Below are 53,633 nucleotides of genomic sequence, written 5' to 3' on the forward strand. Positions count from 1 at the left end.
GTGGTCGATATTCACCTTCAGGTATATTAAGAACAATATTGCCGATCTGTTTGCGATGTAATTGGGTGACATGGTTATTTACCGCTGCAAACATTCGTTTTACTTGGTGATATCGCCCTTCGCTTATAGTGAGTTCTGCATGATAATCGTCAATGATAATCAATTTAGCTGGTTCGGTTAGAGTTTTTTCACTTTTTAACTGAATGCCTTGTTTAAATATATCAATAAGATTAGCGGTAAGTGGTTGTTCAACTGTCACTTGATAGACTTTTTCACAATGATGTTTAGGTGAAGTTATACGATGTGACCACTTACCATCATCGGTTAATAAAACCAAACCAGTGGTATCAAGATCCAGTCTGCCTGCTGAATGTAGTTTTTCTGCCATAGGTTCATCAATAAAATAGAGGATAGTAGGATGATCTGGATCATCAGTAGAACAGACATAACCTTGTGGTTTATTGAGCATAAAGTAGCGCTTTTCGGTAATAGGGACGATTTCGAAACCATCATATTCTACAATTTGATCTGGTGAGATATGATAAGCCCCTGATTTGACAATATCACCATTAACGGTAACTTTTTGGGCTTTAAGTTCTTTATTGACTATTGTTCGGCTCACACCTAAATGGTGAGCAAGAAATTTATCCAGTCGCATATTTAAATACTGTTCCTATATACAATCTAATGGTGTATAAATATCAAAACGATGATTTTTAGTTTTAATTTCAGCCGTTGGTTTTTGATTGGCTAAAAATGGTGCATAATCAGGCCGTTTGACAACAACTCGTTTTTTGGCTATTCGCCTTGCCGGTTCGAGCAAACTTTCGGCATCAAGATCACTACCGACTAATTGTTGAAAAATACGCATCTCTTTTTTGACTAATGCACTTTTTTGTCGATGTGGAAACATCGGATCAAGATACACAACATCAGGTTTATCTTGATATAAGCTGAGTCCATGTAAGCTTGAATTATAAATTAAACGTAACTGTTTTTGTAATAATTGACCAATAGTCGGATCTTGATAAGCACGATCAAGTCCATCAGCGAGTAAGGCTGCTACCACCGGATGACGCTCAAACATTGTAACCTGACAGCCAATAGAAGCTAATACGAAGGCATCTCGTCCTAATCCAGCAGTGGCATCTATAACGGTTGGTAAGTAATTACCTTTAACTCCAACAGCTTTGGCGATAGCTTCACCACGACCACCACCAAATTGACGACGATGTGCCATTGTGCCTGACACAAAATTAACTGCGACTGCCCCTAATTTTGGCTCATCGGTTTTTTGTAACTCAAGTTGATGAGCTTGACTAACTAAAACAAATGGAAGTTCGATATGATCGGATAACCACTGCTCAGCTAATTGTTTTAGCTGAGCAGAATTGATATTAGTGGATTCCATAGTGACGAAGTAATGCCTCAAGTTGTGGCTCACGGCCACGGAAATTTTTAAACAATGTCATAGGTTCATCACTGCCACCCTGCGACAAAATATTATCAAGAAATGCATTACCGGTTGATTCATTAAAAATTCCTTCTTCTTCAAAACGAGAAAATGCATCTGCTGATAAAACTTCCGCCCAAAGATAACTATAATAACCAGCCGCATAACCACCAGCAAAAATATGGCTAAACGCATGTGGGAACCGTCCCCAATCAACAGTAGGTACTACTGCAACTTGTTGTCTGACCTGTTTTAATGTCTCTAAAATATCCGGTGTTTTGTTACTATGTAGTTTAAAATCAAATAAACCAAATTCTAATTGACGTAAAATAAATAATGCTGCTTGGAAGTTTTTGGCATCTAGCATTTTATCTAACATCTCTTTAGGTAAAGGTTCTCCAGTTTGATAATGACCGGAGATAAATTCTAAAGCCTCAGGTTGCCAGCACCAATTTTCTAAAAATTGACTTGGTAATTCAACCGCATCCCATGGCACACCATTAATACCTGCTACCGACGATACCTCAATTTCAGTCAACATATGATGTAATCCATGACCAAATTCATGGAATAATGTGGTGACTTCATTGTGGGTGAATAATGCGGGTTTATCGCCAATTGGACGATTAAAGTTACAGGTTAAATAAGCTACAGGTTTTTGCAAGTGACCATCGGCAAAACGCATTTGGCCAATACAATCATCCATCCAAGCTCCACCACGTTTATGCTCACGGGCATATAAGTCGAGATAAAAACTACCTTTTAATTCTCCATTGGCAGCATAAAGATCATAAAATTTTACCTCTGGCGCCCAAACTTCTACGTCATGGCGTTGTTTAGCGGTAATACCGAAAATACGACGCACGACTTCAAATAATCCACTAACGACACGTTGTTCAGGGAAATAGGGACGAAGCTCTTCATCATTGATAGTATATAGATGTTGTTTTTGTTTTTCGCTGTAATAAGCGATATCCCATGGTTTAATATCACTTGCACCAAAGTATTCATAAGCATATCTTTTAAGATCGGCTAACTCTTTTTCACCTTGCGGTTTGGCCTTGCTGGCTAAATCAGTTAAAAAGGCAGTAACTTGCGAGGTTGTTTCAGCCATTTTGGTTGCTAATGATTTATCAGCATAAGTCTCAAAACCGAGTAATTTAGCGAGTTCATCACGAAGTGATAAAATTTGTTTAATAATATCGGTATTATCCCATTTACCTGCATTAGGCCCTTGATCGGATGCGCGAGTATTATATGCTTGATAAAGTTCAAAGCGTAAGTCTCGATTATCACAGTAAGTCATAATCGGTAAATAACTTGGCATATCTAAAGTTAGTAACCAACCTTCTTGATTTTTAGCTTTTGCCTGTTCTTTTGCTGCGGCTAAGGCACTTTCAGGTAATCCAGACAAGTCGTCAACATTAGTAATTAGTTTGGACCATCCCATTGTTGCATCTAATACATTGTTACTATATTGCGATGATAATTCTGAAAGTTTAGCAACAATTTCACCGTAACGTTTTTGTTTATCATCTGATAAGCCGATTCCAGATAATTCAAAATCACGTAAAGCATTGTCGATCACTTTTTTCTGTGCCTTACTTAAATTTTCATAATGCTTGCTATCTTTAAGTTGTTTGTAAGCTTGATATAATGGTTTATGTTGTCCAACCCAAGTGCTGTATTCCGAGAGTAATGGTAAACAGGCTTCATAAGCTTCACGTAATTCAGGACTATTTTTCACTGAATTAAGATGACTAACTGGTGACCACGCTCGGCTAAATTTTTCATCCATTTCATCAATGGGTTGTATTAGGTTATCCCAAGTGTATTCACTATTTTGTTCCAATACTGATTCGATTGTTTTACGACAGTTGTTTAATGTCTCTTGAATAGCAGGCAGAACATGCTCAGGTTTAATTTTTGAAAATTGGGGTAATGATGAATTGCTTAATAGTGGGTTAGTCATACTGCGATACCTTATGCGAATGATTATGGTTCTTAATAAAACATTATGTTGTGGCTAAAAACCTTAATTCAAGTCAAAATGCTGATTGGGTTTAATTATAAACCCATTAATTTACGCTCACGTTGCCATTCAGTCGGTGTATAGGTTTTGATTGATAATGCATGGATCCGATTATCATTAATAAATTCGGCTAAAGGTGCATATATAGCTTGTTGTTTTTTTACTCGACTTAATTCGGCAAAGATTTCACTAACTGCAATAACTTGAAAGTGGCTGCCATCATCCGTCATTACATGAACATCATCGAGGTCGAGTGAATTTTTTAATTTAGCTATAATTTCTTGCTTATCCATTATTTAAACTCTTATTATCTATATTTTGTTTATTAAAAAATTTTGAGGAAAGGGGTTTTTTATTATGAATTTGCATTAACAGTTACTGATTAATGACCGTTTGCAAATCATAAAGTTCAATTAATGTTTGTAACTGGGGGCTGATCCCGGTTAATTTGATATTATATTGGTTACAAAAATAGACTAGTGTCGCGAGCCCAGAAGAGTCAACGCGGGTAACTTGAGTTACATTGATATCCGTTACACCATTTAAAAGTGTTTTTTGTGTTGACCATAAATCATTTAATGAGTGAGCATCAAGCTCACCGATTAAATTAAGTGTATTTTGTTGTTTTTCTGCTTGGATTCGCGACATGATGAACTAACCTTTTTGTTTAGCGTTTGGATCAATATTGCGATTAGATAGATCATTTAACTGTTTAGTTAATGCGTCAATTCCATCTTGGCGTAAAATTGTTGACCATTCATTTTGTTTGGTTGTAATCATACTTACGCCTTCCGCTATTAAATCATAAGCTTTCCATTCACCAGTTACGGTATTTTTTCGCCATTGGAAATCAATTCGTAACGGTTGTTGATTTTTATCTGGTTGATTTAGTAATACACGGATAGAAATTAATGATTTACCGGTTAAATCTTTTGAGGCTTCAACTTGATAAGATTGACCGTTATACATTGAAAGCGCTTGGGCAAAAGCTTGAACTAGATAGTTTTCGAAAGCTTTGAAATAAGCCGTACGTTGTGCATCTGTTGCTGTTTTATATGCATTACCTAAGATGAGTGCACCAGCATATTTAACTTGTACATAAGGTAGTAAGTCAGCTCTGACAATATCTTTAAGTTTATTTGGATTTGATTTAAGCGTCGCTGATTGCGCTTTCATGGTATTAAAAATTTTGTCGGCTGCAACTTGCATATCTTTATATGGGTCATTTTCTGCAAACGCTGCTGTACTTATCATTAATGCAAATATTAAAAATAAGCTTTGTTTCAATCTGGTTAACATAATTACTCCTTACTTTCGTTAGTATCTTGTTTTTTGTCTTTATCTGACGAACCACCAGTACTATATAAAAATTGTCCAATTAAATCTTCGATAACCATTGCTGGTTTAGTATTGTTAATCACATAACCGTCTATAAGATAAACAGGCTTCTTGTTAACATTATTATTGGTTGGTGTAGAGGCTTCGTCTGCATCTAAAGCATCTAATTCCTGTTCAATGTTTTGATCTAATCCAAAATTAATATCAATGAATTGTTCACCTAATAACCCCGAGGTTTTGATAGAAAGTGAACTAGAGCTCGGAATTTTATCGTATTGGGCATCTAGATCCATAGTAACATAAGGTTTATAAACATCATCATTGACTGATTTTAAGTTAATATTACTTACACGACCAATTACTACTCCACCAATTTTAATTGGTGATCTTACCTTTAAACCACCAATATTATCAAATACAGCATAAACACGATAAGAATTATGACTAGCAAAAGATGTTGGATCAGTAACTCTAAAGCATAAAAATAGTACTGAGCAGATCACCAGTACCATAAAAAATCCTACTGTAATTTCAACTTGACGACTCATGTTTAATGACCTCAATTACTAAACATTAATGCGGTTAATATAAAATCTAACCCCAAAATAACTAATGATGAATAGACAACAGTGTTGGTTGTTGCCCGACTGATTCCTTCTGATGTTGGCACGCAATCATAACCATTAAATAGTGCAATCCAAGTACTAGCGATTGCAAATGCAAAGCTCTTAATAAAACAGTTACCTAAATCGTGCCACCAATCGACATTGCTTTGAATGGAAGACCAGAAAAATCCAGCATCAATACCTTTCCAATCAACGCCCACTAATACCCCACCTAAAATACCAACAGCGACAAAAATTGCGGTTAAAAATGGCATACAGAAAAATCCCGCCCAAAAACGTGGAGCAATAATTCTTCTTAATGGATCGATCGCCATCATCTCCATACTTGATAATTGTTCAGTGGCCTTCATCAAGCCAATTTCGGCAGTTAGGGCTGAACCAGCTCGGCCGGCAAAAAGTAATCCCGCAACCACAGGACCAAGCTCCCGTAATAGAGCAAGGGCAACTAACATACCTAAGCTTGCTTCGGCACCAAAGGTAGTTAAAATAAAGTAACCTTGTAATGCCAATACCATACCTATAAATAAACCCGATACGATAATAATGGAAAGTGATTGTACACCGACAAAATAAAATTGTTTAACAAGTAATGGAAATTGTTTGCTAAATTGAGGTTTACCAATAAGTGCACCAAATAGCATAAGCCCTGAGCGGCCTAACATTGCAATAATATTAATTGTTGATTGCCCAAGTTTTGCAATTAAGTTCAGCATTAGTTTACACCTCTACTTAGGTCTAATTTGTAATCAACAGCAGGATAATGAAATGGTACTGGACCATCGGCTAAACCATCTAGGAATTGTTTAACGCGTAAATCATGGTTATGACGCAATTCTTGAGATGTTCCACCGGCAATAATATGTTGTTCAGCAACAATATATGCATAGTCAGCAATACTTAATACTTCATTAACATCATGGCTAACTACAATACAGGTTAAGCCCAGCGATTGATTGAGTTCAGCGATGAGCTTAACGATCACTCCCATTGATATAGGATCCTGTCCAGCGAATGGTTCATCAAACATAATGAGATCCGGATCAAGAGCGATAGCTCTGGCTAACGCTGCACGTCGAGCCATACCACCAGATAATTCTGAAGGCATCATATTGGCTGCGCCACGTAGGCCTACTGATTGTAGTTTCATCAAGACTAAATTATGTAAAACTGGCTCAGGTAAATTTAGATGCTCACGTAATGGATAAGCAACATTATCAAATACCGATAAATCAGTGAATAATGCACCTGATTGAAATAGCATGCTCATGCGTTTACGGACTTCATATAGCCGTGATCGCGTCATACTAGGTACATCTTCACCATCAAATAAAATTTGACCAGCTTGTGGTTTTAATTGCCCACCAATAAGTCTTAATAGCGTAGTTTTACCAATCCCGGATGGCCCCATGATAGCGGTAACTTTGCCCTTGGGTACCGTTAGGTTCATATTTTTGTAAATAGGCCGAGTACCACGATAAAAAGACATATCGTGAATTTCGACCAAATTTTGCTGTAATGTGTCAGTCACAATGTGTTCCTACACTACCATAATTGAATTTTGAGTATTTTACTTGATTATTGTAAATAAACAAATGCGTTAAAATGAATTGATAATTTTCACTTTCTTAATTATAAAACATTAAGAATTTTATTGTTCGTCATTTTATGCTAAAACTTTATCTAAAAAACTTAGTAATAGTTGACGTAATCGGAGTTTTATTGAAATTTCATAGTGGTACTGTTAATTGAGTACCACTATATATCAATTTATTATAGGTCGTTATTCATGTCGAGCTTTGCGAGCTAAATAATTCCCTATGCTTTGTACAGTTTGTATTGCGATAACTAGAATCGCGACACAAATATAGATAACTGTATCATCAAAGCGTTGATAACCCTGTGAATAGGCTACATCACCAATACCGCCTGCACCAATAGCACCGGCCATCGCTGTAGCACCAATTAAACCAATAGTGGCGGTAGTGAACGTTAAAATCAAAGAGCTAAATGCTTCGGGTAGCATAAAATGCCAAATAATTTGTATTGGTGTTGCGCCCATAGATTCGGCTGCTTCAATAATACCACTCTTCACTTCTAATAATGAGTTTTCAACTAATCTAGCGATATATGGAGCAACATAAAATGTTAAGGGCACAATTGCTGCTGTCGTACCGATAGATGTGCGAACTATAAAGTAAGTAAATGAATGAAGTGAAAAAAGTAAAATAATAAAAGGTAATGATCGAACAAAATTGATAATTGGATTGATAATTTGATAAACCCGTTTATTTTCAAGTAAGCCAGAAGGTCGAGTGGTAACTAAACAAATTGCTAATGGAATACCAATTAATGCGCCTAATATTAAAGAGAAAACAACCATATATAGAGTGTCTAACGAAGCTTGTGCGTATTGTTCAATCGTTACTCGGCTTAAAAAATTAGTATTCAAATAATTGATAAAATCATTTACTACTTCCATTAGTTGTTCTCCCAATGTTGGATTTCTGTAACGTTGACTCCATGTTCACGAAGAAACTGTACCGATTGTTCGATATTACTATCACTGCCTTTTAGTTGAACAAACATGCTGCCCAATACAGTTTTTTCAATTTCTGACATATGAGCAAATAAAATATTGACGATGACTTTTTGTTGTAATATTAGTGAATTCATAACAGGCTCTGAGGCTGAGCGACCCAGAAATTCGAGTTTAAACAATTTAATATTACTTTTATTTCCTTCTATCTCTAGGAGATTTTCAACCACTCCTGCCGGAATTTGATCATTAATTACTGAGCTAACAAAATTTTGTGTGGTTTTATGTTTTGGATGACCAAACACATCAAGCACATTGCCATGTTCGATGATTTTACCTTTTTCCATCACCGCGACTTTATGACAAACCTGCTCTATAACATGCATTTCATGGGTAATTAACACCACTGTAATTTTATATTGATCATTAATTTTTTTGATTAATTCCAAAATCGATTGCGTGGTTTGCGGATCGAGTGCTGATGTAGCTTCATCACAAAGTAAAATATCGGGATCATTGGCCAAAGCCCGGGCAATGCCAATACGTTGTTTTTGGCCTCCTGATAGCTCTTTAGGGTAGCTATGAGCTTTATCACTTAAGCCAACAAACTCAAGCAGTTCATAGACTTTCTGTTTAATCGCTTGTTTGTCTTTTTTGATTAATACTAAAGGAATAGCAATGTTTTCATATACCGTTTTCGATTCAAGTAGATTGAAATGCTGAAAAATCATGCCAATTTTACGGCGTACTTGCCGTAGTTGTGGATTTGATAATTGATTTAATGATTGGTTTTGAATAATAACATTGCCTTGTGTCGGTTTTTCCAGAAAATTTATAAGACGTACAAGTGTACTTTTTCCTGCACCACTATAGCCAATAATGCCATAAATATCGCCTTTTTGGATGGTTAAATTAATGTTTTGTAATGCTTGAGTCGTAATTCCATTGCGTTCATATTGTTTCGATACATTTTCAAATTTTATCATTATGTTATACCTATCAATGTTGGGCTAATTCAATTAATCCTAGTTGCGCAAGATTTGCGAGATAATTAGCTGCTGGCATTATCATATTACGATTAACTAAAAATTTAGGATGGTGTAGTGCATAGGGGCTTTGCGAGCCAAGATTGATAAATGCACCGGGAACATGATGTAAGTAGTGAGCAAAATCTTCACCGCCGAGTTGTGGTTGAAAGTCTACCACCTCATAACCTTCCTGTTTAGCAATGTTTTGGCAAAAATTGACCCATTTAGCCACATTTATGATTGATGGTGGTCCATCAAACCATCTCAACTCGGCTTCAGCACCCATACTAAGAGCAATATTTTCGACAATACTGGTTAGTTGTTGCTTGACCTTTAGCCTTATATCGGGGGTAAGTGTCCTTACGGTACCTTCCATTTCAACTATTTCAGGGATCACATTCCAAGTGTTTCCACCTAAGAATTTGGTAATGCTAACCACTACTGGGTCGAGTCCACTTATGGTACGACTGGAAATTGTTTGTATCGCATTAACAATCTGTGCACCAATGACAATTGGATCAATACCTGATTCAGGTCTTGCCGCGTGGGCTCCAATACCTTTTACCGTAATTTCAATACGATCTACATTAGCCGAAAATGGGCCAGCTCGTGAAGCCATTTGGTTAATGGTTAAGTTAGGATTATTATGCATACCAAAAATAGCATCAACACCATTGAGTGCACCAATTTCGATAAAATGTAACGCGCCACTAAAATTTTCTTCGGCGGGCTGAAAAAGTAACCGAACTGTCCCTTTTAGTTGCTGTTCATTGGCTTTTAATAAATAAGCAGCTCCCATTAACACAGATGTATGCAGGTCATGACCACAAGCATGCATAACGCCTTGTTTGGTTGAACGGTATTGACAGTCAGATTGTTCATCTATGGGTAGGGCGTCAATATCTGCTCGTAAGGCAACAACTGGATTTCCTGAGCCAATTTCGGCGATAACCCCAGTTTTTGCCCCCAGTTCTAAAATACGAATGTTAGCTTGTTCTAGGCAAGTTCTTAACTTTTTTGTTGTTTCAAATTCTTGATTGGAAAGTTCTGGATTTTTATGTAAATCAAGAAAAAGTTGCTCAACAATAGGGGCAATCGTGTCAGTCATGGCATATCCAATAGCTATCAATTTTTGATACTTTTACGGTAGCACAGCTGACTTTTTTGCTCTAATAATCGTTTTTTATAACTTATTCCAAAAAGTTATAAGATAGAAGTACATGGAATAAATGAATTGTTATTTCTATGTTAGAGTGTTTGTTAAATTTACATTTCACTGAGGATAGTTCAAATGAAAATAAGTTTTATCAAACAAAAATTTGTTAACAATGTTGCACTATTAGCATTATTTAGTTCTATTTTTTTAATTACTGCATGTGATAACTCATCATCTAAGGTTGATAATCAAACTAAAAAAGAGATCAGTATGGGAGTATCACCTGGGCCGTATAATGATCTGTTCAAAGATGCTGTTAAACCAATACTTGAAGCTGAAGGTTATAAAGTCAAATTAGTTAATTTTCCGCATTTATTAGAATCTGATGTAGCATTAAGTGAAGGAAGTATAGATTTAACTGTCGCTCAGCATACCGCTTATATGGACGTTTTTAATAGTCAACGTAAAGCTAACTTAAAACCGGTAGTGCATGTACCTTCAGTGCCTGCGGCAATATTTTCGAATAAATATACTTCAATCAAAAATGTCTTTTCTGGTGCTAAAATTGGTATTCCTCAAGATGCCTCAAATGCGGCTCGCTCATATAATTTATTGGAAAAAGCCGGTTGGATTAAGTTAAAACCAAATACTAATCCAATTATTGTTAGCAAAAATGATATTGCCGAAAATATTGCTGGTGTGGATATTGTTGAAATGGATTCTGCCAATATTCCTAGAGTCTTAAATGAGTTAGACTTTGCCGTAATTCCGGGAAGTATCGTTTATTCTGCCAATATAGATTCGAAAAAAGCGCTGTTATCAGAAACAATTATCCCTGATTTAGAAATCATGGTGGTGGTTAACGGTGGTAATGAAAATAGCCAGTGGGCAAAAGATATAAAACGTATTTACCAATCACAACAATTTAAAGATTATATGCAAACACATAATCAAAATGGTTATTGGGTTATGCCACAAGAATAATAAATTTGCCCGTTTAAACACGGGCTATTTAATATTTAGGCATACTGGTATCAATGAGTTGTGCCCACGCATCAATGCCACCAGTTAAATTATATAGAAAATCACTATCAAAACCGTTCTCGACCAGATAGTTAGCCACATTGAGGCTTCTTACTCCATGATGGCAATAAATTACAATATCTACTTCGTCAGGAATTTTATCTAAATAAAGTGGTATTAAATTCATTGGAATATGATTGGCGCCGTCAAGCATACAAATGGCGACTTCATTAGCTTCTCGGACATCAAGTAAATAGAGCGGTGCTTTACTCTCAATTTTTTGTTTTAGTTGTAATGGGCTAATTTCTTTTATCATTGTCATTTTTCAAACTCATTTTAATTTCGTCAAAAATTTTGAGGAACGGGGTTTTTGGCAGCAAATTTGCTGTTGTTTAATTAAAAATCCCACCTTAACTGAATCTTATTGATCAATAACAAGATGGGATTTTGCTCCTTATAATGCTGTTAATTTATTATGCAGCTAACGCTTTAGTGATTTTTTCATAGAGATCTTTAGATAAGTTATCTAGTTTTAATAAACTTTCTAAAGCAGCTGTCATTTTTTTCCGACGATTTTCATCATAACGTTTTAATCGAATAAGTGGATCAATAAGTCTAGATGCCACTTGTGGGTTTTTCTGGTTTAGTTCCATTAATATTTCAACTAAGAAATGGTAGCCACTGCCATCTTCAGCATGAAAAGCAACAGGATTATTGTTAACAAAAGCACCAATTAAACTTCTTATTCGATTTGGATTATTGAGTGAAAAAGAGCGATGATTAAGCAGTTTTTTCACTGTTGATAATACATTTTGCTCTGGACTTGTCGCATTTAAAGCCAACCACTTATCCATCACTAAACCATCTTGATACCATTTATTGTCGAAATCGGAGAGTAACGTATGTCGACAAGTTAATTGCGCTTTGACTGCCGCGGTAAGCGCCGCTAATGAATCTGTCATATTATTGGCTTGTTGATATTGTTGTTCGACCAAAGTATTCGCTAGCGATTTATCATTAGCGTAAGCTAATAATGATAAACAGCAGTTTTTCAACATGCGTTTGCCAATGTCAGCATGTTCAATCTGATATTGTGCTGTTTGATTATGATGATAAACCGCTGTTAGTTCATCATAGAGTTCATTAGCAAAGACATTTAATAAGAATTGGCGAACTTGATAAATAGCCATCGGATCAACGATATCAAATAGATTTGCCAATTCATTTTCCGAAGGTAAAGTCAGTATTTGTGCTATAAGTGCTGGTTCAGCGGTATCTGATAGTAATATTCCTCTAAAAGCATCTAATACTGGTTCAGGAATCGTCATTGATAAATTCTGATGATAATTATTTACATTCATACGCACATATTTGGCTAATAACATTTGCGCTGCATCGTAACGACTAAAAGCATTGCTGGCATGTTGCATTAAGAATATAAGATCGTGATCTTGATAATTGTAATTGAGTTTTACCGGTGCTGAAAAATCTCTTAATAGTGAAACAATTGGTTTTTCTGAAACATGATCAAAAACAAATTCTTGTTTGGATTGGGTTACATTTAGTACGTGATGAATAGGTTTATTTTGATATTGCAATGCAATCACATCACCATTTTGTTGATAAAGTTCGATATCTAATGGAATATGTAGCGCCTGTTTTTGACTTTGATCTTGCGTTGCCGGCGTATGTTGCTCAACAGTTAAGGTATATTGTTGATTTTGTGGATTATAACTGTCAGTTACTGTTAATACTGGTGTGCCTGATTGACTGTACCATAATTTAAACTGAGTTAAATCAATTCCCGATGCATCTTGCATAGCTGCAACAAAATCATCACAGGTTGCTGCACTACCATCATGGCGTTCGAAATAAAGTTTCATACCAGCTTGGAAGTTATCTTCACCTAATAATGTATGCATCATACGAATCACTTCTGAACCTTTTTCGTATACGGTAACAGTATAAAAGTTATTCATTTCAATTACTTGTTCAGGACGAATAGGATGAGACATCGGACTTCCATCTTCAGCAAATTGTACTGTGCGTAACAGTTTGACATCGGCAATACGTTTAACCGATCTGAGTCCTTGGTCGGAAGTGAATTCTTGATCTCTAAATACTGTTAATCCTTCTTTTAGACTAAGTTGGAACCAATCACGACAAGTGACTCGATTACCGGTCCAATTATGAAAATATTCGTGACCAATTACCGATTCAATGCCGATATAATCATCATCGGTCGCGGTCTCGGGTTTAGCAAGGACATATTTAGAATTGAAAATGTTAAGGCCTTTATTTTCCATTGCTCCCATGTTGAAAAAATCAACGGCTACAATCATAAAGATATCTAAATCATATTCTAAATCAAAACGGCTTTCATCCCAGCGCATGGCATTTTTTAAACTGGTCATTGCCCATTGTGAACGATCTAAATTGCCTTTATCTACATAAATTTCTAAATCAATTTTTCGATTAGAACGAGTGATAAACTGATCCTTTAAAATATCAAAATCACCAGCTACTAATGCGAATAAATAGGCCGGTTTAGGAAATGGATCTTGCCATTGCACCCAGTGTCTACCGTCGGAAAGTTCTCCTTGTGCAATGCGATTACCATTAGATAATAAATAAGGATATTGTTGTTTATCAGCGGTAATTCTAGTTGAAAATCGTGCTAGAACATCAGGTCTATCAAGGTAGTAAGTAATATGGCGGAAACCTTCTGCTTCACATTGCGTGCATAGTGCATCACCAGAAACATATAGTCCTTCAAGTGCTGTATTATCGATAGGCTTAATTTGATTAACAATAGTTAAGCTAAATTCGGAAGGGACATTTTTAATTGTTAATCCCGTTTTGGTGATTTGATAATCAGACCATGGTTGTTCATCAATATTCACTGAAACTAATTTAAGTTCTTCACCATCTAATACTAAATCGTTAGCTTGAGAATTTTTTTTGATAATATGACTACGGGCGATAACTGTCGTTGTTTCTGCCGCTAAATCGAAATCAAGATCGATGTCAGTAATAGTAAAGTCTGGAGTTTTATAGTCATGACGATATTTAGCAGTCGGTTGTATATCAGTTGTCGTTGTACTCATGTTTATATACCTTTGTAAGTGGTGTGCTAATTATGTATTCAAATTAATCAAAACGGGGTTAATACCCATCAGTATCTATGATTATTTTTCTAAAATAGAATGAATTATATTTATTTATCATTTTGGAATGAATTTCGATTAATTTTACCAAAATGTCTATATGAACTATTATAGCCTATTAAAAATAATCTTATTAGATAATTAATTTATATCTTAATTATTATTCTGCTATAATTATCAGAATTTTCTTTAAAGAACTGATAATAGATAGACATGTTACCCGCAATAATTACATCAATATTAGATACTGATGCTTATAAGTTGCATATGCAGCAGGCCGTTTTTCATCATTATCCTGACGCGACTGTCGTTGCACAATTTCGCTGTCGTAGTGATGATCTACTTGGTCAATATGCCGATCAAATCGCTCATCAAGTTAAATTAATGGAGTCTTTAACACTTACCGATGATGAGTTCGCCTATTTATCTGGTATTACTTTTTTTAAATCTGACTATTTAAATTGGTTAAAAAACTGGCGTTTTAATGGTCAATTATTAACCATTAAAAACGAAGATGGTTTGCTAGTGATTCAAATTGAAGGCAAATGGGTTGATGTTATTTTGTGGGAAGTGCCATTGCTAGCGGTTATTAGCGAAATTGTTCATAAAGATCGTTCGCCAAATATCGGCGTTGAACAAGCATTAGCAAGGCTTAAAGATAAATTAGCCAGATTTGATGAGCAAACTAATGATCTTGATATGTCTGGTTTTAATTTGCTGGATTTTGGCACACGACGACGCTACTCTTTTGCTGTCCAAGAGGCCGTTGTAAGTTATTTGCAAAACCATTTCAGTAATTTTCATAGTACTAGTAATTACTTATTGGCGTATCGTTTAGGGTTAACCCCAGTTGGCACTCAAGCCCATGAATGGTTCCAAGCCCATCAACGTTTAAGTCCTAACTTGCATGATTGCCAAAAAACGGCATTACAAGTTTGGTTAGATGAATATCCAGATGATTTGGGCGTTGCGTTAACAGATTGTATTACTATGGATGCTTTTTTACGTGATTTTGACTATTATTTCGCATCTCATTATCAAGGACTACGCCATGATTCGGGCGATCCGATTGAATGGGGTGAAAAAGCGATTAGCCATTATCAGCAATTAGGAATTGATCCTAAAACAAAATTACTGGTGTTCTCTGATAGTCTAAACTTTGATAAAGCGCTGAAAATTTATCGACACTTTAATCATCGAGTGAAATTATCCTTTGGTATCGGTGGTTTTCTTGCTTGTGATATTCCGTCTATAGAAGTAAATACCAAATCGTTAAACATTGTATTAAAACTAACGGAATGTAATAATCAAGCTGTAGCTAAATTATCTGATAGTCCTGGTAAAACAATTTCACAAGATTTGGCTTTTATTGACGAATTAAAAAGAACGTTTAAAGTCAATCATTAATAATCATATTGATGATTAATATTAATAATTAAACAAAGTGATATAGTCTTATAAATAATCTGTATTATCAATTTTTGATAATACTTAAATGGATATTAAAATTCAGCTTATATATTACTTTTAATATTACTTACTATATAAATAATAAATAGAGATGGATAAATAAAATGAATTCTGTTGCTCCTATTGTTGACGTGCTACAAGGTAAAATTGCTGTTGGTAGCACCATTTCAGTTCAAGGTTGGGTAAGAACTCGCCGTGATTCTAAAGCCGGTATCTCATTTTTGGCTGTGTATGATGGTTCTTGTTTTGATCCAATTCAAGCGGTAATTGAAAAAGACTTACCAAATTATGAACAAGATATTTTGCGTTTAACTGCTGGTTGTTCAGTAAAAGTGACTGGTAAAGTTGTTGAATCTCCAGGTCAAGGCCAAAAATATGAATTACAAGCAACGCAAGTCGAAGTTTATGGTTTTGTTGATGATCCTGAAACTTATCCAATGGCAGCTAAACGTCACTCAATAGAATATCTTCGTGAAGTTGCTCATTTACGCGCAAGAACCAATATTGTTGGTGCAATTACTCGTGTACGACACACCTTAGCGCAAGCTATTCACCAATTTTTTGATGAGCGAGGTTTTTTCTGGCTTTCAACACCAATTATTACAGCCTCTGATACTGAAGGTGCCGGTGAAATGTTCCGGGTTTCAACACTGGATATGTTAAATCTGCCTAAAACAGATAATGGTAAGGTTGATTTTGATAAAGACTTTTTTGGTAAGGAAGCATTTTTAACTGTTTCTGGGCAACTTAATGCAGAAACTTATGCATGTGCTCTTTCAAAAGTTTATACTTTTGGTCCCACTTTTAGAGCTGAAAACTCAAATACCACACGCCATTTAGCTGAATTTTGGATGATGGAGCCAGAAGTGGCGTTTGCTGATCTTAACGATAATGCCAAACTTGCTGAAGATATGTTGAAATATGTCTTTAAGAAAGTACTTGAAAAACGAGCTGATGACATGCAGTTTTTTGCTCAGCATATTGATAAAGACGCCATTAATCGTCTTGAAAGTTTTATCAATGCTGATTTTGCTCAAGTTGATTATACTGATGCTATAACTATTTTACAAAATTGTGATGCTAAATTTGAAAATCCAGTAAGCTGGGGTATTGATTTGGCGTCCGAACATGAACGTTATTTAGCTGAACAACATTTTAAAGCACCAGTCGTTGTTAAAAATTACCCTAAAGATATTAAAGCGTTTTATATGCGTATGAATGATGATGGTAAAACTGTTGCGGCAATGGATGTATTAGCACCGGGGATTGGAGAAATCATTGGTGGTTCACAGCGTGAAGAACGTTTGGATATGTTAGATAAACGTATGGATGAACTAGGCCTTAAAAAAGAAGATTATTGGTGGTACCGTGATTTACGTCGTTATGGTACTGTACCTCACTCAGGTTTTGGATTAGGTTTTGAACGTCTTATTGTTTATGTCACTGGCGTCCAGAATGTTCGTGATGTGATCCCATTCCCAAGAACTCCACGTAATGCAAATTTCTAAAATTTGTACAAATTATCAACTGACTTTTGGTCAGTTGATAGCAAACATTGAATTAACAAAACTTTACAAATGATTAAAAAATAATCAAACAGACGCTATTTTAAGCTTAGACATCACGTTTAACGAAAAGTTCACTTGATTTTAATAAATTTTTATACATAATTTACACTACTGTAAAAAGTAAGATGAAAATAATAGTTAAAAACGTTAGTTATAAACATTATTTTTGGATGAATAATCATTGTAAAAATTGACACAACTTAAAGACGTGTCTTTTTATAGAAATAACCATGAGGGTAAGAAATGAAACGTAATCTATTAGCAATCGCTATCCCTGCTCTTTTAGTAGCAGCTGGTGCCAATGCTTCTATCGAAGTATGGAACAAAGACGGTAATAAAGTTGACTTTTATGGCCGAGTAAAAGCAGCTAACCACATTACTGACCGTGGTCAAGCAGATGAAGGTGATGATACTTCAGCTCGTTTAGGTATGTCTGGTCAAACTCAAATCACTGACGGCATTACTGGTTATGGTCGTTGGGAATATGAAGCGAAAGCTGGTAAAAATTCAAGTAACGAAGTTCGTTACGCATTTGCTGGTTTAAACTTTGGTGATGCAGGTTCATTCGACTATGGTCGTAACGACGGTGTGTTAAAAGCTATTACTGCTTATACTGACGTATTACCAGAATTTGGTGGTGAAGCAGCAAACAACGATTGGAACGTACTTTCAGCTCGTACTAAAGCTGTTGCTACTTACCGTAACAACAATTTCTTCGGTTTAACTGATGATTTAAGTTTTGCATTACAATATGCTGATAATGGTGATAACTCTCTATATGACGATGATAAATATGGTTTTGGTTTCACTGATAGCATTAAATATGACGATGTATCTCGTGAAGCATATGGTGCAAATGTTCAATGGCGTATTTTTGATACAGGTTTAACTGCTGGTGCAGGTTATGCTCAAACTTCAACTAGTCATAATCGTCAAAGTACTTGGGCAGCTGGTATTAAATATGATAACTACAATTTATATTTAGGTGCTAACTATTTCCAAAGTAAAATTAAAAACCTAGTGAGATATTCATTAGTAAATCGAAATCATCAAACATTATATGAAACATATGTTGATGGTAAAGTTAGAGGTTTTGAATTAGTGGCTCAATATGGTATTGATTTACCAGTTGGTCGCTTAACGCCATCTTTAGCTTATGTTCAACATAAATTTAAATATGATTCAGCAAATTACGTATATGACAACACTCGTTATATTCATCATGGAGTAAATTCTCCTTTAGCTAAATATGTATCTTTAGGTGCGACTTATGATCTTAACAAAAACTTCAGTGCAATTGTTGAATATAAATTCAACTTGTTAGATCGTAAAGATGTAGGTGCAGCATTAAATACTGAGACTCAACGTGATCGTCACTTAAATAAACCAGGTACTAAAGATGTGTTAGGTGTTGGTTTAATTTACCAATTCTAATCGCTTGATATCTTAAATATCAATAAAAGGCACTTAGGTGCCTTTTTTTTCATCTATTGAACGTCATATTATCTAAAAAAACATTTTATGCTTAAAAAAATATTATTTTAAGTCATAAAATAGTCTCAATTCGCAGAATAATATCTTAGAAACGTTATTAATCCATAGTGTTTGCAATAAAAATCTAGTATTTAACAATAATAATAGATATCCCAGTAATAATTTAGTTGCTAATTAACAGCAGCTATTTATTAAATCAAGAACAAAATATTTTGTATCTTTAATAATAAAATACCTAAGAGGGTAACTAAATGAAACGTAATCTATTAGCAATCGCTATTCCTGCTCTATTAGTTGCAGGTACAGCAAGCGCTTCAATTGAAGTGTGGAACAAAGATGGTAATAAAGTTGACTTTTATGGTCGAGTTTATGCCTTGAACTATATTACTGATCGTGATAATCAAACTGGCGAAGGTGACAAAACCACTGCTCGTTTAGGGATGTCAGGACAAACACAAATCACTGATGGCTTGAGTGGTTATGGTCGCTGGGAATATGAAGCTAAAACAGGCTCTGATGCTGATAACGAAACTCGTTATGCTTATGCAGGTCTAAACTTTGGCGATTTTGGTTCGTTTGATTATGGTCGTAACGATGGTGTATTAAAAACCTTAACTTCATATACTGACGTTTTACCTGAGTTTGGTGGCGATGCATCAAATAATGATATCTATGCATTAACCGCAAGAACCAAAGCAGTGGCTACTTATCGTAACTCAGACTTCTTTGGTTTAGTTAACGGGTTACGTTTTGCTGTTCAATATGCCGATAATGGGGACAATAGTTCAACTCAATATCTAAATCATCATGAACGTACTGCTCATGACAGTGCTGAAGCTTGGGGTTCGGTAATTGATTGGGATGTATTAGATACAGGTTTATCAATCGGTGCCGGTTATGCACAAACAGGTGGTCATAAAGATGCTAAAGCATGGTCAGCAGGTGTTAAATATGATAACGACAATCTTTATTTAGCAGCACTTTATATTCAAGGTAAACAAAAAGCCGGTTGGGACAATGCTTCAACAACCCGTAAGGCTGATGATTTAAAAACCAAAGGTTTTGAATTAGTTGCGCAATACGGTATTGATTTTGATATTGGTCGTTTAACACCATCTGTTGCTTATATTCAACACAAAGTTAAAGATGCATCTAGTTTAACTAATGATAGCGGTCTTAAAGGTAATGATTTAGCTAAATATGTTGATGTAGGTTTAACTTATGACTTCAATAAAAACTTATCAGCAATTGTTGATTACAAAATCAACTTGTTAGATAAAAATGATATTGGTGCACGTCGTAGTTTATATGAAGATGGTACATTTACTAAATCTCAAATCAAAGCAACCGCTAAAGATACTGTAGCATTAGGATTAATTTATCAATTCTAATTAACTTTATCTTAAGATTAAATAAAAGGCACTTAGGTGCCTTTTTTGTTGTGATCTTTTCATTAAATACCGCTTGCGCTTTAATAGATAGTCTGATAAAAATAAAAAAATAATAATCAATTAGGACTATTTTAATGCAGTATATTACTCGAAAATTACCTGCAAAAAAAAATATTGCTTTGGTGGCACATGACCACTTAAAAGAAGCATTATTGAATTGGTGCAAAAAAAATCGCGAAGAGCTCTCTCATCATAATTTATGTGGAACAGGTACGACAGGCACATTAATAAAAAAAGAGACCGGCTTAGATATTACTCCAATGCTCAGTGGGCCTATGGGGGGCGATCAGCAAATCGGTGCTTTAATTGCTGAAGGTAAAATTGATATTCTGATATTTTTCTGGGATCCACTTAATGCTGTACCTCATGATCCAGATGTAAAAGCGTTGTTACGCTTATCAACAGTTTGGAATATCCCAGTTGCCACTAATCAAGCCACTGCTAATGCTTTAATACAATCCTCAATATTTACTCAAGAAGTAGAAATTGAAATTCCAGATTATCAAGGTTATTTGAACGAAAGAGTAAAATAGATGCCAATTCCTTCACAAGTTCGCAAAAAAGGTCGATACATATTATTGTTAGATAATTTGTTTATTGTGTTGGGATTTTATGTAGTCTTTCCATTGGTCTCTACTCATTTTGTTAGTCAAGTTGGTTGGAGTGCATTATTTGTTGGTTTTGCTTTAGGTTTTCGTCAATTTGTTCAGCAAGGATTTGGTTTGATTGGTGGGGCAATCGCTGATCGCTTTGGCGCTAAACCAATGATAATTACCGGTATGTTTTTGCGGTCAATTGGATTTATCTCAATGGCACTAGCAACAGAACATTGGTTATTATTAGTATCTTGTTTACTTTCGGCATTGGGTGGTTTGCTATTTGATCCCCCTAGGATGGGATTAACTATCAAATTTACTCGCCCTCATGAACGAGGCAAGTTTATTTCTCTACTAATGATACAAGACAATGCAGGTGCAGTTATTGGTGCTCTTATCGGTGGTATTTTAATCGATTACGATTTTCAATTAGTCTGTTGGTGTGGCGCTTTTATCTTCTTCTTATGTGGTATTTTCAATCTGATCTATTTACCGGCCTATCATATTGCAATTGGTAAAGCACCGATTATTAACGGCATGAAGATGGTTCTCAAAGATAGAAAATTTACTCATTATGTACTTACTTTAACTGGTTATTATGTGCTGTGGGTACAAATTATGTTGATGTTACCTTTAACCATTACCAACGTATCGGGTAGCCCTAGTTATGTAAAATGGATGTATGCTATCCAAGCGACAATATCACTATGTTTGCTTTATCCTCTTGCTCGAATAAGTGAAAAATATTTCAGATTAGATCAACGTCTTAAATTTGGATTATTGTTGATGTCGTTTGCTTTTATTATTATTGGCTTTACATCACAATTATCTATTTTACTCTCTCTTATAGCATTGTTTTATTTTGGGGCTATTATTGCTGAACCGGCTCGAGAAACATTGGCAACTGTCTTAACCAATCCTAAAGCTAAAGGTAGCTATATGGGGTTTAGTCGGTTGGGATTGGCATTAGGTGGTTTTATTGGTTATACCGGTGCTGGCTGGCTTTATGATCTGGCCCTCCAAATCGGTTTACCGCATTTACCATGGATAATCTTAACGTTAGTCGGTCTATTAACTTTAGGATATTTAGAATATTTATTCAAAAATGAGCCACCTATGACTAAAGTTAAGATGAGAAAAATTGGCTAATTTCGCCATTTTTAAATAAAATTGCTTCACCACTAGCTAACTTAGTCCATACTTCGTTCGAAGTTAATGGCATAGTTGAGATTATTGTTACTACATCATTTGGTGTCGTATGTTTTTGAAAATCTATCTCAACATCTTCGTCAATCAACTTGGCTTTTCCAAATGGTGCTTTTCGGGTGATCCAGTGTAGATTAGTTGAACAATAGGCAAACACATACTCACCATCAGAAAGTAGCATATTAAAAATACCTAATTGAGTTAATTTAATTGCACACTCTCTAATATATTCAAAAAGCTCAATATTATTGGATGGTTGTTGTGGGTATTTTTTATGTAATTCATTTATTAAATAACAAAAAGCATATTCACTATCAGTTAATCCAACAGGTTGAAATATTCCTGTATCTAATTTTTCATAATCAGTTAATTGCCCATTATGTGCAAAAGTCCAATTTTTACCCCATAGTTCTCGAGTAAAAGGATGAGTGTTTTCTAGTGCAACACCACCGCGATTAGCTTGGCGGATATGAGCAACAACGGCAGTTGATTTTATTGGGTATTGTTGAACCAATTTAGCTATAGGTGAAAAACTACATGGCTGCGGATCTTTAAACGTTCGACAGCCTTTACCTTCATAGAAAGTTATACCCCAACCATCTTTATGAGGACCTTTATCGCCCCCACGTTTGATTAAGCTAGTAAAACTAAAACAAATATCGGTCGGCACATTTGCACTCATACCCAATAATTCGCACATATTAAGCCATCTCTTTTTCAATAAGTAGAATTAAAATATGAATTACTTTGATATGGATTTCTTGTACACGATCTGCATAGCCAAAATGTGGTATACGAATATCAACATCAGCTAATCCATTCATTTTCCCGCCATCTTTACCTGTCAGTGTGATAATTTTCATACCTTTTTGTTTAGCAGCTTCAATTGCTTTCAGCACATTAGCTGAATTTCCTGAAGTTGAAATGCCTAATAATACATCACCTTTTTGTCCAACGCCTTCAATGTAACGAGAAAATATGTAATCGAAACCATAATCATTGCCCACGCATGAGATGTGACTAACATCAGATATAGCAATGGCTGGATATGAAGGTCGGTTATCACGAAAACGTCCAGTTAGTTCTTCAGCAAAATGCATTGCATCACAATGTGATCCGCCATTACCGCATGAAAGTACTTTTCCACCTTGTTTAAATGAGTCTGCAATTAAAACGGCTGCTTGCTGGATTTTTTTTAAATTTTCATCGTTTGCAACGAAATTGGCCAATACGTCAATTGCCTGATTTAATTCATCACGAATGGTGTTAATGTACATTAATAATACCTCTTTAAATAAAAAGCTTTTCCATAACCATTGTAATTCGTTAATAACAGCTTGCAAGCAATAACAATAAATTTTTTATAATAGGTAAAATATTTCAATTGATTACAAGTACATAATAGAATAGTTATCAAATAAATAATTATTAATAAATGCAAAAATGACCTTTAATAAATTAACTATTTTCATACTATAAATAGTTAATAACTATTTTCATTAAAGCTTGTCTTAAATAGATTAAATCCTCTTTTTGCTAATAGGATAAGCCTTTAATTTGTGGTATAATCACCTAATGATTTTTATCTCTGAAAGAGATTATAAAATTGCATCCAGAATCAATCGGTAAGGAATGAATATGCAAACAATTAAAGGTAAAGTTGCTGCGCCTGAAGCCAAAGTAGCGATTATTGTGGCACGTTTTAACCAATTTATTAATGAAAGTTTAGTTAATGGTGCCATAGATGCACTTACTCGTATCGGTGAAGTAGACGATAACAATATTACCGTTATTTGGGTGCCAGGTGCTTATGAAATTCCTTTAGCAGCAAAAGTTGCTGCACAGTCAAAAAAATATGATGCAATTGTTGCATTGGGCACGGTTATCCGTGGTAGTACTGCTCATTTTGATTTTGTTGCTGGCGAATCAAGTTCAGGGTTATTGAATGCTAGTTTAGATTTTTCGATACCAGTTGGTTTTGGTATTTTAACTACTGAAAGTATTGAACAAGCCATTGAACGAGCAGGAACTAAAGCGGGCAATAAAGGTGCAGAAGCGGCACTAACCGCACTTGAAATGTTAAATGTGATTAAAACAATTAAGGAGTAATTTAGTGGCGTTAGTTAATCCTCGTCGTCGAGCAAGAGAGTGTGCAGTTCAAGCTATTTACTCTTGGCAAATTTCTAGAAATGATCTTGCTGATGTTGAGAGCAGCTTCATGGCTGAACAAGATATGAAAGGTGTCGACACCAAATATTTTAGAGAATTACTGCATGGTGTTGCCAAAAATACCACAGAATTAGATGAGAAAATGACTCCTTATTTAACAGAAAGAACTGTTGATGAACTCGGTCAAGTTGAATTAGCCGTATTAAGAATTGCGCTATATGAATTAATGAAGCGACATGATGTCCCTTATAAAGTTGTTATCAATGAAGCTATCGATCTTACTAAAACCTTTGGTGCAGAAGATAGTCATAAATTTGTTAATGGTGTATTAGATAAAGTTGCACCAACCATTCGTACACGATAATTGTCTTTAATTGGGAATAATATGAACGATACTAGTGAAAAAAGTAAGCCCACTATTTTTTATGCTAAAAATAGCGAAGCGAGAGTGAAAAACCGTTCAGCCAAAGAACGTGGCGGTGATTATAAAAATAAACGTAATAATGAAGGTTTTCATTCTGATTCAAAAGCAAAACATGACCGGATCGAAACCTTTAAACCAAAAAAATTTAATAAAACCGTAAAACCCGCTAAAGAACAATTTGATTTAACGGATGAATATGATTCCCCATGGCAGAAAAAAGTTCGAGATAATGAACAAGTACCAACATTCGGTTATGATGGCTATCGTCAAAAAAAGGAAGAGACATTAGTTTACAGCGAAAACAGTTGTAAAGCGGTATTTAAGCATCGACGTTTGGCTATTGTTAAATTATTTATTACTCAAGAAATGACTTATCAATTTAAAGAATTAATTAATTGGTTAGTCAAACAACGTCTTGGTTATGATGTTGTCTCAACAGAGCAAATTACTAAAATCACACAAACTCCACATCATGGTGGTGTTTGTTTAATTGTTAAAAAACGTATACCGCTCACTGTGCTTGATTATTTAGATGAATATGATGATCAAGCTCAAGATTGCATTATTGCTGTTGATGATGTGAATAATCCGCATAACTTAGGTGGGTTAATGCGTAGTGCAGCTTTTTTTGGTGTTAATGGCGTAATTTTACGGCAAACTAACTTACTCGATAGTGGTGCCGCAATGCGTGTTGCTGAAGGTGGTATTGAAGCTGTTGAATCTATTAAAAGTGATGATTTTATAGCATCTATTGATTTGTTAAAACAACATGGCTATCAAGTTATTGCATTATTACCATGTCAATTAAAATCGATTTCATCCACTGAGTTATCACACTTCAAATTTACCAAGAAAGTTGCCTTAGTTATATTTCAACAAATTAATAACAAATTAATTAACTGTGCTGATAGTATTATCCATTTGCAAGGCAATGATAATATGTCGGCTTTAAATATTTCTGTAGCAACAGGGATTGTGTTATCTGCTATAAAATATCAATCTTAATTGGTATGATTCTAACAATTGATGAATTTAATTGATGAAGTTAACACTTTTGTAATTTTATTATATTAAATAGCATCAATTGGTTAGAAAATGGTTGTTTTTTCTGTACATTAGTATCCAGTTTTGAAATTGATTGGTAATGATTATGTCATCTAAACATCGAGTTGGTTTAATTTTTGGTAAGTTTTATCCGTTACATAGTGGTCATATTTATCTTATTGAAAAAGCATTGACACAAGTTGATGAACTGCATGTCATGTTGGGTTGTGAAGCAATACGTGATAAACAACTATTTGAAAAAAGCCGCCTACCTAGACAGCCTCAAGTTAGTGATCGCTTCTCATGGTTAAAAGAAACCTTTAAAGATAGACATAATATTCACATTCATATTTCTGATGAAGCGGGTATTAACTATTATCCCAACGGTTGGCAAGATTGGAGTGACAGTATAAAACGTATTTTATTGGAACATAAAATCGAACCTACTGTGGTATTTACTAGCGAATCACAAGATGTCAAACAGCATGAACGCTATTTTGGTTGCCCTGTTGTTATTGTTGATGCTGATCGTGATTTTGTTAATATTAGTGCGACACAAATTCGAGAAAATCCTTATCAAAACTGGTCTTATATTGCGAACGCAGCGAAACCTTTTTTTGTTAAAAAAGTAGCGATTATAGGGCATGATAAATTTAATGAATTGCCGGTACAATTAGCTAATATTTATAACACACAATATGTTTCAAATGGTTATATTAACTATATTCAACGAGAAATATCTACAACAGAAAATAAACGTTATTTGAGTGAAAATGATTATCTTAGAATAGCTATGTTGCATGTAGAACGTATGTCCAAAGCTGTTGAAAATGCTAATAAGTTACTCTTTACCTCAATTGATTTTGATACGTTAGCTAAATACTATAATCAAATTTTTGCTAAATCTAATGAAGTATTGAATGGGTTAAAAAATAGTTATCAGTTTGATTTAGTCATTCACGAACATGATTTGCCAGCAAACTCCACACCATTACAACATTTCGAAATCGTTTCTCAAATGGTTGAATCGTTATTAATTTAGACCATCACATTTAGGTTAGCTTATGCTAAAATAAGCTAACTATTTATGATAGGTGAATTTTTATGTCTCAATCATCTTCACAGCAAAATGATGAAAATCAAGATAAAATTGATTTTGGTTACACTCAAGTTTTAAAGCAAGATAAAGTAAAACGGGTAGCAGAAGTTTTTCATTCTGTTGCTGATAAATATGATGTTATGAATGATCTTATGTCATTTGGTATTCATCGTATCTGGAAAAAAATCACTATTGAGTATAGTAGTGTTCGTAAAGGTCAAAAAGTTTTAGATCTTGCCGGTGGTACTGGTGATTTAACGGCTAAATTCTCGCAAATTGTCGGTGATGATGGCTTAGTTGTATTAGCTGATATCAATGAATCTATGCTAAAAGTAGGTAGAGATAAGCTTCGAGACAAAGGTCTATTTAATAATATTGAATATGTACAAGCCAATGCAGAAGAACTACCATTTGCTGATAACTATTTCGATTGTATTACTATCTCATTTGGTTTACGCAATGTCACCGATAAGCAAAAAGCATTGCAATCTATGTGGAGAGTATTAAAACCTGGTGGACGTTTATTAATACTTGAGTTTTCTAAACCACAATACCAGATTTTAAATAAAGCTTATGACCTATACTCATTCACTATGTTACCGTTGATGGGCAAAATTGTCGCTAATGATGCTGATAGTTACCGGTATTTAGCTGAATCCATCAGAATGCACCCAGATCAAAAAACCTTGAAAAAAATGATGGAGGATGCTGGATTTGTCGATGTGAAATATCACAATATGACAGGTGGCATTGTAGCTTTACATACTGGTTTTAAATTTTAATGTGATAAAAAAGAATGACATTTCTTCGAATTTATAAAATATTAACGGTATTTCGAGCTTATCGATTAAATGAACTATTACCAAAACATCGAACCTCAACATGGTTTAAATTGTTGTTGATTAGTCTATTTTGGGTTAGATCTAAAGCAAAACAACAAGATGTTGGTGAAAGATTGCGTCTAGCCTTACAAGAGTTAGGTCCGGTTTGGATAAAATTTGGACAAATGGTTTCAACAAGGCGAGATGTATTACCAAAACATCTCGCTGATGCATTAGCCAAACTGCAAGATCAAGTAGCTCCTTTTGATGGACTAATTGCCAGACAAATTATTGAATCAGCTCTAGGCTGTTCTATAGATCATTATTTTATTGATTTTGATGAAAAACCATTAGCTTCAGCTTCCATTGCTCAGGTGCATACTGCGACTTTAAAAAACAGCCAAGCCCAAGTTGTGATTAAAGTTTTACGTCCGAATATTTTACCTATAATCAAATCTGATATTCGCTTGATGTATTGGGCTGCTAATCAATTTACTAAACGGATTAAATTTGGTGAAAAGTTACGTGCGGTTGAAATTGTTAGTGATTATGAAAATACACTTTTGAAAGAACTGGATTTACAAAAAGAAGCTTATAATACCGCCCGTTTACGAGATAATTTCATTAATAGTGATATTTTATATATTCCTTATGTTTATCAAGATCTTTGTCGAACAAATATTTTAGTAGAAGAACGGATTTATGGTACGCCAATAGCTAATATTGATGAACTTAAACAAAATAATGTCAACATGAAATTACTTGCCGAACGTGGTGTTCAAGCTTTCTTTACGCAGGTGTTTCGGGATAATTTTTTTCATGCCGATATGCATCCAGGTAATATCTTTGTTGATATTTCTGAACCACAGAATCCTCGTTATATTGGTATAGACTGTGCAATTGTTGGTGTATTAACTGAAGATGATCAGCGTTATTTAGCTGAAAATTTTCTCGCCTTTTTTAATCAAGATTATCGACGAATTGCACAAATTTATATTGCTTCTGGTTGGGTACCAGAAACAACGGATGCAACGGCATTAGAAATGGCTATGCGTAGTGTGTGTGAACCTGCATTTGCCAAACCATTAGGTGAAATTTCGTTTTCACAAATTTTATTAGCTTTATTTCAAGTTGCTCGTCAATTTGAAATGGATATTCAGCCGCAATTAACATTACTTGAAAAAACCTTATTTTATATAGAAGGATTAGGACGTCAGCTATACCCAGAACTCGACTTATGGCAAACTGCTAAGCCATTTCTTGAAAAATGGTATGAAGATAAGTACAGTGCTAAAACGTTATTCCAGCAAGTATGGACTTCGTTACCCGAATGGAAAAATATCCTAGTTGATCTGCCAGTAAGATTAGGCGATCAGGCGCGTATGACTAAACAGATGCATAACCAATTAAAACAGATTAATCAAGAATTACAACGAAGCAAAAAATGCTATCGTTGGTCATTGGCCATCCTTAGTCTGGTTTGTGTTTTATCTATTGTGACGCTGGTTATACATTGAGATAGTTATTTTTGGGAATATCATCATTTTACGTGTATAATTTGATTACTTGACGCTATTGGAGATAGTTATCATATGCCTAGTTTGCCCAAACTACTGATATTTGTTGCTGTTATCGTACTATTATTCGGAACAAAAAAATTGCGTTCATTGGGCTCTGATCTTGGGGCTTCAATTAAAGGTTTTAAAAAAGCCATGAATGACGATGATGACAGTAAAGAGACTGATGATTCACAAAAAGTTGAACATCTTGACCCATCTGCTAATAACCACGCCGATAAAGAGTAATCCGTGTTTGATATTAGCTTTGGTCAGCTACTATTAGTATTAATTATTGGACTGGTTGTATTAGGACCGGAACGTTTGCCTATTGCGATTAAAACTGTTGCCGGATGGATTAAAGTACTCCGTCGCATGTCAGCAACTGTCCAGTTAGAATTAAATAAAGAACTCAAACTGCAAGAATTACAAGATAGCTTAAAAAAAGCTGAACAAAGTGGTTTGAATACTCTTACCCCAGAACTGCAAGCATCAATTGATGAATTAAAACGGGTAACTGAATCACTGCAAAACGAGATTAATTCAGTCAGTCAAATTGATACAACAATTCCTTCAGATAAAGATAAATTATGACAGAAGACGCAACCCAACCACTTATTGGACATCTGGTCGAACTCAGAACAAGACTTTTACACTGTATCATTTGTATATTACTAGTCTTAGCCTGTTTACTTTATTTCTCAAATGATATCTATCATATTGTTGCTAATCCGCTTATCAGTCAATTACCTAAAGGTAGTAGTATGATTGCGACCGATATTGCGGCTCCTTTTTTTACACCAATTAAACTGACGGCTGTTGTTGCAATATTTATATCTATTCCTTATCTTTTATATCAAGTTTGGGGATTTATTGCTCCGGCACTATATCAACATGAAAAACGGCTGATTATGCCATTAATTATTTCTAGTACGGTACTTTTTTATATTGGTATTGCGTTTGCATATTTTGCTGTATTTCCATTGGCATTTTATTTCTTTATCCATACAGCACCAGTTGATGTTGCGATAAATACTGATATTACAAAATATCTTGATTTTGTCATGACACTATTTATTGTATTTGGTTTTGCATTTGAAGTACCTGTGGCGATTATTTTGCTTTGTTGGACTGGCGTTACTACTCCTAAAAACTTACGAAAAAAAAGACCTTATATTATTGTCGGTGTGTTTGCTGTAGCGATGTTTGTTACCCCACCAGATGTATTTTCTCAAATTTTATTAGCTGTACCTATCTGTTTATTATTTGAAATAGGGACATTTTTTGCCCGTTTTTATCAACCTAGAAAAAAAATCCAACCAGACGATGAATCTGTTGGGGATTAATAATAAATTGATAAGTGATTTACTGAATAACAAGTAAAGGATATATGACCATAATGAAAACTTCACTTCCTGAGTTTAATCAAGCAAATGTTCTGGTTGTTGGCGATATCATGTTAGATCGCTATTGGTATGGAGGTACTAACCGTATATCACCAGAAGCACCAGTGCCAATTGTTAAAGTTGATGCTCTAGAAGAACGCGCCGGCGGTGCAGCCAATGTAGCTATGAATATAACCTCTTTGGGTGGTAGCGCAAGATTAATTGGTTTTACCGGTATTGATGAGCCAGCCAAAGTACTTGATGAACAACTGACTAAACGTAATGTCCATTGTGATTTTGTATCAGTCTCAACTCATCCAACAATTACCAAATTAAGAGTTTTATCTAGAAATCAACAACTCATTAGAATCGATTTTGAAGAGGGTTTTAATAGTGTTGATCATACACCTATTTTAGAACGTATTGAAAGTGCGCTTTCAACCTCTAAAGTATTAGTGTTATCTGATTATGCTAAAGGAGCCTTAACCGCTGTACAAGCAATGATTAAACAAGCTCAGAAAGCAAATGTACCAATATTGGTTGATCCGAAAGGTACTGATTTTGAGCGTTATCGTGGTGCAACACTATTGACGCCAAATATGTCTGAATTTGAAGCGGTTGTCGGTGTTTGTAAAACAGAGCAAGAGATTATCGAAAAGGGCTATCAACTGATTAAACAGTATGATTTTAAAGCATTACTTGTCACTCGCAGTGAAAAAGGGATGACGTTATTACAGTTAGATAAGCCTGTTTATCATCTACCTACGCAAGCCAAAGAAGTATTTGATGTTACTGGTGCTGGTGATACGGTGATAGCGACCTTAGCTGCTTCATTAGCCGCAGGACAATCACTTGAAGAAAGCTGTTTTTTAGCTAATGCAGCTGCAGGTGTTGTGGTTGGCAAGTTAGGGACATCTACGGTATCTCAAGTTGAATTAAGTAATGCTATCCGTGCTCGTACTGATGATGGTTTCGGCGTAATGACTGAAGAGACATTAAAAGAAGAAATTCGCAAAGCACGCTTGCGCGGTGAAAAAATTGTCATGACTAATGGCTGTTTTGACATCTTACATGCAGGACATGTCTCTTATCTTGCTAATGCCCGTAAACTTGGTGATCGTTTGGTTGTGGCGGTAAATAGCGATGCCTCTGTAAAACAATTGAAAGGGCAGTCCCGACCAATTAACCCATTAATGCAAAGAATGATAGTATTGGGCGCGTTAGATTCAGTGGATTGGGTGGTTCCTTTTGAGGAAGAGACGCCACAACGATTAATTGCCAGTATATTACCTGATGTATTAGTCAAAGGTGGCGATTATAAACCTGAAGATATTGCCGGTGGAAAAGAAGTTATTGAGGCCGGTGGAGTAGTTAAAGTCCTCAATTTTGAAGATGGTTGTTCCACCACTAATATCATTGATAAAATTAAACAACAATAAATAATATCTGGTAATAATTGGCTACTTATTTAAGTAGCCAATTATTTAAGTAGATGATTACTCTTATTTAATTTTTTCCATTATTTTTATCTTTGTTTTATCTCAATTAAGATTTATTTTAGTATCAATAAAGATCACATATTTAATGACTAATAAGGAATAAAATAATGAAACTAAAAATTACAGTGTTGTTAATGATATTAATGAGTGTCGCTTGTCATCGAGTACCTGTTCAAAAATATCTATATGAAGCAAATCTCCATGACCCAGAACTGATATTCACCACTGAAACTTATTATCCTACCTATTTTTCTTTAAACATTTATGATGGTAAAACTAGCAACTGCGCTAATTTTCAAAGTCTTGGCTATGTATTCCCACATAAAATTGTACCATTTAATATTTATCCTAAATACGTTCCCTCAATTGAAACTAAATCTCCAGCCAATAAACTTGTTACGGTTATTGGCAAATCACGAGATGATAAAGTTTCTTGTACCACAAAATATCACCAATTTACCGCTGAATTGGGTAAGACATATAATATTTTATATAAACTTGAAGACAGAAAATGTTATCTTGAGATTACCGAAAAAATGAATTCTAAACCTGTCAATTCTCAGGCATTGAATAAATGTGCGGAATAATCATATCAATAGCAATATTATTATGCTAATGAATAAAATTATTCTCCGAAACTAATCAATAGTTAATAACTATCGTTAAATTTCATAATTAATACTTTTTTTATTGTCGGCTTTATGCAAAGCTATTATCCATTAATTGCTAATTTGTTTTTAAGGATTTTTTATATGACTAAACACTATGACTATATTGCTATCGGTGGTGGTAGTGGTGGTATTGCCTCAATTAACCGAGCTGCATCATATGGTAAAAAGTGTGCCATTATTGAGGCTAAATTATTGGGTGGTACTTGTGTAAATGTTGGATGTGTGCCGAAAAAGATTATGTGGTATGGTGCACAAATTGCCGAAGCGATTAATCACTATGGCCCTGATTATGGATTTGATACAACAATTAATCATTTTGATTGGGATAAACTCATTGCAAGCCGAACAGCTTATATTGATCGTGTTCATCAATCTTATGATCGTGTATTAAATAATAATAATGTCGATGTGATCCATGGCTATGGCAAATTTGTTGATGCAAAAACGATTGAAGTTAATGGCGAACACTATAGTGCCGATCACATACTCATTGCTGTAGGTGGAAAGCCAACGATTCCAAATATACCAGGAGCACAATATGGTATCACTTCTGATGGATTTTTTGAGTTAAAAGCACTCCCTAAACGAGTAGCAGTTGTTGGAGCTGGTTATATAGCTTGTGAAATTGCCAGCGTGTTACATTCACTTGGCGCTGAAACACATCAATTTGTTCGCCAAGGTACCCCATTACGAGCTTTCGATCCGCTAATCGTAGAAACACTTATGGAAGTGATAACCAATGATGGCCAGCATCTGCATACCTTTGCCATTCCATCTTCTGTTAGCAAAAATAGTGACCAATCATTAACGTTAACATTAGAAAATGGTGAGAGTTATACTGTTGACTGCTTAATATGGGCAATCGGTCGTGAACCAGCAACCAAAGAAATGAATTTATCTGCTGCCGGCATTAAAGTTGATAACAATGGATTTATTATTGTGGATGAGTTTCAAAATACTAATGTCTCTGGTATTTATTCGGCAGGTGATGATACAGGCGCTGCAGCATTAACCCCTGTTGCGGTGGCTGCCGGTCGCCGTTTATCGGAACGACTATTTAACAATAAACCAAATGAACATTTAGATTATTCTAATATTCCAACAGTAGTGTTTACTCACCCACCGATTGGTACAGTTGGTTTAAGTGAACCGCAAGCTATATTGCAATATGGTCCAGAAAACGTCAAAGTTTATAAATCTACTTTTACTGCTATGTATACCGCGGTCACATCGCATCGACAACCTTGCCGAATGAAATTAGTTTGTGTTGGTGAACAAGAAAAAATAGTTGGTATTCATGGTATTGGTTATGGTATGGACGAAATCTTACAAGGCTTTGCTGTAGCATTGAAAATGGGAGCAACTAAAAAAGACTTTGATAATACTATTGCAATTCATCCAACAGCAGCGGAAGAATTTGTCACAATGCGCTAATATTTATCATTTATCTTACTTTTTAACGAAAACAGGGCTATAGCCCTGTTTTTTTATTAATAGTCGTTAATGATCCGAATTATTTTGCCAGCCATTTTGGGCTAATGAAGTAAAGCCAACTACAACAGCCAGTAAAGCAACAGCTGAAATATAAATACCTGCGCCAAGATAACTAAATTCACCTAATAAGTGATCTGGACTTAACAAATAAATAGTTAACGTTGGAGTAATTGCACTAAATAGTGCGTAGGCTAAATTATAAGAGAACGATAATCCTGAATAACGAATTGCCGGTGGAAACGTTCTAGTGCCGATAATTGGTGTCATAGCTATCGAGCCAATAAATAGGCCAAATAGTGCCCAAATCGAATAAAGTTTTGTTAATGACATATCTGGCGCTAATGAACTGTAAAAATAGATACTGACTACTGCTAATCCGCCCCAAGTCAGGATTACTGTTTTAGCTGTACCTAATTTATCATCTAACCAGCCAGAAATAACACAACCAATAGATAAGGTTAAAGCGGCAATACAGCCACCAATACGCCAATCAAGATTAGCAAAATGGTACATACCGCCGACAATACGACCCGGGGTAATTAAAATACCGACCATAATAGCGGTAGATAATGACCAAGTTAATAAAGCGACAATCAAACATGCTGTTTTGTGTTTTTTTAATACAGTAACCACAGGTATACTTTTTTCTAAAGCTTTACGTGCAGCTAACTCTTTAAAAATTGGCGTTTCAGATAAAAATTTGCGTAAATATACTGAAATAACCCCAAAAATACCACCAATAATAAAAGGAATACGCCATGCATAATCCAAAATATTTTGGTTAGTAAAATAGAGATCAATAATAATTGTGACGAAAAAGCCAAGTAGGATACCACCAGTAATGCCTGATGTTAGAGTGCCGACACCTAAACCATAACGTTGTTTTGGGGTATGCTCTGCAATAAATACCCATGCGCCAGGCATTTCACCGCCGATAGCAGCGCCTTGTAGCATTCGCATCAATAACAATAATAATGGCGCCACAATACCAATTGTTTCATAAGTAGGCAAAATACCAATGATAAAAGTAGGTAAAGCCATCATCGCCACACTTAAGGTAAACATTCTTTTACGACCAACTTTATCACCAAAGTGCGCCATAATAATGCCACCAACAGGGCGAACTAAGTAGCCTGCTGCAAAAATTCCCCAAGCAAATAAATCTAACGTTAACGGCGATAATGTATGGGGTAAAAATAACGGTTTGACAATAGTATCAATATAGAGAGCATAGATAACAAAGTCATAAAATTCTAATGTCCCCCCTAAAGAGGATAATATCAATGTTTTTAAATCTTTACTGTTCAATGGACGTGCCACTGGTTGCCATTCAGCATTAATCTCGGATTGATTCATGAAAAAACCTTATTGTTATAGTTAAATAGATATAGCCAATTAAGAAAATGATTGTATTTTGACTAAATCTTAATAGTGAATGGTCATTCTGCCATAAAAAATAGACTTTTTTTTAATCATAAAAAAATTTAATCAATGACAATGATATGTCTGTTTGATTTATAATCAGTATAAAAAATGATATTAAATGAAAATTCTATTCAATTATCACGTATAATATTTTTGAAACATAAGGATGAAATAATAATGACAAAACGATGCAGTTGGGTGACAAATGACCCGTTATATATTGATTATCATGATAAGGAATGGGGGAATCCACAATATGATAGTCTAAAACTATTTGAAAAAATCTGTCTTGAAGGCCAGCAAGCAGGATTATCGTGGATTACTGTTCTAAAAAAACGAGATGAATATCGTCGATGCTTTTTCAATTTTGAACCGCAAAAAATTATCCAATTAACGGCGGCTGATATAGAATCATTACTTGAAAATGAAGGATTAATTCGTAACCGACTAAAACTTAATAGCATTGTAAAAAATGCTCATGCCTACTTAGCTATGCAAAGTAATAATGAGGATTTTTCTCAATTTATTTGGTCCTTTGTTAATGGTAAACCTATAATTAACCACTTTAATGATATAAGTGAAGTTCCAGTTAGCACCGAAATATCAGATAGAATGTCAAAAGCACTAAAAAAGAGAGGTTTTTCTTTTGTTGGAACAACGATCTGTTATGCATTTATGCAATCAATGGGATTAGTTGACGACCATTTTGAAAATTGTTTTAAAAAATGAGAGGTATTATATGATAATCATTAAATTAATTAGATGGTTACTGATATTAATACTATTTTATTTTGTTATTTGTAATATTATTATTTTTATTTATGCTCACCAAAAACCAGCAGCCAATGCTGATACTCTGGTGGTATTAGGTTCACAAGTTGTTGGCACACCAGCACAAGCTCCTTTAACGTTACAAATTCGCTTGAATACTGCATTTAATTATTTGCAAGATAATCCCAATACAAAAGTAATTGTATGCGGAGGGCGGGGGAGTGATGAATCAGCGACTGAAGCGAGTGTGATGGCTGATTATTTAATCAAAAAAGGTATCGAATCTTCCAGGGTCTATTTAGAAGATAGATCAAGACGAACGGCACAGCAATTTGTGTATGCTAATCAAGTTTTACCATTGGGCAAGACAGTTGTGGTGACTAATGATTTCCATATTTTACGTTCAATCATGTTAGCTAAACGATCTAATATTGATGATATTTCCGGTTTGTCAGCGCCATTAAGTTATAGCAATTTTGATAAATATATCGCCATGATAAGAGAACCATTAGCTTTACTTAACTCATGGCTATTTGATCATCCATTAGATTATGTTGAAACTAAAAATGATAATTAATCGGTTTCATTGCTTTAGACTATTTCACTTTACAGATTTTTAATGGTTGTCGTGGTATGATTAACCATTTCTATTTAAATTAAAATTGATAAATATGAATACAGATACAATTGTTGCACAAGCGACACCTCCAGGTCGTGGCGGAGTTGGAATATTGCGTGTTTCCGGCCCTAAAGCGCAAGATGTTGCTAAAGCCGTTTTAGGTATTTTACCTAAGCCTCGCTATGCCCATTATTTACCTTTTTTAGCATCGGATGGTACAACCTTAGATGAAGGTATTGCGCTATTTTTTCCTAATCCGCACTCGTTTACGGGGGAGGATGTGCTTGAATTGCAAGGTCACGGTGGCCCAGTTATTTTAGATATACTTCTAAAGCGAATTTTAGAAATTTCTGGTGTGCGGATTGCAAGACCGGGCGAATTTTCAGAGCGAGCATTTTTAAATGATAAACTTGATTTAGCTCAAGCCGAAGCGATTGCAGACTTAATTGACGCTAGCTCGGAGCAAGCAGCAAAATCAGCCTTATCTTCTCTACAAGGGGTATTTTCTAAAAAAATTAATACACTGGTTGAAGCATTAATTCATCTACGTATTTTTACTGAAGCAGCTATTGATTTTCCAGAGGAAGAGATAGACTTTTTATCTGATGGAAAAATAGCGGCAGAACTTGAGCAAGTCATACAACGATTAAACGAAGTCCGTCAAGAAGCTAAACAAGGTTCATTATTACGTGAAGGTATGAAAGTCGTCATAGCGGGTAGACCTAACGCTGGTAAATCAAGTTTACTTAATGCATTAGCTGGACGAGATGCCGCTATCGTAACGGATATAGCTGGAACAACGCGCGATGTTTTACGTGAACATATCCATATTGATGGAATGCCTTTACATATAATCGATACTGCCGGCTTACGTGAAGCTAGTGATGAAGTTGAACGTATTGGTATTGAGCGAGCATGGCAAGAGATTGATCAAGCCGATCGCGTTTTATTTATGGTCGACAGTACAACAACTAATGAGACAAATCCTGAAAAACTCTGGCCAGAATTTATTGAACGTTTACCGAAAAACATGCCTGTCACAGTTATTCGCAACAAAGCTGATTTAACTGGTGAACCATTGGGTTATAGTGAACAAAATGGCTATTGTCTTATTCAATTATCAGCAAGAACCGGTGAAGGTATTACATTATTACGTGATCATCTCAAACAAGTTATGGGCTTTACTAGTAGCACCGAAGGTGGTTTTTTGGCTCGTCGCCGACATCTACAAGCACTTGAGAAAGCAGCAGAGCATTTAAATAATGGTCAATACCAACTTAACACCTTCCATGCTGGTGAACTATTGGCGGAAGAACTAAGATTAGCTCAAGAAGCACTAAGTGAAATTACAGGTGAATTTACTTCTGATGATTTATTAGGACGAATATTCAGTTCATTCTGTATTGGCAAATAAGTTAGGGTTTACTCACTTCCACTCTTATCCATGAATAAGGCATAACATTTTGTTATGCCTTAATTTTATCTACAGATTATTCTATGTAGAGGAATGTTGCAAACATGGGCTGACTTTGTGGATACACAAATTGATGACGATAAAAAGGTGATCATTGGTCGTTTTGGTAAAGTATATAAAGCGGAATAAACCTAAACAAATATATACCTACTATTAACAGTCTTACTACTTTTTATTATAGCGTGTAGGCCAGATCTCAGAGGGATGAAGTTCTAATTCTTGTGCTATAAGAGCTTCTCCTTTTGGCCAAGGGCGATATAAAGTATTTGCTAGTGTTGTTGAAGACAATCCCGCGCGTCTGGATACTGCCGCTAACGTCGTTCTTTTTTCTTTAAAGTAGCAATAATATCTACTTTGTGCCAATCACTTTTTTCCATAATGATCTCCTCCTAGTAACTAAATAGATTAATGTTAATTAGTAATAATTTAATGTTGATTATAAGTCACATTTATGTGATGAATCCATTAAAATGTGACTTATAGTCCGTGGTCTGATAAGCAACATGACGTAATAATAAACAGATGAGAAATTCTGATAAAATAAAAGTTCTTTTTGGACAACGCGTTAAAAAGCTTAGACAACAGGCTGGTATGTCTCAGGAAACATTTGCTGATAAATGTGGGCTTGATCGTACCTATGTTAGTGGTATTGAGCGTGGGATAAGAAATCCTACTTTAGAAGTAATCGAGGTGATTGCCAGAGGGTTGGATATTGAATTAAATCATTTGTTTGACTTTTAAGATTATCAATATTGTAAGAGAGTATATAGTTATGGAATGGATAGTGCTTATTGTTTTAGGAATTGCAATTATTATTGCTTGGAATGTTTATTCAACAAAAAAGAGAAGGGAATATTTATTGAATAAATATGGTGATGCGGAAATTGTTGAAAGCATCATGAAACGTTGTTTTTGGGTTGGTCAAACAGCGGAACAATTAGTTGATTCTTTAGGTTCTCCTGCAGACAAGTCTGTCAAAATTATGAAAACAAGATATAGAGAAATATGGAAATATAACCAGACAGGTAAGAACCGATATGGTTTGCGGATTACTCTAGACGATCATATTGTACAGACTTGGGAGCAGAAATAATATTTAGTACCCATACTTGTGCTCATTATGATACATAAATTTGTTAAAAACTAATATAATCAAATAAATAAATTTATTTTTGAACTTTTGTATTGTAAGTTGAATGTGCATATAAATTCACCCCGTTAACCAATATTTCCCATAATAAACCCCATATTGCTTTCTAAGCATTATGGGTTTAATTCATCTAGCCATTTAAAATATAGGGATAGATGCGAAAAGATTTATCCCTAATTTAAAATGATAAACAACCTATGCTAACTTATTTATTCTTGCCGGCATTATTGGGTACTAAAATTAAAATTGAAACAAAACATAACAGACAAAAGCCAACATTAATCCACAGTCCAATTGCTGCTGCTGTCGCTATACTTTGCCCATTAGCAATAATTGCAGCATAGGTTGAGGCTGAAATAGCGACACCAAATGCACCACCTAATGAGCTTGCCATTTTATATATTCCTGATGCAACACCAACTTTATCTTCCGGAGCACTAGCTATTGCGGTATCAATTGATGGTGTAGCATAAAACCCTAAGCCAAGACCCAATAAAATATAGCCGGCTAACACCGAAATAATATAAAACATGTCGGGTAAGAAAGTCAGTGTCATCAAGGCAATACCCGTACCGGTAATTAACGGCCCGAGTAACATTGGTTTTTTCGCTCCGACTTTTTGTAAGATTTTTTCACCAACTCGAATCATACATAAAACTGAAACTAAATAACCAATGGTCAATAATCCATTTTCGAAAGGAGTAAAGCCTCTTCCTTGTTGGGTATAAGTACTGGCAACAATTAAAGTCCCGGCAACAGAATTGAGCAGAAAGTTAGATAAGGTAGCACCACGATAAGGGACGTTCTTAAACAGTGAAAAATCTATAAATGCGCCATTAGCTTTGCGATTTTCTATAACAAAAAATAAAATCAGAAAAACCAAACATATCGTAGCGAGTGATAATGTCATTACACTAGTCCAACCAAAAGTAGATCCTTTGGTGATGACAAGGTTTAACGTTACTAAAGTAATAACAAAAACAAATAGCCCAGCATAATCAAATTTGGGCAAGCTTGATGGATCGTCAATTTTAGTTTCTGGTGTCCCTTTCAATAACAGCATACCTAACACAGCACAGCTGATTGAGATAATAAAAATCCATTGCCAACCCAAATAGGTTGCTATCGCACCGCCGGCAAGCAGGCAAGTACCTGAACCGCCCCAAGATCCTATCGACCAAAAGCTTAATGCGCGCTGACGATCTTTACCTTGATAATAGGTTTTCACTAACGCCAATGTCGATGGCATAATGCAGGCAGCAGATAAACCTTGAATAATCCGACCAATGGTAAAAAGTACTTCACCTTGTGCTAAGATCAAACAAAGACAACCAATAATACTTAAAATAAAACCTAAATAGGTAAAACGAACACGGCCAAAGCGATCAGCTAATCCGCCAGCAACGACAATAAAACAACCTGAAAACAGAGCGGTTAAACTGACAGCTAGATTGAACGATGCAGGTGTAATACCGATACTATGTTGAACAGCCGGCCCGACATTGACAATAGACTGAGCAAAAAGCCAAAAAGTAATCACCCCTAATACAATGCCGAATGTTAACCGGTTATGACTTTTAAACTGCTCTATGGCTGAATTTTGAGTATTTGACATATTTAAATTTGACATAGCTGCACATTAATCCTTATATGTTTAAATAGCTTTCAGTTAATGCCACCCAATATGATGCAGCGGTAACAATACATTTATCATTAAAATCATAACCAGGATTATGCACACTACAAAAACCAGGTTCATTGCCATTACCGATAATCATATAGCAGCCATTAGGATTACTTTCTAACATAAAAGCAAAATCTTCACTGCCCATAAAAGGATGACAATTATCATGGACGCGATCTTCGCCAACTAATTTTTGGGCAACATCAAAGGCAAATTTTGTTGCATCTGCACCATTATGTAAAACCGGACTACCATTGACATGCTCAATTTGTACTGAGGCGCCAAAACTTTCTGCTTGCGCAGTTGCAACTTCGCTAATCCGTTTAAGTAATAAAGCACGAGTATCGTTATCCAGTGCTCTAACCGTTAACTTCATTAATGCATCGCTATTAACAACATTCGGCGCTTCACCTGATTGAATACAACCAATCGTGATAACGGCTTGCTCAAATGGTGACACATTACGAGAAACAATGCTTTGTAAGGCCGTGCCGATATAACAGGCAACAAGCGTGGCATCAATTCCTCGTTCTGGCATTGCTCCATGGGCACCTTTACCTTTAATATGAATATGGATCGTATCGGATGAGGCCATAAGTGCGCCGGATTTGAAATAAAAATGACCTTCTTTAAAACCAGGCATGTTGTGGATACCGAAAATAACATCACAAGGAAATTGTTTAAATAAACCATCGTCAACCATTACTTTACCACCATATAACAACTCTTCAGCTGGTTGGAAAATAACATGCAAAGTGCCATCAAAATTACGGGTTTCGGCAAGATATTTGGCTGCACAAAGTAAAATAGTGGTATGACCATCATGGCCACAACCATGGAATTTGCCATGGGTTTGACTGCTCCATGGTTTTCCTGATGCTTCAATAATAGGTAGCGCATCCATGTCGGCTCTAATACCAATTTTTTTATCACTAGTGCCATTTTTTAAAACACCAACTACCCCGGTTTTTGCTAAACCACGATGTACTTCATAGCCCCACTCAGCTAATTTACTTGCCACTAAATCGCTGGTTTTATGTTCTTCAAAACCTAATTCAGGATGTTGATGAATTTGATGGCGAATATCAATAAACTCTTGCTCTGTTTTTCTAATCGTTTCCATAATATGCTGCATTTTAGGCTCCTAATTAACCTGAATATCGTTATGAAAAAAATAAAAAGAAGGGAACTACACATCTAAACTATGATTAACACTATGATTAAATTTAAAACCTGCAAACAACTTAATCAGTAAAACAGCTTAGATGAATAAATATACAATAACCGCTATTCTTGTGAATGTCGATGATTTCTATAAGATAATATTTGAAAATTGTTATATCGAATTAGCATTGAGGTAATAGTCTGATCGAAAAAATGACTTGGCACATTATCCATTAACCAACTTTATTATCGGCTAAATAAAACTCAATACCTTATGATATATAGTTAAAGAACTTCTCTTAAGACAACTGGTTTTCCATGACGTATACCAACGGTTATAGCTGTTTTTCTATTATGGATCTCAAATATCAATTAAACGGTATACACTTCTCAATTATTTTTACAAAAAATATAGATCAAAATAAATTCTTAGCTTAATCTCATTGAGCATATTAAAAATTTGGTTAATTTATTTTTCCAAGTAGGCTTGGTTTTAGTTTGTTTTGGCGTAATATAAAGATTAAATTTTAATTCATTAATGGCAATAGCTAGCAAATTTGTTTTATTTAAAGAATAATCTGATTTTTCTATCGGTTGCCATTGATAATTTATCGGTAAATTATTAAATAACCAAAAGGGGTTAATGATGAAATTAATAGTCGATAATATGAGTTGTCAGCATTGTGTTAAAACCATTACTAAAGCAATTAATGATATTGATCCTAAAGCGAAAGTTACTGTTGATTTAGCTAAGCATGAAGTTGATATTGATGGTGGTACTATCTCGCAAGAAGCGGCAATTGCAGCAATTAATGAAGCGGGATTTGAGTTTGTCGGTATTGCTTATTAACAGTATTTAGCGTTATTAAATTTTAGGCGATTATCTCATCGCCTAAATCTTCGAGAGTACTTTTATCAAATCATCGATTAACAGTTTTTGTATACTTCTACCACCATTGATAAAAATGGTGAGTAGGCCCAATTCCCTTACCAATTTTTAAACTATCTGCATGTTCAATAGCGCCTTGTAGGTATTTTTTGGCTTGTTTAACCGCTTCTTCTAAATGATGTTTCGGTAACAAGGCTGCAATTGCTGCAGAGAGGGTACAACCTGTACCATGGGTATTTCTCGTTGCGATCCTCGGTGATGTCATTCTAATGATGTTGTCGTGAGTGATTAAATAATCAGGGCTTTCTTGACTTGGCAAATGTCCGCCTTTCATTAAGACTGCCTGACAACCCAATTTTAGTAACTCATAACCTTGTCGTTGCATTTGCTCTTCGTTTTTTGCCTCACTACAATCAAGTAATGCAGCCGCTTCAGGTAGATTAGGGGTGATGATTGTGGCTAATGGTAATAATAGATCTCGAATAGCAGAAACGGCATCAGCTTTTAACAATGGATGTCCGCCTTTAGCAATCATTACGGTATCAAGCACAATATTGGCAATAGGATGATTGTTTAATAGCTGATGAACTGTAGTAACAATCTCTTTATTCATTAGCATACCAATTTTAACACTATCAATGTGGATATCTTGATATAGTGTATTAAACTGTGCTTCAATAAATTCAGCGGGAATAGCATGTACACCATTAACGCCTTGCGTACTTTGTGCGGTTAATGCGGTGATCACTGACATACCATAAGCACCAAGTGCTGAAAATGCTTTTAAGTCAGCTTGAATACCTGCGCCACCACTAGGGTCACTGCCTGCTATTGTTAATGCAACTGTTGTCATGATTTGGTTTCCTATTTTGCCAGTTTTATTTTACTGATTAGGTCTGATGTCGCTTTGGCAAGATTAGCTTGTCCGCATATTGCCGACACAACGGCAATACCTTCAATGCCAGTTTGGATTACTTCGGTTAAATTATTCGCGCCGATACCACCGATAGCCACGGCAGGGCATTGTTTCGCTTTAACCAGTTCTTTCAATTGAGCAATGCCTGTCGCGGCGGCAGCATCTTTTTTGGTTGCGGTTGGATAGATAGGCCCTATGCCAAGATAATCGACTAAATGCCAAGGAACATTCTCTAGTTGTGATTGATTTGAAACTGAAAGTCCTAACCATTTGTCTGTGCCAATTAAGCGTCGAGTAACGTCGACCGGTAGATCGCTTTGTCCTATATGAACGCCATCGGCATCAATGGCTAAAGCAATATCAACATGGTCATTGATAAATAGCGGAACTTGGGTACTACTTAACACTTCTTTGAGCGCTTGTGCGGCATCATACCAATTTTTACCAGAGTATTCTTGTTCTGAACGTAGTTGCACTGCGGTAACACCATTCTCAACAGCAATTTTGGTGGTAGTGACCATACCATCTATACCGCCACATAATAACGGATCGAGGACTAAATAGAGGGTTAAATCAAGTTGCTTTTTCATCAAACATCCTTATTTTTAGTTTTGATTGAATCGTGAAAGATGATCAATAACAGCAATGGCGAAACTACCTAACCCTTGTTGCTTACTAGCGAGCTGTCCTGCTTTTTTCATCATAAAACAAGCTGATGCGGTAGCGGTTAAACGATCACTAGTGGTTGCAATAAATGCTGCTACCATCGCAGATAACGAACAGCCGGTGCCAGTTACTTTAGTTAAAGCGATATCGCCACCGACAATGCTATAAATTTGTTCACCATCTGTGACATAATCTATCTCACCTGTTATTGCGACAATGGTTTGATATTTTTGTGCTAATAGTATTGCTGCATTTAATGCAGAATCGGTAGAATCAAGTCCATCAGGCCCTTTCGATGATGATTGTTGACCACTCAATGCGAGAATTTCAGAGGCATTTCCTCGAATAACACTCGGTCTAAAAGTTAACAGTTGTTTGGCAATTTCAGTGCGGTATTTAAGTGCCGCACCAATCGCTACAGGATCTAGTACCCATGGTGTCTGTGTTTGTTCAGCTTTTGCTGCAGCTAACAACATACTATTTGCGCTGTGCTCATCAATGGTACCAATATTAATTAATAAACTACTGGCAATAGTTACAAAGTCTTCAACTTCTTGTTTAGCAACGACCATTGCTGGTGAAGCTCCAATGGCTAATAAGACATTAGCGGTAAAATTCTGTACGACATCATTGGTAATGCAATGGACTAACGGTCGTTGTTGTTTAACTTGCTCAATAAAGGGAATGGCATCATTATTTTGAAATAACTGAATGGTAGACATATTCTTTCCTTATTTATTATTGATATTAAGGGAAGAATGTGTCAAAACGGATAATTAAGACGAAGACTTCCCTACGCTGGTATGAGCCAGATCAGGTTCAACGGGTAAAATCTCAGTTTTTTGTAGTAACAAAAAACACCCCGAGTCAAAAAACAATTAATAAAAACAGTTTTATTATCTACTGAGTTTATATTTTATACAAGCTATTGTAATAATCTTTCGATATCGCTAATAGATCGTCTATCTGGTAAGAAAATGATTAAGTGATCACCATCTTCGATCATTAAATCGGTATTAACAATAATCACATCTTCACCACGCACCACAGCACCAATAGTTGCCCCTGAAGGCAATTTTAGACTGTTAATATTTTTACCTACTAGTTTAGAGTTTTCAGTATCACCCTTAACGATCACTTCGACAATTTCTGATTCACCTTGCCGTAGTGAGACAACTTTTACCACGCCATTTTGTCTTACATGACTGAGTAATTCTGAAATAGTGGCATGTTGTGGTGAAATGGCAATATCAATTACGCTATCGTTTATCAGCTCTAAATAAGCTTGTCGTTGAATAAGTACGATTACTTTTTTTGCTCCCATCCTTTTGGCAAGCATTGATGACATAATATTTGATTCATCATCACTTGTCACTGCAACAAAAAGGTCGGTAAGTTCGACTTGTTCTTGCGATAATAGCTCTTGATCCGATGATTCACCATGTAATACGGTCGTATTAACTAACTGCTCGGCAATTAATTCTGCTTTTTCGGCATTACGTTCAATCAATTTAACTTGATAATCGTTTTCTAATCGCTTAGCTAAAGCAACAGCAATGCCACCACCACCACTAATGAGTATTCGTTTATAAGGCTTTTCTAACCGTTGTAATTCACTGGTTACCGCTTTGATGTTAAGCGGTGGGGTAATAAAGTAAACCATATCCCCAGCTTCAATCAAAGTTGAACCAATCGGACGAATAAAACGATTTTTACGATAAATAGCCACCACCCGCGCTTCGACATGAGGTAAATGTTCTTTTAGCTCTGATAATTCACTACCCACCAATGCACCACCATAGTAAGCTGTAACGGCAACTAAGCAGACTCGATTATCATAAAATGAGGCAAATTGTAGTGCGCCAGGATATTGCACTAGCTGGCTGATATGATTGGTGATTAGATTTTCTGGGGCTATAATATGATCGATATTAATACAATCTTTATTAAAAAATGAGTATCTTTCATCATTATATTCTGGAGCTCGAATACGTGCGACTTTTTGAGGAATATTGAACATCACATGCCCAATCTGGCAAGCCATCATATTGACCTCATCAGAATTGGTAACAGCGACTAACATGTCGGCAGATTCTGCACCAGCACTTTCTAATACTTGTGGATAAGATGATTTTCCACAAATAACTTGTAAATCAAAACGTTCTTGCAATGATTGCAACTTGTCATGATCTTCATCAACAACAGTCACATCGTTCTGTTTTTCGGTAACCAGATATTCGGCAAGAGCACTACCTGTTTGACCTGCACCAAGAATGATAATTTTCATAACTAACCTATGATAATCAAAAAGGCTTCAATGGCACTTTTCGTTAACAAAAACGATAGTGCGTTTAGTCATTAAAGCCAATTGATATTGTTTAGCGTTAATTGCAATCTAGTTTTACGGTTAATTATACAAAACCGATTGCGTCATAAACTTTTTTCAACGTTGGCTCTGCTTTTGCTCGAGCTTTTTGTGCACCTTCTTGCATAATTGTCAGAAGATAATTTTCATCATCACGATACTGATGATATTTTGCTTGTAAACCAGTTAACATATCAATAACTTGATTTGCGACCTCAGTTTTTAGATGGCCATACATTTTACCTTCGAATTCTTTCTCCAGTTCAGCGATAGGTTTACCCGTAATACCGGTTAATATATCTAACAGATTTGATACCCCCGTTTTATTTTTTAAATCATAACGTACGACAGGTGGTTCGTCAGAATCGGTCATTGCCCGTTTAATTTTCTTCTCGACATCTTTTGGATTTTCAAGTAAACCAATAACATTATTGCGATTTTCATCTGATTTAGACATTTTTTTGCTAGGATCTTGTAATGACATAACCCGAGCGCCAACTTTAGCAATAAATGGTTCAGGAACAGTGAAAATATCGCCATAAAGGGCATTAAAACGCATTGCAATATCGCGAGAAAGTTCAAGATGTTGTTTTTGGTCATCACCAACGGGAACTAAATTAGCTTGATATAACAAAATATCGGCAGCCATTAACACTGGATAATCAAAAAGCCCGGCATTTATATTTTCTGAATGACGAGAAGATTTATCTTTAAATTGTGTCATACGGCTCAATTCACCAAAATAGGTATAACAGTTTAATGCCCAACCTAATTCAGCATGTGCAGGCACATGGGATTGCACAAAAATAGTACTTTTTTGTGGATCAATACCACAGGCTAGATAAAGTGCTAATGTATCAAGTGTTGCTTTACGTAACTTATTAGGATCTTGGCGTACCGTGATCGCATGTTGATTGACGATACAATAAACGCAATCATATTCATTTTGCAAAGACACCCAATTCTTTAAAGCACCTAAATAGTTGCCTAATGTTAGTTCTCCTGATGGCTGAGCGCCACTAAATACAATTGGTTTACTCATAATTTATTCCTAATTTAAACTTATTATTTTTTTGCTTCAGCTTTTGGCTGAGGTAATAGGGTTAATATATCTTGAAAATCATCAAATAAAAAATCGGGTTCACTTGTTGCAATTGATTCGCCATAATTATAACCATAACTTAACGCAACAGTAGGGCAATTAGCATTTTTGGCTGCGGTAATGTCATTTTTCGAATCACCAACAAATAATAACTGATCATTGTATAATCCAAATGTTGCCATGACTTGATAAAGCGGAGCAGGGTGTGGTTTTAATTTAATTACATCACCGCCGCCGAGTACTAATGAAAAATACTCTTTGATACCTAATGAGCTTAGTAATCCCGGTAAAAATTGAGCCGGTTTATTAGTTACAAGTGCTAAAGGATAATGATTTTCATAAAGAGCTTTCAAGGTCTGTTTTACATGAGGAAACAGGGTTGTCTGTTCATCCATAACCTTATCATAATGCTGACTAAATATTTGTTTAGCTTCAGCAAAATATTCGTTTGACGAATTAATATCAATGGCTTTGAAAACGCGTTCAAGCATCACATCAATACCATTACCTACCCAATTTTTAACTTGTTCATTGGTAACTGTTGGTAAATTTAAATCTGCCAACATTTTCTGGGTTGCTAAAGCAAGTCCAGGTACGCTATCTACTAATGTTCCATCTAAATCAAAAGCAATAGCTTGAATATCATCTAATTTAGCCATGTTTTACTCCTGCTAACTCTTTACGCATTGCATCAATTACCGTTTTATAGTTAGGTTGACCAAATATCGCTGAGCCAGCAACAAACATATCGGCTCCTGCCTTGGCAATTTCAGCTATATTATCTACTTTTACACCGCCATCAATTTCTAGGCGAATATTTCTACCAGAATCAATAATGCGTTGTTTAATTTGCCGCAATTTTTTAAGCGTTGCTGGGATGAATGATTGACCACCAAAACCTGGGTTAACACCCATCAATAAAATAATATCAACTTTATCCATCACATAGTCTAAATGGTCAAGCGGTGTTGCTGGATTAAGCACAATACCGGCACTGCAACCATGATCTTTAATTAATTGTAATGAACGATCTAGATGAATTGTCGCTTCCGGATGAATAGATATGTTTGTTGCTCCAGCTTTGGCAAAAGAGGTAATTAGCTCTTCAACAGGAGAAACCATTAGATGGACATCAATTGGTGCACTAATTCCATAGTCTCGCAGTGCCTTACAAAACATACTACCCATTGTTAAATTGGGAACAAAATGATTATCCATCACATCGAAATGGACAACATCCGCTCCTGCATCTAATACTTTTTGGGTATCTTCACCAAGACGAGCGAAATCGGCGGATAGTATTGATGGTGCAATAATAAATTCATTCATAACATACCTCTACTCATAAACACCTTATACTTAAAAATAGCTTAAGATTTTTGGTATAAGGCCAATATTTCATCAATTTTTTTGCGTCCTTCGCCAGCGCAACTAATTGAGCGCCGCATTTCTGCTCGGTAAAGATGGCGCGCTTTACTATATAACGTTCTGGTATAGTGAGTATCATGATTTGATACTAGCACTGGAATCTCTTTTTTATAGGCAATTTGCTCAGCTAATTGTGACAACCTTTGATGTTCGTCAAACCCAAAATTATTAGAATAGTAGGCGGTAAAACCTGCTGTTTCATTAGGCGATAGATAAGGTGGATCACAATAAATAACGGAGTTACGTTTCGCCATTTTCATCGCTTTATGATAAGGCGTACAGACAAACTCAGCATTTTGCGCTTTTTTGGCAAAAAAATAGAGTTCCCTTTCCGGGAAATAAATAGTCTTGTAACGGCCAAATGGCACATTAAATAAACCACTATTATTATAACGACATAAGCCGTTGTAACAGTGACGATTTAAATAGACAAATAAAAGCGATCGTAAATATTGATCTTTACTATAATTAAACACATCACGTAGTTGATAAAATGCTTCAGCCTGGTTATTTTGATCATTAAATAGTAATTTAAGATCATTAATAAACAGCTCCGGATTGGATTGTAATAGCTTAAATAGTGCAATTAGATCATGATTGATATCAGCTAAAATATAACTTTTGAAGTTAGTATTTAAAAAAACGGAACCAGCACCTACAAAGGGCTCAATGAGTTGTTCACCTTCCGGTAGATACTGTTTTATAGTGTCTACAAGCTCATATTTTCCTCCAGCCCACTTTAAAAAGGCTCGTCGCTTCTTCAACGGAAACTCCTATTTTGTCATTGGTAGGATATATGAACAATATCCCTTACTATTTTGCCGATTTTTCTTTATTAATAGTTGCGCCAGATTTAACCCAAGGTTTATCTTTTTTTAGTGCATCTGGTAAAGACTTGATTGCTTTTCTGGCTTCATCAGCAGAATTATATGTACCATTAACTAAAATAAACCATTTGACATTATTTCGTTTAGTTTCATAAATTTGGTAATTGGTTATATTATGTTTTTTTACCAATTTTTTTAAACCTTCAAGCGAGGTTGAAGCACTCAGTTGAATTGAAAACTGATTACTCTTTATTTTGTCAATTTTAGTCGGTTTAGTATTTACTTTAGAACCACTAGTTGATTCAGTATCAGGTTTATTGACTTTAGATTCAACTTGGTTCGGCGAGTTTAGTCTATTATTATCCACATTATTATGCGATGAATTATTACCCTGATGAGTATTATGGTCAACTTGTGACTCAGGTTTACTCTCTGGTGAACTCTGAGTGTTTGCATCACTACCGTTACTACCAGTTAATTCGCTACTATTTTGTTGTTCATTAACATTGGTAATTGGTGCTGGCGCCATAGGCGATGGTACCGTATCAGATGCTTGACCTTGAGCTGTAGCCGTTGCAACATCATTGGATTGTGTTGTTATGGTTGGCTCAGGTTCTTGCGTTGAAACACCGCTAACTTCAGGAGGAGTTAGTTGTGTAGGAGCTTTTGGTTTTGACGAACGAAATAACATTGTACTAACTAATAAGACAATAATAACAACAGTTAACCCCATAATTATCAATTTCTTTTTCGAATAATGCTGAAAAAAATTGGTAATACTAAATGAGGGCGTAGACGGCTTATTGGATTGTTCTGATATATAACGATCATCTTTATCTACACGCATATTAACTCCTTAACCTATTAACAGGTTTAATGCCTTATAACCAACCATGGTTTATCGATCAATGATTTAAATTTGTTCTATTTTATCAATGATATATCCAGCAACACCTTTAGCACTTTGCTCATCGGTTTTAATTGTGATGTCAGCAATTTCTTCATAAAGAGGATCTCGTTCCTGAGCTAACTCTTCATAAAGTTCGCGAGGGGTATTGCCACCTTGTAATAAAGGACGACGTTTATCTTTTTGTGTTCTTGCCATTTGTTTTTCAATTGTTGTTTCTAAATAAACGACAATACCGCGTGCTGATAAACGATTACGCGTCTCTTTCGATAGTACTGAACCACCGCCGGTAGCAAGTACTACACCTTGTTTTTCAGTCAATTCATTAATGACTTTCTCTTCTCTGGCTCGGAATCCGTCTTCACCTTCTAAGTCAAAGATCCATGCAATATCAGCACCTGTACGTTTTTCGATCTCTTGATCAGAGTCAAAAAATTCCATGCCTAACTGCTGTGCAATTTGTCGGCCTATTGTGCTTTTTCCTGCCCCCATTGGGCCAATTAGAAAGATATTTCGCTTTTCTGCCATTGTAGTTTCATCATCTATTAATTTTGGTTAAAATTTACAACACAATATCAATTTGCTATGATTTTTATCATCATTTTATCTTTGAATTGTGTAACTTTCTTGGATCTCCGTCTAACGACAAAAATTTAGGTCGGTAATTATCTCAATAGATAGCCCCATTTTGCAACAGGTATTTATTAATCAGTTAACTTATTCCCGCTTGGTGTAGATCATGAATATTAAGTGCACCAACTAATTCACCTTGATTATTCACTACTGGCGCAGCTGTAATATTATGATCATTAAATGTTTTTAAGGCTTCGACCGCTTTCCAATTTTCCGGTATTTGATGTCCTGGACTGGTCATTACTTCAATAATATTGTCTTGTAGTGTACCATGTTTTAATAGTAATCGACGCAAATCCCCATCAGTAAAAACGCCAACAATTTTATTATCATCTTGGCATATTGCCACTAACCCTACACCGGTTCGACTTAATTCTAACATCGCATCGAGTACCGTTGCTGATTGTGAAACTTTAGGAATTAAATCTCCTTTTCGCATAATATCTTTTACGTGATTTAACAATTTAGCTCCTAGACTACCAGCAGGATGTGAACGAGCAAAATCTTCTTCTTTAAAACCACGAGCACGCATAACGGCAATAGCCAATGCATCACCCATTAATAATGTATTAGTTGAACTTGATGTTGGTGCTAGTCCCATTGGGCAAGCTTCTTTTTCAATTGAAATGTCTAATACTGCTTGGGCTGCTGTCGCAAGTGGCGAATCAAGGCCACCAGTAATAGCGATAACCGGAATATTCATAGCAGCAAGGATTGGTAAAATAAATTGAAACTCCTTTGCCCGACCAGAATAAGAGATCAAAATTACTACATCGTTTTCGGTTACCATGCCTAAATCACCGTGTAGCGCTTCAGAGGGGTGCATAAAAAAAGCTGGACTACCAGTACTAGCTAATGAAGCGGCGATTTTTTTTCCAATATGTCCTGATTTACCAATACCTGACACGACAACTTTTCCCTTGGTGGACAAGATGAATTGACAAGCCTTAATAAAGTCTTTACCAAGTCGGGCGGGTAACTTTTGTGCTTCGTGAAGTTCAAGTTCAAGAAGTTCTCGACCATATTGTAACAATTTATCCATGTTTAATTGCCTATTGAATTAAATTTACACAAAAATTAAATCTATAATCAATTTTATGATTATATTTAATCAGATTATGCTAGATAGTCTAACAATTAACTATTGAATATTCAAAAAGCTTTTAGAATTAAAAAACAAAATAAGTGAGACAATATTTAAGAATGGCGTTTTTAAAAGATTAACACTATGTTTTAAAGACTTAACGCTCTAATAATATTTACAAAATTTAGCAATTAAACCTTTAAATACAGTTGCATAGATTTTT

The 53,633-nt window shown here is 35.3% G+C and carries 54 protein-coding genes, 2 pseudogenes and 1 riboswitch (1 of these 57 running past the window's edge); of the genes and pseudogenes, 25 read left to right on the plus strand and 31 right to left on the minus strand.

All coding sequences use genetic code 11. From position 1 onward, the window contains the following. The 12 genes from rsuA to H3T83_RS05640 all read right to left on the minus strand — a co-directional run. Window positions 1-658 carry the 5' portion of a 16S rRNA pseudouridine(516) synthase RsuA gene (rsuA, locus tag H3T83_RS05585; RefSeq protein WP_198215312.1) on the minus strand. Its footprint begins 32 nt before the window's first position, so the window shows 658 of its 690 coding nt (coding positions 1-658); the start codon lies at window positions 656-658; its stop codon lies off the left edge, out of view. A gap of 15 nt (window positions 659-673) precedes the next feature. Then, window positions 674-1,411, minus strand: a complete 738-nt coding sequence (locus tag H3T83_RS05590) for a class I SAM-dependent methyltransferase (protein WP_065651462.1) — start codon at window positions 1,409-1,411, stop codon at window positions 674-676. Further along, complete coding sequence (prlC, locus tag H3T83_RS05595; RefSeq protein ID WP_065651461.1) at window positions 1,398-3,425, minus strand: oligopeptidase A; 2,028 nt, start codon at window positions 3,423-3,425, stop codon at window positions 1,398-1,400. Before prlC ends, H3T83_RS05590 begins: the two co-directional genes overlap by 14 nt. Before the next feature lie 95 nt (window positions 3,426-3,520). Further along, the gene (locus H3T83_RS05600) at window positions 3,521-3,778 is read right to left on the minus strand and encodes a BolA family protein (RefSeq protein WP_065651460.1); all 258 of its coding nucleotides are present in this window, start codon (window positions 3,776-3,778) and stop codon (window positions 3,521-3,523) included. An 82-nt stretch (window positions 3,779-3,860) separates the two neighbouring features. Further along, the gene (locus H3T83_RS05605) at window positions 3,861-4,133 is read right to left on the minus strand and encodes an STAS domain-containing protein (protein WP_065577546.1); all 273 of its coding nucleotides are present in this window, start codon (window positions 4,131-4,133) and stop codon (window positions 3,861-3,863) included. A 6-nt stretch (window positions 4,134-4,139) separates the two neighbouring features. Then, window positions 4,140-4,784 carry a phospholipid-binding protein MlaC gene (mlaC, locus tag H3T83_RS05610; protein ID WP_198215313.1) on the minus strand — a complete coding sequence of 215 codons (645 nt, stop codon included), beginning with the start codon at window positions 4,782-4,784 and terminating at the stop codon, window positions 4,140-4,142. Window positions 4,785-4,786: 2 nt separating this feature from the next. Next, window positions 4,787-5,371, minus strand: a complete 585-nt coding sequence (mlaD, locus tag H3T83_RS05615) for an outer membrane lipid asymmetry maintenance protein MlaD (protein ID WP_034901263.1) — start codon at window positions 5,369-5,371, stop codon at window positions 4,787-4,789. An 11-nt stretch (window positions 5,372-5,382) separates the two neighbouring features. Then, window positions 5,383-6,162, minus strand: a complete 780-nt coding sequence (mlaE, locus tag H3T83_RS05620; protein ID WP_034901265.1) for a lipid asymmetry maintenance ABC transporter permease subunit MlaE — start codon at window positions 6,160-6,162, stop codon at window positions 5,383-5,385. Then, the gene (gene mlaF / locus H3T83_RS05625) at window positions 6,162-6,977 is read right to left on the minus strand and encodes a phospholipid ABC transporter ATP-binding protein MlaF (RefSeq protein ID WP_034901268.1); all 816 of its coding nucleotides are present in this window, start codon (window positions 6,975-6,977) and stop codon (window positions 6,162-6,164) included. The genes mlaE and mlaF overlap by 1 nt, the downstream gene beginning before the upstream one ends. A gap of 252 nt (window positions 6,978-7,229) precedes the next feature. After that, on the minus strand, window positions 7,230-7,829 hold the full coding sequence (locus H3T83_RS05630; RefSeq protein WP_370528011.1) for a methionine ABC transporter permease: 600 nt from the start codon (window positions 7,827-7,829) through the stop codon (window positions 7,230-7,232). A gap of 98 nt (window positions 7,830-7,927) precedes the next feature. Continuing rightward, complete coding sequence (locus tag H3T83_RS05635; RefSeq protein ID WP_198215315.1) at window positions 7,928-8,971, minus strand: methionine ABC transporter ATP-binding protein; 1,044 nt, start codon at window positions 8,969-8,971, stop codon at window positions 7,928-7,930. 13 nt (window positions 8,972-8,984) lie between these two features. After that, a complete protein-coding gene (locus H3T83_RS05640; protein WP_198215316.1) occupies window positions 8,985-10,121 on the minus strand; it encodes an amidohydrolase in 1,137 nt (378 codons plus the stop codon). A 183-nt stretch (window positions 10,122-10,304) separates the two neighbouring features. On the opposite strand from H3T83_RS05640, the gene H3T83_RS05645 reads away from it, so the two are divergent. Next, entirely contained in the window at window positions 10,305-11,153 is an 849-nt protein-coding gene (locus tag H3T83_RS05645; RefSeq protein ID WP_081298764.1) for a MetQ/NlpA family ABC transporter substrate-binding protein, read from the plus strand. A gap of 28 nt (window positions 11,154-11,181) precedes the next feature. Here the strand turns inward: H3T83_RS05645 and H3T83_RS05650 are convergent, their stop codons facing one another. Continuing rightward, window positions 11,182-11,514, minus strand: coding sequence for a rhodanese-like domain-containing protein (locus H3T83_RS05650; protein ID WP_081298763.1), 333 nt, complete (start codon window positions 11,512-11,514; stop codon window positions 11,182-11,184). A 151-nt stretch (window positions 11,515-11,665) separates the two neighbouring features. Next, entirely contained in the window at window positions 11,666-14,299 is a 2,634-nt protein-coding gene (gene pepN / locus H3T83_RS05655; RefSeq protein ID WP_198215317.1) for an aminopeptidase N, read from the minus strand. A 273-nt stretch (window positions 14,300-14,572) separates the two neighbouring features. Between pepN and pncB the strand changes: the two genes are divergently transcribed. The 6 genes from pncB to mdtH all read left to right on the plus strand — a co-directional run bounded on the left by pncB (window position 14,573) and on the right by mdtH (window position 22,087). Further along, a complete protein-coding gene (gene pncB / locus H3T83_RS05660) occupies window positions 14,573-15,766 on the plus strand; it encodes a nicotinate phosphoribosyltransferase (RefSeq protein ID WP_198215318.1) in 1,194 nt (397 codons plus the stop codon). 167 nt (window positions 15,767-15,933) lie between these two features. Then, window positions 15,934-17,337, plus strand: coding sequence for an asparagine--tRNA ligase (gene asnS, locus H3T83_RS05665; RefSeq protein WP_065651451.1), 1,404 nt, complete (start codon window positions 15,934-15,936; stop codon window positions 17,335-17,337). Between the two features lie 303 nt (window positions 17,338-17,640). Beyond that, window positions 17,641-18,831, plus strand: a complete 1,191-nt coding sequence (locus H3T83_RS05670) for a porin (protein ID WP_198215319.1) — start codon at window positions 17,641-17,643, stop codon at window positions 18,829-18,831. Between the two features lie 311 nt (window positions 18,832-19,142). Next, on the plus strand, window positions 19,143-20,282 hold the full coding sequence (locus H3T83_RS05675; RefSeq protein WP_034901280.1) for a porin: 1,140 nt from the start codon (window positions 19,143-19,145) through the stop codon (window positions 20,280-20,282). A 134-nt stretch (window positions 20,283-20,416) separates the two neighbouring features. Next, the gene (locus tag H3T83_RS05680; RefSeq protein ID WP_034901282.1) at window positions 20,417-20,875 is read left to right on the plus strand and encodes a methylglyoxal synthase; all 459 of its coding nucleotides are present in this window, start codon (window positions 20,417-20,419) and stop codon (window positions 20,873-20,875) included. Then, entirely contained in the window at window positions 20,876-22,087 is a 1,212-nt protein-coding gene (mdtH, locus tag H3T83_RS05685) for a multidrug efflux MFS transporter MdtH (RefSeq protein ID WP_086320480.1), read from the plus strand. Here mdtH and H3T83_RS05690 read toward each other — a convergent pair. Next, window positions 22,065-22,844 (minus strand): class II glutamine amidotransferase, encoded by a 780-nt coding sequence (locus H3T83_RS05690; RefSeq protein ID WP_198215320.1) that lies wholly within the window; start codon window positions 22,842-22,844, stop codon window positions 22,065-22,067. The genes mdtH and H3T83_RS05690 overlap by 23 nt on opposite strands. Window position 22,845: 1 nt before the next feature. After that, window positions 22,846-23,421, minus strand: a complete 576-nt coding sequence (gene lpcA / locus H3T83_RS05695; protein WP_198215321.1) for a D-sedoheptulose 7-phosphate isomerase — start codon at window positions 23,419-23,421, stop codon at window positions 22,846-22,848. A 361-nt stretch (window positions 23,422-23,782) separates the two neighbouring features. Between lpcA and ribE the strand changes: the two genes are divergently transcribed. The 12 genes and pseudogenes from ribE to gorA all read left to right on the plus strand — a co-directional run bounded on the left by ribE (window position 23,783) and on the right by gorA (window position 34,246). Continuing rightward, window positions 23,783-24,253, plus strand: coding sequence for a 6,7-dimethyl-8-ribityllumazine synthase (ribE, locus tag H3T83_RS05700; protein WP_086356715.1), 471 nt, complete (start codon window positions 23,783-23,785; stop codon window positions 24,251-24,253). A 4-nt stretch (window positions 24,254-24,257) separates the two neighbouring features. Then, complete coding sequence (gene nusB, locus H3T83_RS05705; protein ID WP_034901291.1) at window positions 24,258-24,677, plus strand: transcription antitermination factor NusB; 420 nt, start codon at window positions 24,258-24,260, stop codon at window positions 24,675-24,677. A 21-nt stretch (window positions 24,678-24,698) separates the two neighbouring features. After that, complete coding sequence (locus tag H3T83_RS05710; RefSeq protein WP_198215322.1) at window positions 24,699-25,742, plus strand: TrmH family RNA methyltransferase; 1,044 nt, start codon at window positions 24,699-24,701, stop codon at window positions 25,740-25,742. A gap of 145 nt (window positions 25,743-25,887) precedes the next feature. Next, window positions 25,888-26,823, plus strand: a complete 936-nt coding sequence (nadR, locus tag H3T83_RS05715) for a multifunctional transcriptional regulator/nicotinamide-nucleotide adenylyltransferase/ribosylnicotinamide kinase NadR (RefSeq protein ID WP_165755057.1) — start codon at window positions 25,888-25,890, stop codon at window positions 26,821-26,823. A gap of 62 nt (window positions 26,824-26,885) precedes the next feature. Then, window positions 26,886-27,662: a bifunctional demethylmenaquinone methyltransferase/2-methoxy-6-polyprenyl-1,4-benzoquinol methylase UbiE gene (gene ubiE / locus H3T83_RS05720; protein ID WP_034901293.1), complete on the plus strand. Its 777-nt coding sequence runs from the start codon at window positions 26,886-26,888 to the stop codon at window positions 27,660-27,662. Between the two features lie 14 nt (window positions 27,663-27,676). Continuing rightward, window positions 27,677-29,218: a ubiquinone biosynthesis regulatory protein kinase UbiB gene (gene ubiB / locus H3T83_RS05725; RefSeq protein WP_198215323.1), complete on the plus strand. Its 1,542-nt coding sequence runs from the start codon at window positions 27,677-27,679 to the stop codon at window positions 29,216-29,218. A gap of 75 nt (window positions 29,219-29,293) precedes the next feature. Then, entirely contained in the window at window positions 29,294-29,506 is a 213-nt protein-coding gene (tatA, locus tag H3T83_RS05730) for a twin-arginine translocase TatA/TatE family subunit (RefSeq protein ID WP_065577529.1), read from the plus strand. Between the two features lie 3 nt (window positions 29,507-29,509). Beyond that, window positions 29,510-29,788, plus strand: a pseudogene (gene tatB, locus H3T83_RS05735) (Sec-independent protein translocase protein TatB); the annotation flags it as partial. A 59-nt stretch (window positions 29,789-29,847) separates the two neighbouring features. Then, the gene (gene tatC / locus H3T83_RS05740; RefSeq protein WP_065651444.1) at window positions 29,848-30,603 is read left to right on the plus strand and encodes a twin-arginine translocase subunit TatC; all 756 of its coding nucleotides are present in this window, start codon (window positions 29,848-29,850) and stop codon (window positions 30,601-30,603) included. 53 nt (window positions 30,604-30,656) lie between these two features. Continuing rightward, window positions 30,657-32,081, plus strand: a complete 1,425-nt coding sequence (gene hldE / locus H3T83_RS05745) for a bifunctional D-glycero-beta-D-manno-heptose-7-phosphate kinase/D-glycero-beta-D-manno-heptose 1-phosphate adenylyltransferase HldE (protein ID WP_198215324.1) — start codon at window positions 30,657-30,659, stop codon at window positions 32,079-32,081. Window positions 32,082-32,248: 167 nt separating this feature from the next. Continuing rightward, the gene (locus H3T83_RS05750) at window positions 32,249-32,728 is read left to right on the plus strand and encodes a hypothetical protein (protein ID WP_198215325.1); all 480 of its coding nucleotides are present in this window, start codon (window positions 32,249-32,251) and stop codon (window positions 32,726-32,728) included. A 165-nt stretch (window positions 32,729-32,893) separates the two neighbouring features. Next, the gene (gorA, locus tag H3T83_RS05755; protein WP_198215326.1) at window positions 32,894-34,246 is read left to right on the plus strand and encodes a glutathione-disulfide reductase; all 1,353 of its coding nucleotides are present in this window, start codon (window positions 32,894-32,896) and stop codon (window positions 34,244-34,246) included. Window positions 34,247-34,312: 66 nt separating this feature from the next. On the opposite strand, the gene H3T83_RS05760 is transcribed toward gorA, so the two are convergent. Further along, window positions 34,313-35,662, minus strand: a complete 1,350-nt coding sequence (locus tag H3T83_RS05760) for an MFS transporter (protein ID WP_065577525.1) — start codon at window positions 35,660-35,662, stop codon at window positions 34,313-34,315. 246 nt (window positions 35,663-35,908) lie between these two features. On the opposite strand from H3T83_RS05760, the gene H3T83_RS05765 reads away from it, so the two are divergent. The 3 genes from H3T83_RS05765 to mnmE all read left to right on the plus strand — a co-directional run bounded on the left by H3T83_RS05765 (window position 35,909) and on the right by mnmE (window position 38,535). Beyond that, on the plus strand, window positions 35,909-36,460 hold the full coding sequence (locus H3T83_RS05765) for a DNA-3-methyladenine glycosylase I (RefSeq protein WP_034901305.1): 552 nt from the start codon (window positions 35,909-35,911) through the stop codon (window positions 36,458-36,460). A gap of 10 nt (window positions 36,461-36,470) precedes the next feature. Continuing rightward, complete coding sequence (locus H3T83_RS05770; protein WP_081299995.1) at window positions 36,471-37,079, plus strand: YdcF family protein; 609 nt, start codon at window positions 36,471-36,473, stop codon at window positions 37,077-37,079. A gap of 94 nt (window positions 37,080-37,173) precedes the next feature. After that, window positions 37,174-38,535: a tRNA uridine-5-carboxymethylaminomethyl(34) synthesis GTPase MnmE gene (gene mnmE / locus H3T83_RS05775; protein WP_065614000.1), complete on the plus strand. Its 1,362-nt coding sequence runs from the start codon at window positions 37,174-37,176 to the stop codon at window positions 38,533-38,535. A 225-nt stretch (window positions 38,536-38,760) separates the two neighbouring features. On the opposite strand, the pseudogene H3T83_RS11540 reads toward mnmE, so the two are convergent. Beyond that, window positions 38,761-38,972, minus strand: a pseudogene (locus tag H3T83_RS11540) (helix-turn-helix domain-containing protein). Between the two features lie 145 nt (window positions 38,973-39,117). Here H3T83_RS11540 and H3T83_RS05785 point away from each other — a divergent pair. After that, window positions 39,118-39,336 (plus strand): helix-turn-helix domain-containing protein, encoded by a 219-nt coding sequence (locus tag H3T83_RS05785; RefSeq protein WP_086361940.1) that lies wholly within the window; start codon window positions 39,118-39,120, stop codon window positions 39,334-39,336. A gap of 31 nt (window positions 39,337-39,367) precedes the next feature. After that, window positions 39,368-39,688 carry a DUF2845 domain-containing protein gene (locus tag H3T83_RS05790; protein WP_086361939.1) on the plus strand — a complete coding sequence of 107 codons (321 nt, stop codon included), beginning with the start codon at window positions 39,368-39,370 and terminating at the stop codon, window positions 39,686-39,688. Window positions 39,689-39,950: 262 nt separating this feature from the next. On the opposite strand, the gene H3T83_RS05795 is transcribed toward H3T83_RS05790, so the two are convergent. Together H3T83_RS05795 and H3T83_RS05800 are read right to left on the minus strand one after the other, a co-directional pair. Continuing rightward, entirely contained in the window at window positions 39,951-41,375 is a 1,425-nt protein-coding gene (locus H3T83_RS05795) for an MFS transporter (protein ID WP_232351116.1), read from the minus strand. Between the two features lie 16 nt (window positions 41,376-41,391). Then, the gene (locus tag H3T83_RS05800; protein ID WP_198215327.1) at window positions 41,392-42,564 is read right to left on the minus strand and encodes a M20 aminoacylase family protein; all 1,173 of its coding nucleotides are present in this window, start codon (window positions 42,562-42,564) and stop codon (window positions 41,392-41,394) included. 675 nt (window positions 42,565-43,239) lie between these two features. Between H3T83_RS05800 and H3T83_RS05805 the strand changes: the two genes are divergently transcribed. Next, the gene (locus H3T83_RS05805; RefSeq protein WP_198197801.1) at window positions 43,240-43,443 is read left to right on the plus strand and encodes a heavy-metal-associated domain-containing protein; all 204 of its coding nucleotides are present in this window, start codon (window positions 43,240-43,242) and stop codon (window positions 43,441-43,443) included. A gap of 97 nt (window positions 43,444-43,540) precedes the next feature. On the opposite strand, the gene thiD is transcribed toward H3T83_RS05805, so the two are convergent. The 11 genes from thiD to gutQ form a co-directional block, all read right to left on the minus strand. Further along, window positions 43,541-44,335 (minus strand): bifunctional hydroxymethylpyrimidine kinase/phosphomethylpyrimidine kinase, encoded by a 795-nt coding sequence (gene thiD / locus H3T83_RS05810; RefSeq protein WP_198197799.1) that lies wholly within the window; start codon window positions 44,333-44,335, stop codon window positions 43,541-43,543. 11 nt (window positions 44,336-44,346) lie between these two features. Continuing rightward, complete coding sequence (thiE, locus tag H3T83_RS05815) at window positions 44,347-44,988, minus strand: thiamine phosphate synthase (protein WP_198215328.1); 642 nt, start codon at window positions 44,986-44,988, stop codon at window positions 44,347-44,349. A 15-nt stretch (window positions 44,989-45,003) separates the two neighbouring features. After that, window positions 45,004-45,777 (minus strand): hydroxyethylthiazole kinase, encoded by a 774-nt coding sequence (gene thiM, locus H3T83_RS05820; RefSeq protein ID WP_370528012.1) that lies wholly within the window; start codon window positions 45,775-45,777, stop codon window positions 45,004-45,006. 60 nt (window positions 45,778-45,837) lie between these two features. After that, a riboswitch (TPP riboswitch) is annotated at window positions 45,838-45,939 on the minus strand. 50 nt (window positions 45,940-45,989) lie between these two features. After that, window positions 45,990-47,351, minus strand: a complete 1,362-nt coding sequence (gene trkA / locus H3T83_RS05825; RefSeq protein WP_086356703.1) for a Trk system potassium transporter TrkA — start codon at window positions 47,349-47,351, stop codon at window positions 45,990-45,992. Window positions 47,352-47,475: 124 nt separating this feature from the next. Continuing rightward, window positions 47,476-48,471, minus strand: a complete 996-nt coding sequence (gene trpS, locus H3T83_RS05830) for a tryptophan--tRNA ligase (protein ID WP_065577517.1) — start codon at window positions 48,469-48,471, stop codon at window positions 47,476-47,478. A 23-nt stretch (window positions 48,472-48,494) separates the two neighbouring features. Then, on the minus strand, window positions 48,495-49,190 hold the full coding sequence (locus H3T83_RS05835) for a phosphoglycolate phosphatase (RefSeq protein WP_065577516.1): 696 nt from the start codon (window positions 49,188-49,190) through the stop codon (window positions 48,495-48,497). Next, a complete protein-coding gene (rpe, locus tag H3T83_RS05840) occupies window positions 49,183-49,860 on the minus strand; it encodes a ribulose-phosphate 3-epimerase (protein WP_198215330.1) in 678 nt (225 codons plus the stop codon). The genes H3T83_RS05835 and rpe overlap by 8 nt, the downstream gene beginning before the upstream one ends. A 41-nt stretch (window positions 49,861-49,901) precedes the next feature. Beyond that, the gene (locus tag H3T83_RS05845) at window positions 49,902-50,723 is read right to left on the minus strand and encodes a Dam family site-specific DNA-(adenine-N6)-methyltransferase (RefSeq protein WP_034901325.1); all 822 of its coding nucleotides are present in this window, start codon (window positions 50,721-50,723) and stop codon (window positions 49,902-49,904) included. 49 nt (window positions 50,724-50,772) lie between these two features. Then, entirely contained in the window at window positions 50,773-51,633 is an 861-nt protein-coding gene (locus H3T83_RS05850; protein ID WP_198215331.1) for an SPOR domain-containing protein, read from the minus strand. Between the two features lie 66 nt (window positions 51,634-51,699). Beyond that, the gene (gene aroK / locus H3T83_RS05855; RefSeq protein WP_034901329.1) at window positions 51,700-52,221 is read right to left on the minus strand and encodes a shikimate kinase AroK; all 522 of its coding nucleotides are present in this window, start codon (window positions 52,219-52,221) and stop codon (window positions 51,700-51,702) included. A gap of 184 nt (window positions 52,222-52,405) precedes the next feature. Continuing rightward, on the minus strand, window positions 52,406-53,368 hold the full coding sequence (gene gutQ, locus H3T83_RS05860; RefSeq protein ID WP_065614018.1) for an arabinose-5-phosphate isomerase GutQ: 963 nt from the start codon (window positions 53,366-53,368) through the stop codon (window positions 52,406-52,408). Between the last annotated feature and the right edge of the window lie 265 nt (window positions 53,369-53,633).

It is taken from the genome of Gilliamella sp. M0320 (assembly GCF_016101635.1).
Taxonomy (GTDB): Bacteria; Pseudomonadota; Gammaproteobacteria; order Enterobacterales; family Orbaceae; genus Gilliamella; species Gilliamella apis.

Bases quoted from the DNA above. Each gene is read 5' to 3' on its own strand.
- H3T83_RS05835 (WP_065577516.1), bottom strand. From the start codon at position 49,190: ATGGCTAAATTAGATGATATTCAAGCTATTGCTTTTGATTTAGATGGA.
- H3T83_RS05675 (WP_034901280.1), top strand. From the start codon at position 19,143: ATGAAACGTAATCTATTAGCAATCGCTATTCCTGCTCTATTAGTTGCA.
- aroK (WP_034901329.1), bottom strand. From the start codon at position 52,221: ATGGCAGAAAAGCGAAATATCTTTCTAATTGGCCCAATGGGGGCAGGA.
- H3T83_RS05710 (WP_198215322.1), top strand. From the start codon at position 24,699: ATGAACGATACTAGTGAAAAAAGTAAGCCCACTATTTTTTATGCTAAA.
- gutQ (WP_065614018.1), bottom strand. From the start codon at position 53,368: ATGGATAAATTGTTACAATATGGTCGAGAACTTCTTGAACTTGAACTT.
- H3T83_RS05590 (WP_065651462.1), bottom strand. From the start codon at position 1,411: ATGGAATCCACTAATATCAATTCTGCTCAGCTAAAACAATTAGCTGAG.
- mlaC (WP_198215313.1), bottom strand. From the start codon at position 4,784: ATGTTAACCAGATTGAAACAAAGCTTATTTTTAATATTTGCATTAATG.
- trpS (WP_065577517.1), bottom strand. From the start codon at position 48,471: ATGAGTAAACCAATTGTATTTAGTGGCGCTCAGCCATCAGGAGAACTA.
- H3T83_RS05635 (WP_198215315.1), bottom strand. From the start codon at position 8,971: ATGATAAAATTTGAAAATGTATCGAAACAATATGAACGCAATGGAATT.
- prlC (WP_065651461.1), bottom strand. From the start codon at position 3,425: ATGACTAACCCACTATTAAGCAATTCATCATTACCCCAATTTTCAAAA.
- H3T83_RS05750 (WP_198215325.1), top strand. From the start codon at position 32,249: ATGAAACTAAAAATTACAGTGTTGTTAATGATATTAATGAGTGTCGCT.
- H3T83_RS05800 (WP_198215327.1), bottom strand. From the start codon at position 42,564: ATGCAGCATATTATGGAAACGATTAGAAAAACAGAGCAAGAGTTTATT.
- H3T83_RS05645 (WP_081298764.1), top strand. From the start codon at position 10,305: ATGAAAATAAGTTTTATCAAACAAAAATTTGTTAACAATGTTGCACTA.
- hldE (WP_198215324.1), top strand. From the start codon at position 30,657: ATGAAAACTTCACTTCCTGAGTTTAATCAAGCAAATGTTCTGGTTGTT.
- H3T83_RS05785 (WP_086361940.1), top strand. From the start codon at position 39,118: ATGAGAAATTCTGATAAAATAAAAGTTCTTTTTGGACAACGCGTTAAA.
- mlaE (WP_034901265.1), bottom strand. From the start codon at position 6,162: ATGCTGAACTTAATTGCAAAACTTGGGCAATCAACAATTAATATTATT.
- H3T83_RS05690 (WP_198215320.1), bottom strand. From the start codon at position 22,844: ATGTGCGAATTATTGGGTATGAGTGCAAATGTGCCGACCGATATTTGT.
- H3T83_RS05760 (WP_065577525.1), bottom strand. From the start codon at position 35,662: ATGAATCAATCCGAGATTAATGCTGAATGGCAACCAGTGGCACGTCCA.
- gorA (WP_198215326.1), top strand. From the start codon at position 32,894: ATGACTAAACACTATGACTATATTGCTATCGGTGGTGGTAGTGGTGGT.
- H3T83_RS05650 (WP_081298763.1), bottom strand. From the start codon at position 11,514: ATGACAATGATAAAAGAAATTAGCCCATTACAACTAAAACAAAAAATT.
- pncB (WP_198215318.1), top strand. From the start codon at position 14,573: ATGTTACCCGCAATAATTACATCAATATTAGATACTGATGCTTATAAG.
- lpcA (WP_198215321.1), bottom strand. From the start codon at position 23,421: ATGTACATTAACACCATTCGTGATGAATTAAATCAGGCAATTGACGTA.
- H3T83_RS05790 (WP_086361939.1), top strand. From the start codon at position 39,368: ATGGAATGGATAGTGCTTATTGTTTTAGGAATTGCAATTATTATTGCT.
- H3T83_RS05670 (WP_198215319.1), top strand. From the start codon at position 17,641: ATGAAACGTAATCTATTAGCAATCGCTATCCCTGCTCTTTTAGTAGCA.
- asnS (WP_065651451.1), top strand. From the start codon at position 15,934: ATGAATTCTGTTGCTCCTATTGTTGACGTGCTACAAGGTAAAATTGCT.
- H3T83_RS05680 (WP_034901282.1), top strand. From the start codon at position 20,417: ATGCAGTATATTACTCGAAAATTACCTGCAAAAAAAAATATTGCTTTG.
- mnmE (WP_065614000.1), top strand. From the start codon at position 37,174: ATGAATACAGATACAATTGTTGCACAAGCGACACCTCCAGGTCGTGGC.
- H3T83_RS05770 (WP_081299995.1), top strand. From the start codon at position 36,471: ATGATAATCATTAAATTAATTAGATGGTTACTGATATTAATACTATTT.
- tatC (WP_065651444.1), top strand. From the start codon at position 29,848: ATGACAGAAGACGCAACCCAACCACTTATTGGACATCTGGTCGAACTC.
- thiD (WP_198197799.1), bottom strand. From the start codon at position 44,335: ATGACAACAGTTGCATTAACAATAGCAGGCAGTGACCCTAGTGGTGGC.
- ubiE (WP_034901293.1), top strand. From the start codon at position 26,886: ATGTCTCAATCATCTTCACAGCAAAATGATGAAAATCAAGATAAAATT.
- mdtH (WP_086320480.1), top strand. From the start codon at position 20,876: ATGCCAATTCCTTCACAAGTTCGCAAAAAAGGTCGATACATATTATTG.
- ribE (WP_086356715.1), top strand. From the start codon at position 23,783: ATGCAAACAATTAAAGGTAAAGTTGCTGCGCCTGAAGCCAAAGTAGCG.
- ubiB (WP_198215323.1), top strand. From the start codon at position 27,677: ATGACATTTCTTCGAATTTATAAAATATTAACGGTATTTCGAGCTTAT.
- H3T83_RS05640 (WP_198215316.1), bottom strand. From the start codon at position 10,121: ATGACTGACACGATTGCCCCTATTGTTGAGCAACTTTTTCTTGATTTA.
- trkA (WP_086356703.1), bottom strand. From the start codon at position 47,351: ATGAAAATTATCATTCTTGGTGCAGGTCAAACAGGTAGTGCTCTTGCC.
- H3T83_RS05605 (WP_065577546.1), bottom strand. From the start codon at position 4,133: ATGTCGCGAATCCAAGCAGAAAAACAACAAAATACACTTAATTTAATC.
- pepN (WP_198215317.1), bottom strand. From the start codon at position 14,299: ATGAGTACAACGACAACTGATATACAACCGACTGCTAAATATCGTCAT.
- rpe (WP_198215330.1), bottom strand. From the start codon at position 49,860: ATGAATGAATTTATTATTGCACCATCAATACTATCCGCCGATTTCGCT.
- H3T83_RS05600 (WP_065651460.1), bottom strand. From the start codon at position 3,778: ATGGATAAGCAAGAAATTATAGCTAAATTAAAAAATTCACTCGACCTC.
- H3T83_RS05850 (WP_198215331.1), bottom strand. From the start codon at position 51,633: ATGCGTGTAGATAAAGATGATCGTTATATATCAGAACAATCCAATAAG.
- tatA (WP_065577529.1), top strand. From the start codon at position 29,294: ATGCCTAGTTTGCCCAAACTACTGATATTTGTTGCTGTTATCGTACTA.
- H3T83_RS05630 (WP_370528011.1), bottom strand. From the start codon at position 7,829: ATGGTTGTTTTCTCTTTAATATTAGGCGCATTAATTGGTATTCCATTA.
- mlaD (WP_034901263.1), bottom strand. From the start codon at position 5,371: ATGAGTCGTCAAGTTGAAATTACAGTAGGATTTTTTATGGTACTGGTG.
- H3T83_RS05795 (WP_232351116.1), bottom strand. From the start codon at position 41,375: ATGTCAAATTTAAATATGTCAAATACTCAAAATTCAGCCATAGAGCAG.
- H3T83_RS05805 (WP_198197801.1), top strand. From the start codon at position 43,240: ATGAAATTAATAGTCGATAATATGAGTTGTCAGCATTGTGTTAAAACC.
- thiE (WP_198215328.1), bottom strand. From the start codon at position 44,988: ATGAAAAAGCAACTTGATTTAACCCTCTATTTAGTCCTCGATCCGTTA.
- nadR (WP_165755057.1), top strand. From the start codon at position 25,888: ATGTCATCTAAACATCGAGTTGGTTTAATTTTTGGTAAGTTTTATCCG.
- H3T83_RS05765 (WP_034901305.1), top strand. From the start codon at position 35,909: ATGACAAAACGATGCAGTTGGGTGACAAATGACCCGTTATATATTGAT.